Raw genomic sequence first — 56791 nt, forward strand, 5'->3', positions numbered from 1 at the left:
GGCGACCACGGAACTGCAGGACGGTCTGGCCAAGCAGGTCGTCGACCTCACGAACCAGTGGGGCTACACGGCCGGGCCGTACTGGGCCCCCGCGATGGGAACAGCGCTCACCGACGCCGCGACCCGCATGCTCACCAACGGCGCCGACGTGGCGAGCGAGCTGGCGGCCGCGCAGAAGACCTGCCAGCAGACCCTCGACTCGCTCGCGTCGTGAGCAGCAGCACCGCGTCCGCGCCGGGACGGGGCGGCACATCGCCGGCCCCGTCCAGCACCCCCGCGTCCGCCACCGCGCCCCGGGCGGCGACCGTCAAGGGCAGCCGGCTGGCCTTCTGGGTGTTCGTCACCCCCTTCCTGGTCGGCCTCGTCCTGTTCACCGTGGTCCCGATCGTGTGGAGCACGGGCCTGAGCTTCTTCGAGGCGCGCGGGACCCTGACACCGACACGGTTCGTCGGGCTGGGGAACTACACCCACTTCCTCACCGACGACGCGTTCACGAACAGCCTCGGGACGTTCTTCGTCTACGCCCTGTTCATCGTCCCGGTGACGATGGCCGTCTCCCTCGGTCTCGCCGTCCTCGTGAACGGGCTGCCCCGGTTCCAGGCCTTCTACCGATCGGCGTTGTTCCTGCCGGTGGCGTGCTCCTACGTCGTCGGGTCACTGGTCTGGAAGCTCGCCCTCTTCTCCGGCCTGCCCTCGGGGGTGGCGAACAGCGCCCTCGGCGTGTTCGGCATCCCCCCGGTGTCCTGGCTCGGCAGCTCTCCCTACTGGTGGATCGTGCTCATCAGCGTCCGCCTGTGGTTGCAGGTCGGGTTCTACGTGGTCCTGTTCCTGGCCGGGCTGCAGCGCATCCCACCGGTCCTGTACGAGGCGGCGATGTTGGACGGCATCTCCGCCGGGTTCCGCCGGTTCCGGTACATCACGTGGCCCCAGCTGCGGCCCACCGTCGCAGCGGTCCTGCTGCTCCTGCTCGTCGCCGCCTTCCAGGCCTTCGACGAGTTCCTCAACCTCGTGCCGACCAACCCGTCGACGCGTCCGCCGCTGGTCTACCTCTACAACGTGGCTCTGGGCGCCCAGCGCGACTTCGGTCTCGGGTCGGCCGGCGCACTCATCCTCACCACGATCATGGTGGTGGTGGCACTGCTGCAGACCAGGTTCTTCGGGTTCTCCGCCGCGGAGGACCGGAACGGGACGTCCCGCCGGCGTCGGGGAGGGGTGCAGGCGTGAGCACCGCGCAACTGAGCCGCACGGCTCCCCGAGCCGCCGGGACGGGGCGGCGACAGGCCGCCCGCACCGGTGCGAACGCCGCCCGCTACGCCGCCGTCACGCTCGTGGCCCTGCTGTTCCTGCTGCCCTTCTACCTCATGGTGAAGACCGCGGTGTCCCCCACCACCGACATCGCCGGGCAGACCTTCGTCCTGTGGCCCTCGGACCCCGACTGGTCGTCGTTCTCCCGGGTGCTGCAGGACCCGACGTTCCCGCGGGCCCTGCTCAACTCCGCGGTCATGGCGGTCGTGCTGACCGGGGGGCAGATCGCCCTGGCCGCGATGGCCGGCTACGCCATGGCGCGCATCCCGAACCGGGCCGCCAGGCCGCTGTTCTCGGCCACGATCGTGGTCCTGCTGATCCCGGCCGCGACGACGTTCCTGCCGAACTTCCTCATCGTGGCGCGACTGGGCTGGGTGGACTCGTTGCGCGGTCTGATCATCCCGGGACTGTTCAGCGCCTTCAACGTCTTCCTGTTCCGCCAGTTCTTCCTCAACTTCCCCAGGGAGCTCGAAGAAGCCGGGCGCCTGGACGGGTTGGGCTACTTCGGGGTCTTCCGGCGCATCGTCGTCCCGAACACCCTCGCGTTCGCGTCGGCGCTCACGGTCCTGGGGTTCGTCGGTTCCTGGAACGCCTTCCTGTGGCCGCTCGTCGTCGCCGGTGGCGGGTCGGGCGCGGTGACGGTGCAGGTGTACCTGTCCTCGTTCCTCACGGCCCAGACGTTCGACTACTCCGGGTTGTTCGCGGCCGCCCTGCTCTCGCTGGTCCCCGTGCTGCTCGTGTTCCTCGTGCTCCAGCGCTGGCTCGTGCGCGGCGTGGCCGAGACCGGGATGGGCGGCGGCTGAGCCCGCACCCTCCCCGGTCGCAGGTCCTTCGTGAAGGGCAGGGGCCCGATCGTCTCGGAGTCGGTGACCACGTCGAAGAGGGGACGGAACCCCGTCCGCAGGTAGAGCTCGCGGGCCTCCGGCTGCCGCGGACCGGTCGTGAGGAACAACCGCTCGTAGCCCGCCGCGACGGCCCGCCGCTCCAGTTCGGCGAGCACCTGCCGGGCCAGTCCCCGTCGCCGGTGCGCCGGGTGGGTCCAGATGCGCTTGAGTTCAGCCGTGCCCACGTCGTACCGGCGGTAGGCGCCCCCGGCGACGGGGGCGCCGTCCTCCAGCAGCAGCAGGAGGACCCCGCCGGGGTCCGCGAACTGCTCCGCCGGGTGGCGCAGCAGCTCCTCGCGGACCTGGTCGGGCGTCGCGCCGTAGCGGGTCGCGTACTCGCGGGCGAGGTCCTCGAACAGCGGTCGGGCCAGCGGGTCGTCGACCGCCACGGACCGCACGACGAGGCTGCCGGCCCCGGTGGCCCAGCCGGCGCTCACCGGACGTCCTCGAGCGCACGCCGCCCGGGCACCGCGTCGAGGAGTTCAGCCGTGTACGAGTGCTGCGGACGCTCGAACACCTCCTGCACCGGTCCGAACTCCACCAGCTCCCCGTTCCGCACGACCCCCACCTCGTCGCTGATTTGGCGCACCACGGCCAGGTCGTGGGAGATGAAGAGGTAGGCCAGGCCGTGGTCGGACTGGAGCTGCACGAGCAGCTCCAGGATCTGCGCCTGCACCGACACGTCGAGCGCCGAGACCGGTTCGTCGCACACGACGACGTCGGGGTCGAGCGCGAGAGCCCGGGCGATGGCGACGCGCTGGCGCTGCCCCCCGGACAGTTCCGCCGGCCGGCGCTCGGCCAGCTCGGTGGGCAGGCGCACCTGGTCCAGCAGCTCCAGGACCCGCGTCCGGCGCGACCGGCGGTCGCCGACCGCGAAGGCGCGCAACGGTTCCGCGACCGTCTCCCCCACCGGCAGGCGCGGGTCCAGGGACGCGTAGGGGTTCTGGTAGACGAACTGCAACCGGCGACGCAGCGCACGCCAGGCGGAACCGCGCAGCAGACCCGTGTCCTGGCCGTCGAGGAGGACCCGACCCGACGTCGGGCGTTCCAGGCCGAGGACGAGCCGGGCCGTGGTGGTCTTGCCCGATCCCGACTCCCCCACCAGCCCGACCGTGCGGCCCCGGTCGAGGTCGAAGCTGACGTCGGACACGGCCCGGTGCACCCGGCCGCGGCCGGGGAGGGGGAACTCCTTGACCAGCGACCGCACCTGCAGCAGGGGTGTCCCGGCCCGCGGTCCCGGGGTCCGGGCCGGGGCGTCCCCGCCTCCCGCGGGCCGCACGCCCGCCTGCAGCCGGGTGGTCGCGAAGCTGGGCGCAGCCGCCAGGAGGGAGGCCGTGTACGCGTGCCGGGGTCGGGTCAGGACCTGCGGGGTCGTCCCCGTCTCGACGACCTCGCCCTGGGACATCACGACCACGCGCGAGGCCCGGTCCGCCGCGACCGCCAGGTCGTGGGTGATGAACAGGACGGCTGTGCCCGCCTCGCGGGTGAGCTGCGCCAGGTGGTCCAGGACCGTGCGCTGGACGGTGACGTCCAGGGCGCTCGTCGGTTCGTCGGCCACGAGCAACCGGGGGCCGGCGGCGAGCCCCACGGCGATGAGGACGCGCTGGCGCATCCCGCCGGACAGCTGCGTGGGGTACTGCCGTGCGCGCACCGCGGCGTCCGGCAGGCCCGCCGCCGTGAGCAGGTCCACCGCCCGTCGGCGCGCGTCGGCGCCCCGGGCCAGCCCGTGGATCCGCAACACCTCGGCCACCTGGTCCCCGACGCGCGTGACGGGGTTGAGGGACAGCGTCGGGTCCTGCGGGACCAGGCCGATCCGGGCCCCGCGCACGGACCGCCAGGCCCGTTCGCCCAGACCCACGAGTTCCTCGCCCTCGAAGCGCACCGAGCCGGCGTCGACCGCACCACCCGGGGGGAGCAGACCCACCACGGCGTGCGCCGTCGTGCTCTTGCCCGAGCCGGACTCGCCGACGACCGCGACGACCTCCCCGGGGTGCACGTCGAGCGACACCCCGTGCAGGACCTCGCGGCGCCCGCCGCGGCCGGAGTAGGACACCCGCAGGTCCTGGACGCTCAGCAGCGGTTCGGTGCTCACGCCGTTCCCCTCTCCAGCGCCCGGGCGATCCGGTGGGTGGACAGCACGACCGCCACCACCACCAGCCCGGGCAGGGTCGTCAGCCACCAGGCGGTGGCGAGGTAGTCGCGGCCGCCGGAGACCAGTGCCCCCCACTCCGGGGCCGGCGGCGGGGAGCCGAACCCGAGGAAGCTCAACGCCGACACCGACAGCACCGCGACGCCGAACTCCAGCGCCGACAACGCCAGGACGGGTCCGGCGGCGTTGGGCAGCACGTGCCGGAAGAGCACCCCCGTCGTCCGGACCCCGCCGGCGCGGGCGGCCTCGACGTACGGCGAGGCGCTGACCTTCAGCACCTCCGAGCGCATGACGCGGGCGAAGTTCGCGACGGTGCCGATGCCGACCGCGACCGCCACCTGCACGGTGCCGAACCCGAGCGCGGTGATGAGCGCCATCGACAGCAGCAGCGACGGGATGGACAGCAGCACGTCGACGACCCGCATGAGGACGTCGTCCACCATCCCGCGCAGGAACCCGGCGACGAGCCCGACGAGGGTTCCCGCGACCAGACCGATGAGCACGGCGAGCACGGTGGCCTGCAACGTCAACCGGGCTCCGTGCACGACCCGCGCGAACAGGTCTCGGCCGAGGTGGTCGGTGCCGAAGACGTGCGCCGCCGACGGTCCCTGGAGCCGGTCGGCCGGGACGCCCTGCGCCGGGTCCTGACCGGTGACCAGGGAGGGCGCCACCGCCCAGGCGAGGACGAGGAGCAGGACGAACCCCGCCAGCACGAGGTCGGGGTGCCGGAGCCAGGCGGGCAGCGGGCCGCGCGGCGCCCCCGCCGCGCGGTAGCGGGTCCCGATGTCCAGCACGTCGAGCACGTCCTCGGGGTCCCCCCGGTCCAAGGTCCGGGCAGGGGTGCGGCTCACGCGGCACCTCCCACCAGGACGCGTCCGCCACCGCTGCGGGTGCGCCGTCGCGAGGCGCCGGCCCCGACGACGCGCAGACGCGGGTCCACCCAGGGGAGCAGCAGGTCGACGACGAGGTTCGTGACCACGAAGACGGTCGCCGCGAGCAGCACGAGACCCTGCACCAGCGGGATGTCCTGCCCCTTCACCGCGGTCACCGTGAGCCGTCCGACGCCCACCCGCGAGAAGACCGTCTCGACGACCACGGCACCCGCCAGCAGGTTCCCGACGATGATCCCGCCCAGCGTGAGGGTCGGGATCGCGGCGTTGCGCAGCGCGTGCCGCAGGTGCACGCGGGAGCGGGAAGCACCCTTGGCGCGGGCGGTCTCGACGTACGGTTCGGCCAGGGCCGTCCGCAGGCTGCGGGCCAGCACCTGGGCGATGGACGCCGACACCGGGACCGCCAGCGTCACCGCCGGCAGGACGAGGCTCGCGGGGCCCTCGTCGCCCAGGGCCGGGAAGACCGGCAGTCGGAACGAGAACGCCTGGACCAGCAGCAGTCCCACCCAGAACGTGGGCAGCGAGACCCCCAGCGGGGGCAGGGCCTGCAGCGACGTGCGCAGCCAGGACCGGTGGACGGCGGTGGAGGCCAGGGCGATCCCCACCCCGAGGACCAGGGCGAGCAGGAACGACGACGCCGCGAGGACCGACGTCTGCGGCACCGCGCCGCGGATGAGCGTCGTCACGGGGGCACCGTTCTGGATGGAGTTCCCGAGGTCCAGGTGCAGCGTCCGCCACAGCGCGTGCGCGTACTGCACGGGCAGCGGGTCGTCGAGGCCGTGCTCGGCCCGCAGGGCCGCGACCTGCGCGGGGTCGGCCGTCGACTGCTCCCCGCCCTGCCCGCCGGCCAGCATGATCGAGACCGGGTCGCTGGGCAGCAGGTAGAGGATGACGAACGTCACCGTGAACGCGGCCCACAGCACCAGGACGGCCTGGCCGAGCCGGCGGACGACGTACCCCGCGCGACCGCCACCGGCCGTCACGACTGCTTCCAGGCGTCGTGGAACCAGAGCCGGGAGGAGCCCTCGAACTGCAGGCCGTGGACGTCGTCCGACGCCGCGATGACGGTGGAGAGCTCGATGAGGGGGATCGAGTGCGCGTCCTGCACGAGCGAGCGTGAGGCCTGTTCCACCAACCGCGCCCGCTGCGCGGCGTCGGTCGTGGACGCCTGCTCGGCGAGCAGGTCGTCGACCGCACCGCGGGGCCGCTGGTTCACGTTGCGCGTGTCGGTGGAGAAGACGGTGCGCAGGACGTCCGAGTCGGACCGGGTGAGGTTGTAGAACAGGACGTCGTAGTCGCCGGAGTTCTGCTGCGCAGCCGTGTCGGCGGTCGTGCCCTGCTTCAGCTGCAGGTCGAAACCGACCTCACGGACCTGCTGCTGCAGCAGTTCCAGCACGGCCGACGTGGGCTGCCAGAACAAGACGGTGAAGGTGAGCTCGCGTCCGGCCTTCTCGCGGATCCCGTCCGCACCCCTGGTCCAGCCGGCCTCGTCGAGCAGGCGGTCCGCGCCGGCCAGGTCGCGGGCGAGCACCGGGGAGTCGTCGGGGGCGTCGGGGGTGGACGCCGAGAGGGCCGACCGCACGGCCTGGTCCCCCGGGTTGAGGAGGCTCGCCAACTGCTCGCGGTCGACGGCCTTCGACAGCGCCTGCCGGACGCGGACGTCGTCGAACGGTGCCCTCGACTCGTTGGGGAACAGGTTGTACGGGATCCCGGGGTTGGCCCGCCGCTGCGTCCAGAAGCCGTTCCCGTCGAACTGCGGCAGATCCTGGGACGCGATGCCGGTCGTGGCGTCGACCTGGTGCGACTGCAGGGACCCGGTGCGCACGCCGGCCTCGGGGACCACGCGGTAGGTGACCGAGTCGAGGTGGGCCTCGCCCTGGTGCTGCGCCCCGGTCGGTGCCCAGTCGTACCCGCTGCGCCGGTCCAGGACGGTCGTGGCGTCCTTGGTGTAGCTGCCGACGACGAAGGGACCGGAGCCCACGAGCGTCGTCCCTGCGCAACGGGTCGCGGGATCGGCGGTCGTGGTCGGGACGGACAGCAGCCCGAGGCTCATGGTCGAGGTGGCCTGCAGGAACTGCGCACTGGGCCGGGAGAACGTGACGACGGCCGTCTGCGCGTCGGGGGTCTGCGTCCCGGTGTACCCCTGGAGGTACGTGGACCCGAGCGGGGCCTTGGCCCCGAGCGCGACGATCCCGTCGAGGTTCGCCCGGACCGCGGTGGCGTCCACCGGCGACCCGTCGGAGAACGTCGCCCCCTGCCGCAGGTGGAACGTGAACGTCGTCGCGTCCGGGCTGACCTCGAAGCGCTGCGCGAGCCACGGCTGGATCCGCCCGTCGAGGTCCTGGACGGTGAGGGAGTCCACGAGCTGGCGGCCGATGTTCAGCGCGTCGTTGTTCCCGACCTGCTGCGGGTCGATGCACCCGGAGTCGACGGAGATGGCGAACGTGAGGTTCCCTCCGCGGACGGGGGCGGCGCCGGCGTCGTCGGCGCTGCTGCGGCTCCCGCTGCACGCGGTGAGCACGCCGAGCAGCGGGACGAGGGCGGCGGCGGACAGGACGGTGGGCAGGGAGGTGCGGCGGCGCAAGGGTTCTCCTGGGAAGGGGTGGGGCGCACCGACGGGACGGCGGCGCGCGGAGCCGGGTCGGAGCCGGCGGGAGGACGGTCAGCGACAGCTGGTCGCACCGGTGCGGCAGAGGTCCACGACGCGCCGCAGGACGGCGACGTGAGACGTGCGGTCCACCTGAACCCCTCCATCGTTCCTGGCGGAAGCACCCGCGCCCGTTTTTGGGGGGTTGCTGCGGCGTCGCGGAGCCAGGTCTCTCAGCCGCTCTGGATGGTTGCACCGTGAACTCTACGGGGAACCGTGCCGGAACTCAACCACGGACTTCCCCGGGGACGGCCGAACCCCTCCACCCCGGTGGGGTGGAGGGGTTCGGCCGTGAGGGAGGTCAGCCCGCGACGGGCGTACCCTCGAGCAGTTCCGCCCGTACGGTGCGCGCGGCCTCGACGAGGTTCCGCAGGGACTCCGTCGTCTCGGCGTACCCCCGCGTCTTGAGCCCGCAGTCGGGGTTCACCCAGACCTGGGGTGCGGGCACCGAGCCGACGGCCGACCGGAGCAGCCCCACGACCTCCTCGGCGGACGGGACGCGCGGGGAGTGGATGTCGTAGACGCCGGGACCGATGCCGCGGGCGAAACCGGCCCGGGCGACGTCCTCGAGCACCTCCATCCGCGAACGCGCCGCCTCGATGCTCGTGACGTCGGCGTCCAGGCCGTCGATGGCCTCGATCACCTCCCCGAACTCGGAGTAGCACAGGTGGGTGTGCACCTGCGTCGCGTCGGCCGCCCCCGCGGTGGCCAACCGGAAGGCGGTGACGGACCAGTCGAGGTACGCCGCCTGGTCGGCCGTCCGCAGCGGCAGCAGCTCCCGCAGCGCGGGTTCGTCCACCTGCACGATCCCGATGCCCGCCGCCTCGAGGTCGGCGACCTCGTCGCGCAGGGCGAGGGCGACCTGGTTCGCGGTGTCCCCCAACGGTTGGTCGTCGCGCACGAAGGACCAGGCGAGGATCGTCACCGGGCCCGTCAACATGCCCTTGACGGGTTTCGCCGTCCGACTCGCCGCGTACCTGCTCCACGGCACCGTGATGGGCGCGGGTCGCGACACGTCGCCCCACAGGATCGGCGGCCGGACCCCGCGCGAGCCGTAGGACTGCACCCAGCCGTGCTCGGTCACCGCGAACCCGTCGAGCTGCTCGGCGAAGTACTGGACCATGTCGTTGCGCTCGGGTTCGCCGTGGACGAGGACGTCGAGGCCGAGCTCCTCCTGCAGCTGCACGACGCGGTCGATCTCGGCGCGCAGGAACTCCTCGTACCCCTCCTGCGCGAGCTCACCCCGGCTCCGGGCAGCACGCGCCCGGCGGATCTCGGACGTCTGCGGGAAGGACCCGATGGTGGTCGTCGGCAGCAGCGGCAGACCCAGGGCCGTCTCCTGCGCCACCCGCCGCACAGCGTGGTCGCTGCGCCGGAACGCGTCCGGGGTCAGCGCGGCGAGCCGGTCGCGCACCTGCGGCCGCACCACGCCGGAGGCGCCGAGACGATCGGCCCGGGCCGCGGCCGAGTCGGCCAGTCCCGCGGCCACGCCGGAGCCGTCCGGATCGGCCAGGGCCCGGCCCAGCAGGACGACCTCGGCCACCTTCTGGTCGGCGAAGGACAGCCATCCGCGCAGCCGCTCCGGCAGAGCGCTCTCGCGGGACACGTCGTGCGGCACGTGCAGCAACGAGGTCGAGGTGCCCGGGACGACGCGACCGGCAGACCCCTGCATCCGGCGCAGGCTCTCCCGCGCCTCCTCGAGGTCCCCGCGCCAGACGTTGCGCCCGTCCACGACGCCGCCGACGACGGTCTTGCCCGCCAGGACGGACGGGTCCGCCGGCGCGGAACCCTCCACGAGGTCGAGCGCGATCCCCTCCACCGCGCTCAACGCACCGAGGAACTCCTGCGCGTCCCCGTACGGCGTGGCCACCAGCAACCGCGGGCGGCCCGGAACCGCGGCGAGCCGCTCGTAGGCCCCCCGCACCAGGTCGGCCAGGCCGTCGACACGGGCCGTCGCGGACTCGCTCACGAGACCGGGTTCGTCGAGCTGGACCCAGGTGGCCCCCGCCGCGGCGTGGGCTGCCAGCAGACCCTCGTAGGCGGCGAGCAGGTCCTCGAGCCGGCTGATCGGCGCGAAACCCTCCGGGCCGCCGTCGGCGGCCTTGGCCAGGAGCAGGAACGTGACCGGCCCCACGACGACCGGGCGGGTGAGGAACCCGTCGGCCAGCGCCTCGGAGAACTCGCGGACCCCGCGGTCGTCGGCGAACCGGAACGCCGTCGTGGGACCGATCTCGGGGACGAGGTAGTGGTAGTTCGTGTCGAACCACTTCGTCATCTCCAACGGGGCCAGCGTCCCGCGCCCCCGGGCCATGGTCGAGCAGGCCCCGAGGTCCACCCGGCCGTCGGCCCCGACGAGGTCGGCGAAACGCTCCGGCACCGCCCCCACGGCGACGGCGGTGTCGAGGACCTGGTCGTAGGCGGAGAACGAGGACGGGATGGACGCGTCGTGGGCGGGCAGCCCGAGGGCGTTGAGGCGCCGGACCGTCCGGGCGCGGACGGCGGCCAGGGCCGATTCGGTGGCGGCCAGGTCGGCGCGCCCGGCCCACAACGCCTCCATGGCCTTCTTGGTCTCCCGGTCGGGTCCGATCCGCGGGTAGCCGAGGACCGTCGCGTTCCACTCGGGGTGCTGGGTGTGACCGGTCGGTGCGTTCTGGCTCATCGGGTGCGTCCTCCTACCGCGCGGGGGCGGCGTTCGGCGGGTCGGGTGAGGTCCGGGTGGTCGTGCAGCTGCTCGAGGAGGTCGAGCACGGGCTCGACCGCGTTGAAGGTGTAGAGGTGCAGACCGGGGGCACCGACGGCGAGCAGGTCGCGCGCCACCCCGGAGGTGAAGGCGGTCCCCGCCCGACGGCGGACCCGGACGTCGTCGGTGTCCAGTGCCGCGAGCAGGGCCCGGGGGGCGGGTACGCCCGTGAGTTCACCGATCCGTTCCAGCCGACGCACCTCGTGGGTCACCGCGAGACCGGGCAGGAGCGGGATGGTGACGCCCGCCGCTCGCGCGCGTGCGACGAACGTCGCGTACTCGCGGGCGGACCAGCCGACCTGGCACACGGCAAACTGCGCGCCGGCGTCCTGCTTGGCACGCAGGACCGCGAGTTCGCACCCGTCGCGGTCCCGCGGGAAGGCGGCGACGGCGAGGCTGAGCGGGGGGACGTCGACGGGGAGACGTCCACCCCGCTGTGCGAGGCGCCGCCGGTCGGCGACCTGGAGGAGTTCGACGAGGTCGCGGGCCGTCCGGACGCCGTCCGGGTGGGGACGGAACTGCGCCGCACCCGTCCCCACCGGCGGGTCGCCGCGCAGGGCGAGGACGTTGCGGACACCGGCGTCGAAGAACTCGCAGGCCAGGTCGATGACCTCGCGGCGGGAGGAACCGACGCACGTCAGGTGCGCCATCGCGGGCACGGCCGTGGAACTCAGGACGTGGGCCATCAGGTCCCGGCTGGGTCCGCGCGTGGCACCGGCCGCCCCGAACGTGACGGACACGAAGTCCGGCTGCGTCGCCAACAGGTCGGACAGCCTGCACCACAGGGCGTTCCGACCCTCCGGTGAGCGGGGTGGGAAGAGTTCGAAACTCAGGGTCGGCCGTCCCGCCGCACCGGCGACGAGGGGCGCCAGGGTCATCGGGCCGGTCCTGCGCCGGGACGCGGGGACGGCTCGACAAGGGTGTTGCTCATCACGTGCTCCATCGACCTGGCGTTAGCACCCTCGCCCGGGCTCGGGGGGTTGCTGCGGCGTCGTCGAGCCAGGACTCTCGGCCGCTCTGGATGGTGTGCATCGACCATAGAGCGGTCCGCGCGACCTCCACAAGTCCTCTCCTCGCGCCTCCCGGACGAGTACCCGGGTGACCCGGGACGGCGCCCGAGGGGAGTTCGCGGTACGCCGGTGTTGATCGGCGGAACTCCTCGTGGCAAGCTCCTGCACAGGTCATGAGCGCCAGCGACAAGCCCCGGCTCGCTGGCCGGCAACCCTCCTCCGCGGTGGGGTGCCCCGGGTGACGACCTGGCCGGTTCCGAGGTGGGGCCGGCAAGCGCGGACCTCACCGGGGCGACCCGGTCCTCCCGGTGCCGGTCCCCTCCCCCAGGAGTTCCTGCGTGAGCACCAGCACCCTGTCCCCCACCCGTTCGCGCTGCCCGGGGCCCTCCGGTGCCGTCGGCGCCCTGCTGCCCGTCGTCGGGGCCGGCACGCTCGTGCCGCTCGCGACGGGGGGTTCGACCACCTACGCCAACCTCGACAACGCCGCCAGCGCCCCGGCCCTCGTCGCCGTCGCCGAGCGGGTCGCGCAGGTGCTGCCGCACTACGCGAGCGTGCACCGCGGCGCCGGCTGGCTCTCCCGCGTCTCCACGGCGCTGTTCGAACAGGCCCGAGAGGGGGTCGGCGCCTTCGTGGGAGCACGCCCCGACGACCTCGTGGTCCTCACCCGCAGCACCACCGACGCCCTGGACCTCCTCTCGCGCGCCGTCCCGGCCGGGGGGCGCGTACTGGTCGCCGACGTGGAGCACCACGCCAACCTGCTGCCCTGGCAGCGGTCCGCCCGCACGACGGTGGTGCCCGGCGGCGTCGACGCCGAGGAGACCACCACCCGGCTGGAGGCCGAGCTGGCGACCGGCCGGTACGCACTGCTCACGGTGGCGGGTGCGTCCAACGTCACCGGGGAGGTGCTCCCGCTGCGGCGGCTGGCGTGCGCCGCCCACGACGCCGGGACGCGGATCGCGGTGGACGGGGCGCAGCTGTTGCCGCACCGGCGGGTCGACGTCGGGCGGGACGGGGTCGACTACCTCGCGTTGTCCGGCCACAAGCTCTACGCGCCCTTCGGCAGCGGGGCGCTCGTCGGCCGGCGCGACTGGCTGGACGTGGCCGAGCCGTACCTGGCCGGCGGGGGCGCGACGCTCGACGTGCGGCACGACGACGTGCGGTGGGCCACGGGATCCGACCGGCACGAGGCGGGGTCGCCGAACGTCGTCGGCGCGGTGGCGCTGGCGCAGGCGTGCACGACGCTCGCCGCGCTGGCGCCGGGTGCGCTGGAGGAGCACGAGGGGGCGTTGCGCGCACGGCTGGTGGACGGGCTGGAGACGCTGACCGGGGTCGAGGTCGTCCGGCCCCGTCCCCGCGACGCCGTCGGGGTCGTGACCTGCACCGTCCCCGGCCGCTCCGTCTCCGAGGTCGCGGCCTACCTGTCCGCCGAGCACGGCATCGGCGTGCGCGACGGCCGGTTCTGCGCCCACCGGTTCGCGGACGCCCTGGGGCTGGCCGACGGCGGCCTGCGCATCTCCACGGGCGTCGGCACCACGGGCGCCGAGGTCGACCGGCTGCTGGACGCGCTCCGGCGACTCGTCACGAGCGGCCCCGAGCTGCGGTACGGGGTCGTCGACGGGCGCTGGGCACCGCTGTCCGACCCCCGCCCGGCCCCCGGGTCGGTCCTCGGCGCCGGCGGACCGCTCCGGTGATCTGCGTCGTCAGGCCAGCGGCTCGCTGCTCGGGCGGGGCCCGTCCCCCGTCCGGGGCGCCCCCTGCGCGAGCACCTCGTGCAGCTCGGCCTCGAACTCCGTCCAGCTCAGCTCCCCCGGACCGGGTTCCAGACCCGGGCCGCGGTCGTGCGCCGGACCGTCGGTGCAGTCGTGGCGACGGTCGTCGTGGAGGTCGGCGGGCGACCAGGGGAACCCCCACTGGCCGTGCCCGGCCAGGGCGAGCCCTTGTACCACGATCGAACCCAGACCGGTTGCGGCAGCGCACCATCGCGCCCACGTCTGTCGCAGCACCTCACACCTCCGCTCTCGGGTGCCCCACTGTCGCACACGCGCGACGGGCCCGGGAGGTCCTCCGCGACTCCGTTCCCCACCGACCCCGGGAGACCCCGTGACCACGCCTGTGCACCTGTTCCTGGACGTCGACGGAGGGGGGTGGCACCCCGCCGCGTGGCGCTGGTCGCGCAGCACCCCCGACGAGGTCTTCTCCCCCGGGCGGCTGCGCGGGTTCGCGGTGACCGCCCAGGCCCACGGCCTGACGGGGCTGACGTTCGAGGACTCGCCGCTGCCCGATCCGCGCAACCCCGCCGGGCACCTCGACGCGGTCCAGCGCGCGGCCTTCCTGGCCGGGACGACGGAGGCCGTCGGGCTGCTGCCCGTGGCGGCCACCACCTACTCCGAGCCGTTCCACGTGGCGGCCCAGATCGCCTCGCTCGACCACTCCAGCGCCGGACGCGCCGGGTGGATCGCCACGACGTCGCCGGCCGCCGCGGCGCGCGGCGTCGGCCTGCCCGTCGCGCAGGACCCGGCCGGTGAGCTCGCGGACGTGGTGCACGCGGTCCGGGCCCTCTGGGACTCCTGGGAGGACGACGCCGTCGTCCGCGACGTCGCCACCGGCCGGTACGTCGACCGCGACCGGTTGCACCACGTCGACGTCGACACCGGCCGCTGGTCGGTGAAGGGACCGCTGACCGTGCCCCGCTCACCCCAGGGGCACGCCGTCGTCGTGGTCCAGGAGGACGACCTGAGGCACCGGGCCGACCGCAGCACCGCGGACGTCGTGCTCAGCGGGGACGCGGGCGCGCGACGGTCCCCCGGTGGCCCGCTCGTCGTCCTCGACGTCGAGGTCGTCCTCGACACCGACGCGCACCCCGCGGTCGACCGCCTCGCGGCGCTGGAAGCGAGGGCACCGGCCCCGGACCGGGGCCGGATCCGCTGGGCGGGTTCCGGCCAGGCGCTGGCCGCGTGGCTCGCCGACCTGGCCGGGGTGGTCGACGGGGTCCGGCTGCACGCGGCCGTCCTCGACGAGGACCTCAGCACGCTCCTGCGCACCACGTTCCCGGCGCTGCGCGCCGCCCGCGTCCTGCAACCCCCGCTGCCGGGCGCCACGTTGCGCACCACCCTCGGGCTCGAACGCCCCGCCAACCGGTACGCCACCGGCCCCGCACTCGTGCGCACCGGAGGAGACCCCCGATGACCACCCCGTCCCGCGACGACCTGCGCTTCCCCGACGCCGTCGTCCACTTCGGCGTGTTCTTCCAGGGCGTGAACCACAGCACGATCTGGTCCGACCCCCGCAGCGGCTCGCAGATCGCGCACTCCACGTTCGTCCAGCTGGTCCGCACCGCCGAACGCGGGCTCTTCGACGCGTTCTTCCTCGGGGAGGGCCTGCGGCTGCGCGAGCAACGGGGGAAGATCCACGACCTCGACGTCGTCGGCCGACCCGACGCCCTCACCGAGCTCGCGACCCTCGCCGGTCTGACGACGCACATCGGCCTGGTGGCGACGCAGAACACGACGTACAACGACCCCGCGGACCTGGCCCGGAGGCTCGCCTCGCTCGACGTCCTCTCCGGTGGACGGGCCGCGTGGAACGTGGTGACGACCGACAACGCCTGGACCGGTGAGAACTTCCGCCGCGGCGGGTACCTCGACCACGCCGACCGCTACGAGCGCGCCGCGCGCTTCGTCCGCACCGCGCAACGGGTCTGGGACAGCTGGGACGGCCGGCGGTTCACCCCGGTCGACGTGCAGGACGCGTTCTTCGACGTGGAGTTCACCCCGACCGTCCCGCGGAGCCCGCAGCAGCACCCGGTCCTCTTCCAAGCGGGCGACTCACCGGCCGGACGCGACTTCGCGACGCGGACGGCGGACGTCGTCTTCTCCCGGCACGGCACGGACCACGCGGACGCCCTCGAGTTCGCCGACGACATCCGCCGGCGGACCGTCGCGGCCGGGCGCCCCGAGGGCGACGTCCTCGTGCTGCCCGGCACCCAGATCGTCGTGGCCGACACCGAGGCGGAGGTGGAGGAGAAGGCGCGCTGGGTCCTGGAGCAGCAGGTCACCCCGGCCACCGCCCTGTCCCTCGTGGGCCAGGTCTGGGGCGAGGACCTCTCGCACCTCGACCCGGACGGCCCGCTGCCCGCGCACGACCCCGTCATCACCGACATCGACGGCACCCGCGGCGCGCACCGGGCCGGGGCGGACGCCCGGGTCCTGGCGCAGCGGTGGCGGGCCGTGGCGGAGGAGGGCGGGTTCTCGCTGCGCGAACTGGTGCTCCACCACTCCTCCGAACGGGGCTTCGCCGGCACGGCCTCCCAGCTGGCCGACGAACTCGCGCACTGGGTGCGCTCGGGCGCCAGCGACGGCTTCAACATCACCCCCTACCTGGTGCCCAGCGGCCTGGACGACATCGTCGACCAGCTCGTGCCCGCGCTGCAGGACCGCGGCGCCTACCCGAGGGAGTACGCCGGGACGACGTTGCGCGAGCACCTCGGCCTGCGGGCTCCGCTCACCCGGCGGTGACCCCGGTGGCCGGACGACGGACCTGCTCGGCGCGCAGCAGCTCGCCGAGGTGACGGGCGATCGCCCGGGGGGCGGACTCGGGGGCGACGGCCTCAACGGCGGGGTTGTAGTTCGTGTTGGTGTTGACGTCGTAGACCACGGTGCGGCCGTCGGCCGTCTCGGCGAACTCGACCCCGGCGATCTCCAGCCCCGCCGCGCGCAGCATCGCCGCGCACCGGCGGACCACCGGGGTGTCGGCGGTCACCTCGGGCCGCAGGGCGAACGGTTCGGCCGCTGCACCCGCAGCCGGGACCTCGCAGGCGTCGGCCGGGCACAGCTCGAAGCTGCCGGCCGAGGTGTCGACGCGGACCGCGTAGACGAACCGGCCGCCGACGAACTCGGCACGCGTGACGAACGGCTCGGTGGTCCGCAGGAACTCCTGCAGCAGCGTGACGCCGTCGACGGGTTCCTCGAACTCCGGCGAGGCCACGTGCGCCTCGAAGTCCTCGTGGGAGTCGAACCGCCGCACCCCCAGCCCCTTGCCGCCCTGGTTGTGCTTGGTGATGAACGGGACGGGTAGTTCCCGCGCACGGGGCACCAGGTCGTCGACCCCGAACACCGCGATCGTGTGCGGGACGTCGATCCCGTTGCGCCGCAGCAAGGCGTGCTGACGCACCTTGCTCACCTCGAGCTCGACGACGTGCGATCCGCCCACCACGCGACGGCCCCAGCCCTCGAGCCACGCCACGACGGACCGCGTGAACTCCTTCGCGTGCACGTGCCCGCGCGTGTGCGACGACGCGCTCAGGCGCGACCAGTACACCCCGGCCGCTGGTTCGGCGTCGAGGTCGATCGACCCGTCCGTGAGCAGCACCTCCTGGAACGGGACGCCCTCGGCCCGGAACGCCGCCTCGAACGGTGCGAACCAGTCGGGGTTCTCGTGCAGCACGTGGACCCGGGGTTCACCGCCGGCCTGGAGCGACCAGCTCGCGCGGGTGGTGGCCTGACGGTCGGTGCGGGTCTCACTGGTCTCGCTGGTCACGGGGTTCCTCCGTTCGGGTCTCCGGGCGGAGGTTTGCCGTCCGGGGCGTGCGTGGGGTAGTTTCGCACCGTCCATCCAGAGCGGCCGAGAGACCTGGCTCGTCGACGCCGCAGCAACCCCCTGAGCGATCAGGTGCGGGTGCTTCCGCCAGGACCGATGGGAGTCACCGTGACCGCACGCACCGCCGCCCGGCCCCCGCTCGTCCGCCGCCGGCACGTGGACCTCGGCCACCTGAGCTCGGCGGTGTGTTCGGGGCGCTGAGCCCCCGTCCGTCGCGGCTGCGCCCGCGGACGCCACCTCGTGCCCTGCGGCACCTCCCCGGGGAGCCCCCGTGTCCCGTCCCACCCGTGTCGGCACCGTCGGTGCCGGCCCCCGAACGCTCGTCCCGCTGCGGTGGAGGAACCCCCGCGCCGCCGACCTGCCGCGGACCACCAGCGCACACATCCCCGTCCACGAACCACTGCCCGACGTGCTGCACGACGAGCTGTCCGACCCGCAGGGAAACCGCCGATGAGCGACACCGCACGTGCCGTCCCGCCCGCGGCGGCAGACCCGCGGTCCGCCCCGGCCCTGCCGCTCACGGTGCTGCCGGCCCGCCACCCGTGGCGCTGGGTGGCCACGGCCGTCGTCGCGGTGCTGGCCGCGATGGCCGTCAACGCCCTCGTCACCAACCCCGCCTGGGAGTGGCCGACCGTGGCGCAGTTCCTGTTCTCGGCCACGATCCTGGAGGCGATGTGGCTCACGGTCCGGCTGACCCTCGTCGGGACCGCCATCGGCCTGGCCCTCGGCACCGTGCTGGCTCTGATGCGGATGTCGCGCAACCCGCTGCTCAAGGGCGTCAGCTTCACCTACACCAGCGTCTTCCGCTCGGTCCCGCTCATCCTGCAGCTGCTGTTCTGGTACAACCTCGCGATCCTGTACGAGGTCGTCGGGTTCGGCATCCCGTTCGGCCCGCAGTTCTGGACGTTCCCGACCCAGAACCTTGTCGGGCCCCTGACAGCGGCGTTCCTCGGGCTCGGTCTGCACCAGGCGGCGTACTTCGCCGAGATCGTCCGGTCGGGTTTCCTCGCCGTCGACCCGGGGCAGCGGGAGGCGGCCGCGGCCCTGGGCATCCCCCAGGTCCGGCAGTTCTGGCGGATCCAGTTGCCGCAGGCCCTGCGCATCATCGTGCCGACCACGGGGAACGAGGTCATCGGACTGCTCAAGGGGACCTCGGTCGTCTACGTCATGGCGCTGCCCGAACTCTTCTACCAGGTCCAGGTCGTCTACAACCGCACCGGGAGGGTGATACCGCTGCTGCTGGTCGCCGCCGTCTGGTACGTGGTCCTCACCACCGTCCTGTCGGTGCTGCAGTGGCTCGTCGAGCGCCACTACGGCTGGGGCAGTTCCCGCGCCGACACCCCACCGCCGTTCCTGCAGCTCCTGCGGTCCGCGCGTGCGGCCCGCGCTCGCCGCCGGGGAGCCACCCGATGAGCCCCGTCCTGGACCCTGCCGCCACGACCCCGCCCGTCGTGCACCTCGAAGGCGTCCACAAGAGGTTCGGCGCGCTGGAGGTCCTGCGCGGGATCGACCTGTCCGTCGCCGCCGGCACGGTCACCGTGGTGCTCGGCACGTCCGGGTCGGGGAAGTCGACGCTCCTGCGGACCATCAACCACCTCGAGAAGGTCGACGCCGGCCTCGTCGAGGTGAACGGTGACCTCATCGGCTACCGCCGGACGGGCAGGCACCTGCGCGAACTGCACGAGCGGGAGGTCCTGCGCCAGCGGTCCCGCATCGGGTTCGTGTTCCAGCACTTCAACCTGTTCCCGCACCTGACCGTCCTGGAGAACGTCGTCGAAGCCCCGGTGTCGGCGCAGAAGCGCCGGCGGGCCGAGGTGGAGGTCGAGGCGCGGGCTCTGCTGGCACGGGTCGGTCTGCACGACAAGGCCGGTGAGTACCCCCGCCGGCTGTCCGGTGGTCAGCAGCAGCGCGTGGCCATCGCCCGGGCTCTCGCCCTGCGCCCGTCGCTGGTCCTCTTCGACGAACCCACGTCCGCCCTGGACCCCGAACTCGTCGGAGAAGTGCTCGACGTCATCCGCGACCTGGCCGCTACCGGGACGACGATGGTCGTCGTCACGCACGAGATCGGGTTCGCCCGCGAGGTGGCCGACCGGGTGCTGTTCCTGCACGACGGGGTCGTCCTGGAGGAAGGCACCCCCTCCGAGGTCTTCGACCGACCGCGGCACGACCGCACCCGGGCCTTCCTGGCCAAGGTGCTCTGACCCACCGCAGCGTCCCACCGGTCCGGCGCCCGCCGGACCGCCCTGCCGGCCTGCCCACCGGGCGGCCAGACCCGAGGAGAACACCGTGCTCAGCCGTCGTACCTGGCTCCTGTCGCTGGCCGCCACCCCGTGGGCCGTGTCCGCGTGCGCCACGGGCACCGCCGACCCCGCCGCCGCACCCTCGGGATCGGGTGCCGCCGGAGGCGTCGACACCAGCCCCGCCCAGAGGGGCCGGCTGACCGCCGAGGCGGTCCCGGAGATCGCGGCCACGGTGCCCCGGGCGATCCGCGACCGCAGGACCCTCGTCATCGGCACCACCGGCAACGGGGCCCCGCCGCTGAGCTTCGCGGCCGACGACGACAGGACCGTCATCGGGATCGAACCCGACATCGCCCTGCTGGTCGCCGGCGTCCTGGGGCTCGAGCCCGACGTGCGGGCGACCAGTTGGGAGAACCTCTTCCTCTCGGTCGACTCCGGCCAGTTCGACGTGGGGTTCTCCAACATCACCGTCACCGAGGAGCGCAAGGAGGAGTACGACTTCGCCTCCTACCGCGTGGACACGCTGGCGTGGGAGGTCGCGAGGGACTCCGGGATCACGACGATCGCCGGCCCCGCGGACGTCGCGGGCCTGACGGTGTCGGTCGGCTCGGGCACGAACCAGGAGAAGGTGCTGCTGGAGTGGAACCAGCAGAACGAGGCCGCCGGCCGCGAACCCGCCACCATCCAGTACTACCAGCAGGCCTCGGACACCTACCTGGCGCTGAAGTCCGGGCGCATCCAGGCGAACTTCGGCCCGAACCCCACCGCCGCCTACCACGCCCTCGTCGCCGGTGACACGAGGATCGTCGGCACGGTCCCCGGCGGCGGCACGGTCCAGGCCGACATCGCCGCGATGACGAAGAAGGACGACGGCCTCGTCCAGGCCCTCGCCGCCGCGCTGGACCACCTCATCGCCGGCGGGCAGTACGCGGGGACGCTGGAGCGGTGGAACCTCGCGGACGAGGCCGTGCCGCAGTCGCAGGTGAACCCGCCGGGCCTGCCGAAGAGCGCCTGAGCGCCGGACGGCTCACGTCACCGCGAGCACCGCCGCCCGGGATCGCGGACCGCAGCCGGTTCGACCGGGGACCCGCCTTCCCCCGGTGCAGCGCCGGGTCGTCGAGGACGCCACGTCCGGCGAGGGGATCCCCTCGTCCGTGGCGACGCAGGCGCGCGCGCCCCGGCCCTCCCCGCCTCCCCCCACGGGCGGGAAGGGCGGGGCGGCGGCGGGCGTTGCAGCCGCCATGGGAACCCCCGCCGAGGACCTGGTCGTCACCCACGACGAGACCGCCCACCGCTGGGAGGGCCGGCTCGAGGGGCGGGTGGTCGCCCTGGCCGACTACGTCCCGCACGGCGACGGGATCGCGATGGTCCACACCGAGGTCGACCCGGCCCACGAGAACCAGGGCCTGGCGACCACGGTCGTCGACGCCGCCCTGCGGGACGCGCGGGCGCGGGGGTGGCGGGTGGTGCCTGCCTGCTCCTTCGTCCGGCTGCACGTGCGCCGGCACGCGCAGGAGTACGCGGACGTGCTCTGAGCCCCCCGACCGCGCTGCCGAGGCTGCCCGCGGTGCCGCGGACGACAGGGCACGATGTCCCCCGTGGCCAGCGCTGAACCTCGACGACGTGCCCGGCGGTCCCGCCCCGACGGGCCCGTGACCCTCGACGACGTCGCCCGCGAGGCGGGGGTCTCCCTGGCCACCGCCTCGCGCGTCCTCAACGGCAGCACCCGCGTCGTGGGCCAGGCGCTGCGCGAACGGGTCCACGACGCCGCCGCCCGGCTCGACTACAGCGCCAACGCGCAGGCGCAGGCCATGGCCCGCGGCCGGTCCGACGTGGTCGGCCTCGTCGTCCACGACATCGCCGACCCGTACTTCTCCTCCCTGGCCGCGGGCGTCATGGACGCGGCGGAGACGGCCGGGGCCATCGTCACGCTGTCCGTCACCCGGGGCGACGCCGACCGCGAGGTCGCCCACGTGGCGGCGCTGCGCCGGCAGCGGGTGCGGGCGGTCGTCCTCGCCGGGTCGCGCTGGGTGGACGCCGAACGCACCGAGGCCCTGCGCGCCGAGCTCGAGGCGTTCCGAGCGGGCGGGGGGCAGGTGGCGGCGGCCACCCAGGACGTCCTGGGGGTCGACAGCGTCCTCGTCGACAACGAGGGCGGGGCCCGGCGGCTGACCGAGGCCGTCGTGGACCTGGGGTACCGGGAGTCCTGGGTGCTCCAGGGACCTGAGAACCTCGTGACCGCGCGGGACCGGACGGCGGGTTTCCTCGCCGGGCTGGCCGCCCGCGGGCTCGAACCCGCCCAGCGGGTCGCGGGTCCCTTCACCCGCGACGGCGCCTACGACGCGGTGGCGGCCCTGCTCGCCGACCGGCCGCGACGGCGCCGGACCGCACCGGCCCCGGTGCTGCTGGCGGTGAACGACGTCATGGCCGTGGGGGCCATCGCCGCCGCGCGGGACGCGGGGCTGGACGTCCCGCGCGACCTCGCCGTGGCGGGGTTCGACGACATCCCGACGCTGCGCGACGTCGCGCCCGCGCTGACGACGGTCCGCCTGCCGCTGACCGACATCGGTCGCCGGTTGTTCGACCTGGTCGACTCCGCCGACGGGGGTCCGGCGCGCCTGGAGCACGTCGCGGGTGAGGTCCTGCTGCGGGCGAGCACCCCCGCCCTGTCCTGAGGCGGGGGTCCGGGGGGCGACCGCGCTTGCTAGGGTCCTCGGGAAAGCGCTGTCCGCGGGTCGGCGACCGCCCGCCCGCTCCGGGAACCGTCGCGCGGAACCGTCCCGAGCAGCCCCGAGGAACCCATGGTGCCCACCGCCCCGCACTCCGCCGCCCGCCGCGCCGTCGTCGTCGGCACCGGCGCCATCGCCCACTCCCACGTCCGGGCGCTGCGCGCGCTGGGTGAGCGGGTCGAGGTCGTGGCCGCGGTCGACCTCGACGCCGACCGGGCCGCCGCGTTCGCCGCCGAGTGGTCCGTCCCGCGCACGGCCGCGACCCTGACCGAGGTCTTGGCCGGGGACGAGGTGGACCTCGTGCACGTCTGCACGCCACCGTCCTCGCACGTCGAGCTGTCCCGGGAGGCGCTCGCCGCCGGGGCCAGCGTCGTGCTGGAGAAGCCCGTGGCCCTCTCGCTGGCGGAGACCGACCGCCTGCTCGCCGCGGAGCGCGCCTCGAGCGGTTCGGTGGCCGTCGTCTCCCAGCACCGGTTCGGTTCCGGCGTGCAGCGGCTGCGCTCGATCGTCGAGGACGGCTCGCTCGGCCGCCCCCTCGTCACGACCTGCCTGACCCAGTGGTACCGCTCGGACGCCTACTTCCAGGTGCCCTGGCGCGGGAGCTTCGCCGTCGAGGGCGGCGGCACCACGATGGGCCACGGCATCCACCAGCTGGACGTGCTGCTCGCCGTCCTCGGGCCGTGGGAGGAGGTCAGCGCCATGGCCGCCCGCGGGTCGCGGCCCACGCAGACCGAGGAGGTCTCCGTGGCGACGGTGCGGTTCGGCGACGGCAGCCTGGCGAGCGTCGTGAACTCGGCGGTCTCGGTGCGCGAGACGACGGTCATGCGGTTCGACCTGGAGCTGGCGACGGTGGAACTGACCCACCTCTACGGCTACGGCGACGACGACTTCCGCGTCACCGCCGCCCCCGGTCACGAGGGGGAGGTCGAGACGGCCTGGGCGCGCGAGCCCCGGGGCGTGCCCTCCAGCCACGAGGCCCAGTTCCGGGCCGTCCTCGACGCGCTCGACGCCGGGGACGCTCCCCCCGTCGCGCTCGCCACGGCCCGGGACACCCTCGAGCTCGTCGCCGCCGTCTACGCGTCCGCGTTCACCGGCGAGCCGGTGCGGCGCGGGCAGATCAACGCCTCGAACCCGTTCTGGTCGGCCATGGACGGGACCGGCGCCGTCTGGCGCTGAGCGCACCCTGCCGGACGGGAGGAAAGGTGAGGGGGCTCAGCTCAGCCACTGCAGCGGCGAGGACGTCAGGGGCCGCCAGTCGGGCTGGCCCCCGCCCAGCACCACGAGCAGGGCCGCGAAGGCGACGAGCAGCAGCACGCCGACGGCGACACCCGTCTCGCGCTCACCCCGCAGCGCGCCCCGGATCGCGGTGCGGGTGCCGCGCTGCAGCGACCGGCCCCCCGGTCCGTGCCAGGCGACGAGCGTGCCCGTCAGGCCGGCGGCGGCCAGCGTCCACGCGCTCTCGTAACCGCCGAGGGCGCCCCGGGTGAAGGTGCCGAGGATGAACACGACGCTCACCCCGACGAGCAGCGGGATGATCGAGGCGAAGACCGTCGACACCGCGGCGCGCAGGGCGTGCCACGGGGTGGCCGCACCCACGGCGAACGCGTCCGTCGGCCGGGGCCCGGCCTCCCAGCGGCGGCGGAACAGCCCGGCGGCGGCGCGGTCGACGGTGCGGGCGGCGGTCCCGCCCACGAGGGCCAGCGCGACACCCGCGGCCGGCGCCACGGCGAAGACACCCACGAGGGCCAGCAGGCCGGCGAGGATCGTCCAGGACCGCTGCGGCCGCGCCGGTTCGCCGTTCGTCCCGAGGCGGGGCGCCTGGGCGGCGGGCTGACCGGCCAGGGGGTGCGCCTGCGTCGCGTCGTACCGGGCGGGGGCCTGCTGCGGGCCCTGGCCCGGCCCGGGCGCCTGCGGGATCCACCCGGGCGGGGCCTGCTGGACGGGCGGGCGCCGGTCCACCGGCCCGGACTGCGGGACCCGGGCGGTCGGAGCGGCCGGCCGCACGGGCGGCAGGACGCTGGTGGCCTCGGCCGCGGACCCCGTCGCGGGGCCGGCGGCCCGCCCCTCGTCGGCGATGAGGGACTCGAACCGGGACCGCGGTCCCTGATCCCGTCCCCGACCCGCCGGCACGTCGGCCGGCACGGCGGTCGTGCGGTCCGCGGGACCGAGGTGGGCCTGGGGACCGGTCGTCGCCCCGTCGAGCGCGCGCAGCAGGGCGTCGGGGGCGGGGCGGTGGGCCGGGTTGACGGCGAGCGCCGCGAGGAGGGGGCCGCGCAGGTCGGCGGGCACGCCGGACAGGTCGACGTCGGCCCGCCGGACGCGGTCGAGGACGACCTCCATGGGACCGGTGCCGAACGGGGGGCGACCGCTGGCGGCGAACGCGACGGTCGCGGCCCAGCCCCACCAGTCGGTGGCCGGGGAGACGAGACCCCCGGCGACGACCTCGGGCGAGAGGTAGCCGGGGGTGCCCATGACGAGCCCGGTGGAGGTGAGCCGGACGTCGTCGGCGACGTGCGCGATGCCGAAGTCGATGACCACGGGCAGCCCGTCGAGCAGCAGGACGTTGCTGGGCTTGAGGTCGCGGTGGACGACCCCGGCGGCGTGGATGGCGTGCAACGCCTCGGCCAGACCGTGCCCGAGGTCGCGCAACCGGCCGCCGCGCAGCGGTCCGCGGGTCTGCACGACGTGTTCCAGCGACGGGCCGGGCACGTAGCGGGTCACCAGGTGCGGCCACGGCCCGTCGACGTCGGCGGCGATGACCTCCGCGACGCGCGGGGAGCGGACGCGTTCGAGCGTGGCGACCTCGCGGGCCAGGCGCTGGCGAGCCTGCGGGTCGGCGGCGATGTGCGGTTTGAGCACCTTGAGCGCCGCGGCGCGCTGCTCGTCGTCCAGGCCGAGGTAGACGATGCCCATGCCGCCCTGGCCGATCTCGCGGTCCAGCCGGTAGCGGCCGAGCGTGTCACCGGGCGAGGGCGCGTAGGTGTGCGGCGACCAGCCCTGGTCGGGGGTGCGCTGCAGGCGCGGGTCCTCGACCCCGCCCGGGCCCTGCGGTGCACCGCCGTGCGGACCGGGGTGGCCGCCCGCGGGCACGGCACGGGTGCGCGCGTCGCCCGAGGGGTGCGGGTAGGGGGTGACCACGACCCCACGGTACGACAGCCGCGCCCGCTCACCCGGTCGTGCACGGCCTCTTCACACCGCCCGGGGTCCACGCCGTCCGGGCAGGCCCCCCGGACCGTCGCCGGGGGCACGGCCCGGTGGGGTCGACGATCACGGCGGGTGGGGTCGGCGGGCTGTGAGTAGGGTCGGGCTGCGATCGGAGCGAGGTCGCGCAGCGATCGACCGAGGAGGACACCACGATGGCCGGCGACTACGACCTGGTGGTGGTGGCCAACCGGCTCCCCGTGGACCGGGTGGAGGAACCCGACGGCTCGACGAGCTGGCGGCGCAGCCCCGGGGGCCTGGTGACGGCCCTGGAACCGGTGATGCAGCGCGAGGACGGCGCGTGGGTCGGCTGGGCCGGTGCGGCCGGCGACCCGCCGGAACCGTTCGACGCCGAGGGCGTGCGCTGCGTGCCCATCGGGTTGTCGGCCGAGGAGGTCGAGGACTACTACGAAGGGTTCTCGAACGGGACGCTGTGGCCGCTGTACCACGACGTCATCGTGGCGCCCGGGTACCACCGCAGCTGGTGGGAGGCCTACGTCCGCGTCAACGAGCGGTTCGCCGCGGCCGCCGCCGAGCAGGCCGCGGAGGGCGCGACGGTCTGGGTGCAGGACTACCAGCTCCAGCTCGTGCCGCGGATGCTGCGGCGACGCCGGCCGGACCTGTCGATCGGGTTCTTCAACCACATCCCGTTCCCGCCGTTCGAGATCTTCGCGCAGCTGCCGTGGCGCAAGGCGATCATCGACGGGCTGCTGGGTGCCGACCTCGTGGGCTTCCAGCGCGCGGCGGACGCGAGCAACTTCGCGCGCGCGTGCCGCCGGGCCTCGAACCTGCCGGCCCGCTCGAGCCGGATCCGGCTCGACGCCGAGGACGGGCGGGAGGTGCGGGCGGCGTCGTTCCCGATCTCCATCGACTTCGGTGCCCTGGACGAGCTGGCCCAGCGCGAGGACATCAAGGCCCGGGCGGCGGAGATCCGCCGCGACCTCGGCAACCCCGAGCACGTGCTGCTGGGTGTGGACCGCCTCGACTACACCAAGGGGATCCTGCACCGCCTCAAGGCGTTCGAGGAGCTGCTCGACGACGGCAAGGTCAGCGTCGAGGAGGCCGCCCTCATCCAGGTCGCCACGCCGTCGCGCGAACGCGTCGAGCAGTACATCCAGCTGCGCCAGGACGTCGAGGTCACGGTGGGCCGCATCAACGGCACGCACGGGACCATCGGGAACACGGCCGTGCACTACCTGCACCACTCCTACGGCAAGGAGGAGATGGCGGCGCTGTTCCTCGCCGCCGACGTCATGCTCGTGACCGCCCTGCGCGACGGCATGAACCTCGTCGCCAAGGAGTACGTGGCCTCCCGGCACGACGAGCGCGGTGTCCTCGTGCTCTCGGAGTTCACGGGTGCGGCCGACGAGCTCGGCCAGGCGCTCATGGTGAACCCGCACGACATCGACGGCCTGAAGGACACGGTCGTGCGGGCGTTGCGGATGTCGCCGCGCGAGGCGGGACGCCGGATGCGCGCGCTGCGCCGGCGCGTCGGCGACCACGACGTGCAGCGCTGGGCCGCCTCCTTCCTCCAGGCCCTGGCCGAGCACCACCGGACACCGGCCTCGGCCTCGGTGGCGCGCGCCGCCGACGCGGGGCAGGAGGACGGGGCGTGAGCACGGACCTCGACGCGGCGCTGGCGTCCTTCGCCGCCCGCGGTCGCGTGCTCGTGGCGCTCGACTTCGACGGGGTCCTGTCCCCCCTCGTCGACGACCCCTCGGCCGCCCGGCCGCTGCCGGAGGCGGCGCAGGCCCTCGACCGGCTCGTCCCCTCGACGGACGTGGCCCTGGTCTCGGGCCGGCACCTCGACGACCTGCGCGCGTGCGCGGCTCCCCCGGACGCTGTCGTCCTCGTCGGCGGGCACGGGACGCAGAGCTCGCTGGAGGGCGCCGCGGGGGGTCAGAGCCTCGACGACGCCGAGTCCGCCCTGCTCGAGCGGCTCGGGGACGAGCTGGACCGGTTGACGGCGGACGTGGGCGGCGCGCACGTGGAGCGCAAACCCATGTCGGTCGTGCTGCACACCCGCCGCGCCTCCCGCCCCGACGCCGAGCGCCTGACGCGGGCCGTGCTCGACGGGCCCGCGACGTGGGAGGGCGTGCACGTGCTGCGGGGCAAGGAGGTCGTCGAGCTCGGCGCGGTCGAGCTCGGCAAGGGTGCGGGGCTGACGCGCCTGCGCGACCGGCTGTCCGCGGACGGGCCCGCGGTCGAGGCCGTCCTGTTCGCCGGGGACGACGTGACGGACGAGGACGCGTTCGCCGTCCTGGACCCGGCGTCCGGGGACGTGACGGTGAAGGTCGGGCAGGACCGGACCGCCGCCGCGTTCCGGGTCGAGGGCCCCCCGGACGTCGCCGCCCTCCTGCACCGCCTCGCCGACCTCCGCTCGACCTGAGCACCCCTCGCTGAGCACCCGCCGTTGCGCGGTCAGCGCGGCAACGTCGTGCGCAACCACGCCTCGACGTTCGCCACGTGCAGCAGGGCGGCGGCGTGGGCGCGCTCGCGGTCACCGTCCCGCACGGCCTCGTAGATGGCGGTGTGCTCGGCGATCGTGCGCTGCCGGGAATCGGCGACCGTGAGCGCGCGCCAGACGCGCGCGCGGACCGTCGCCCCGGAGACGCCGCGCAGGATCGCGGCCAGCGCCCCGTTGCCGCTGGCGGCGGCGACCGCGGCGTGGAAGCGCTCGTCGTGGACGAGCAGCTCCTCCTCGTCCTCGGCCCCCTCCATGCGGCGCAGGTGGTGGGCGACGGCCTCCAGGCCGGACCGGTCGGCGCGCGCGGCCGCGAGCGCCGTCGCCTGGGGCTCCAGGAGCCGTCGGCACTCCACGACCGCGAGCAGGTGCTCGTCGGCCATGAGGTCGACGGCGTCGGCGAGGCCGGTGAACAGCCGGTCCGGGGTCAGGCTCGTGACGTAGGTGCCGTCCCCGCGGCGCACCTCCAGCACACCGGCCGTGACCAGGGCGCGGACGGCCTCGCGCAGACCGGACCGGGAGACGCCGAGCTGCTCGGACAGGGCGGACTCCGCGGGCAGGCGCTGCCCGGGGCCCAGGTCGCCGCGGACGATGAGCTCGCGGACGCGCTCGATGGCGGCCTCCGTCAGCGGCGCGGCCACACCCACCTCCAGCTCCCCCCGGCGCGCGGCCGGGCCCCGGGCCCTCGTGACGACCCGGTGCGGCGGCGACCGGTCCCGGTCATTCTGCCGCGCCCGCCCCGGCCCTCGTGCGCACGCGACCTCCCCCGCCCCCGCCCTGGTCGGGAGCGTCCTCGGCGCACCGGAGGGGGTCCCCCGCCCGGGACGCCGGTCAGCGCGCCGTGGTCGCGGCCCTCTCCCGCCGCCGCCGCACCCAGGCGCGGGCCCACGGGTCGGCGAAGCGGGCCAGGACGGGCCCCAGCACCGCCATGACGAGCACGTACGCCGCGGCGAGCGCCGCGAGCCGGGCGTCGACCCCGGCGGCGGTGGCGAGCCCGGCGATGACGATGGAGAACTCCCCGCGGGGGATGAGCGCGGCCCCGGCGCGGACCCGGCCGGGCACCGCGATGCCGGCGCGGCGGGCGGCGACCCACCCCGTGACGAGCTTCGTGGCCACGCCGACGACGACCAGACCCAGGGCCGGCACGAGCACCGGGGGCAGGGTGCTGGGGTTGGTGGCCAGGCCGAAGGAGACGAAGAAGACGGCGGCGAACAGGTCGCGCAGCGGCTCGAGCCGGTGGTGCGCCTCCGGGGGGAGGTCGTTCGACAGGCTGATGCCCAGCAGGAACGCCCCCACGGCCGCCGACACGTGCAGCTGCTCGGCGACCCCGGCCACGAGGAGGGCCAGGCCCAGGACGCGCAGCAGCGTCACCTCCCCGGAGCCGCCGGAGACGAACCGGGAGACGACTGCCCCCCAGCGCAGCGCGACGACGAGCGCGACGGCGAGGCACGCGAGGGCGATGAGCACCGACCCGGTCGCCTCCCACACCCCCGACGCGGCCAGGACCGCGGTCAGGACCGGGAGGTAGACGGCCATCCCCAGGTCCTCCAGGACCAGGATGCCCAGGACGGAGGGCGTCTCCCGGTTCCCCAGGCGCCCCAGGTCGCTCAGGACCTTGGCCACGATGCCGGACGAGCTCACCGCGGTGATGCCGAACATCGCCAGCGCGCCCACGGGGCCGAAGCCGAGCAGCAGCCCGAAGGCGGCGCCGGGCAACCCGTTGAGCAGCAGGTCCAGGACCCCCACGGGCGCCTGGCGCCGCAGGTTGCCCAGCAGGTCGCCCGCGGAGTACTCCAGGCCCAGCAGGAGCAGCAGCATGACGACGCCGACCTGGGAGGCCGCCTCGAGGAACTCCTCGGGGGCGTTCAGCGGGACGACGCCGCCCGCGCCGAAGGCCAGGCCGGCGAGCAGGTACAGCGGGACCGGGGAGATGCCCAACCGGCCGGCGAGGCGACCGACGAGGCCGAGGCCGAAGATGACCGCACCGAGCTCGATGAGCAGAGCGGCGGTGTGGACCTGTTCCAACCGTCCTCCCTCCGCCCCGGGCCTCGCGCGCCCGCGGCCTCAGCCGTTCTGCAGCAGTTCCGCCGTCGCGCGGACCCCTTCCTGGGTCCCGACGACGACGATCTTGTCACCGGTGGCGAACTCCTGGGACGGCGCGGGCGAGGGGACGACCTCCCCGGCGCGCACGAGCGCGACGACGGAGGCACCCGTGCGGCTGCGGATCGCCGCGTCCCCCAGGGTCTTGCCGACGTAGGGCGAGGTGTCCTCGAGGTAGATGCCCTCGGTGGCCAGACCCTCGATCTGCTCGCGCAGGCGGGCCAGGCGCTCGATGACGCGCGGCTGCCCGAGCAGCTCCGCCAGCACCTCGGCCTCGTCGCCGTCGAGGTCGATCACGGCGTGGCAGGCGTCGGGATCGTCCTGGGAGTAGACGAGCAGCTCGCGCTCGCCGCCACGGGTGGAGATCACGCCGATGCGGCGGCCGCGCGCGGTGGTGAAGTCGTGCCGCAGCCCGACGCCGGGCAGCTTGGTCTCTTCCAGGTCCACGGTCCTCAGTGTCCTCCACGGTCGAGGGGGCCGGCGACCAGGGCGGCGACCGTCCCCCGGACGCCGCAGCCGCGCGACGTCCTGACGGTCCCAACGCCGGCGCGGTGCGCTCCCGTCCCCGACCCGCCGCACCGGACCCTTGCCCGGAGGGGATCCGTCGTGCATGATCTGCGGACCCGCGGTGCAGCGATGCACGGCGTCGTGCACGGACGTGCCCGGCGACCGTCGCACGGTGGCGGCGGACAACTGAAGACACCCATTCCACGACGGATCGTCCGGCACGTACCTGCCGGTGGAAGGACAACGACGATGGCTACGGTCACGTTCGACAAGGCGACGCGCATCTACCCCGGCGGCGACAAGGCCGCCGTCGACGCCCTGGACCTGCACGTCGAGGACGGCGAGTTCCTCGTCCTCGTCGGCCCCTCCGGCTGCGGCAAGTCGACCTCCCTGCGCATGCTCGCCGGTCTCGAGGACGTCAACGGCGGACGCATCCTCATCGGTGACCGCGACGTCACGACGGTCCCGCCGAAGGACCGCGACATCGCGATGGTGTTCCAGAACTACGCGCTCTACCCGCACATGACGGTCGCCGACAACATGGGCTTCGCGCTCAAGATCGCCGGCACCCCCAAGGACGAGATCAAGCGCCGCGTGCAGGAGGCGGCCAAGATCCTCGACCTCGAGCAGTACCTGACCCGCAAGCCGAAGGCCCTCTCCGGTGGTCAGCGCCAGCGCGTCGCCATGGGCCGCGCGATCGTGCGTCAGCCGCAGGTCTTCCTCATGGACGAGCCGCTGTCGAACCTCGACGCCAAGCTCCGCGTCCAGACGCGCACCCAGATCGCCTCGCTGCAGCGCCGCCTGGCCGTCACGACGGTCTACGTCACGCACGACCAGGTCGAGGCCATGACGATGGGCGACCGCGTCGCGGTCCTCAAGGACGGTCTGCTGCAGCAGGTCGACACCCCGCGGCGCATGTACGACCACCCGAACAACGTCTTCGTCGCCGGCTTCATCGGCTCCCCGGCCATGAACCTGCTGACGCTCGACGCGACCGACGGCGGCCTCAAGCTCGGTGACACCCTGCACCCGGTGGAGCGCTCGGTCCTGTCCGGCACGGGCGACAAGGTCACCCTGGGGGTCCGGCCCGAGGACCTGGAGCTGTCCACCTCGGGCCTGCCGGTCCAGGTCGACGTCGTCGAGGAGCTCGGCGCCGACGCCTACATCTACGGTTCGCTCGCGCAGGCCGGTGGCGAGGCCCACCAGGTCATCGCGCGCGTCGACGGTCGCCGTCCCCCGGAGAAGGGCTCGACGGTCCACTTCACGCCCAAGCAGGGCCACGTCCACCTGTTCGACGTGACCAGCGGTGAGCGCCTCGGCGCCTGAGCGCCCAGCGCCTGACCGGAGGGCCGCCACTCCCCGCGGGGGTGGCGGCCTTCCGTGCTCGCGGCCGGCGGGCTGAGAGGATGGTCGCGTGAGCACCTCGACGGCGGCGTCGCTGCAGATCACCGCTGCCCGCCCGTACCCCGAACTGCTGGACCTGCCCTGGGACGTCCCGCTGGAGGAGTGGCCCGAGCACCACCTCGCCGCGCTCCCCCGGGGCATCTCCCGGCACATCGTGCGGTTCGTCAAGCTCGGCAACCGCGTCCTGGCGGTCAAGGAGACCAACGCCCCCATCGCCCACCGCGAGTACCGGATGCTGCGGCTGCTGAACCGGCTCGAGGTGCCCTCGGTGGCCCCGGTCGCCGTCATCACCGGCCGGGTCGGTCGCGACGGGGAACCCCTCAACGCCGTGCTCATCACCCGGCACCTGCAGTACTCGCTGCCCTACCGGGCCCTCTACAGCCAGATGCTGCGGCCCGACACGGCCAAGCGCGCCGTCGACGCGCTCGCGGTGCTCCTCGTCAAGCTGCACCTCACCGGTTTCTACTGGGGTGACGTCTCCCTGTCCAACGCCCTGTTCCGCCGCGACGCCGGTGCCTTCGCCGCGTACCTCGTGGACGCCGAGACGGGTGAGCTGTACGACGAGCTGTCCACCGGGCAGCGCGGGTACGACGTGGACCTGGCCCGGACGAACATCGCCGGTGAGCTGATGGACGTCGTCGCCTCCGAGGCCCTGGACGCCGACATGGACGAGGTGCTCGCCATCGCCGACCGCATCGTCTCCCGGTACCACGCGCTGTGGGCCGAGCTCACCGAGCCGGAGTCGTTCGAGCGCGGGGACCGCTGGCGCGTCGAGGCGCGCATCCGCCGCCTCAACGACCTCGGCTTCGACGTCGGGGAACTGGCCATCACCACCGACATCGACGGTACGACGGTCCGGATCGAGCCCAAGGTCGTCGACGCCGGCCACCACTCGCGGCGGCTGCTGCGCCTCACCGGCCTGGACGCCGAGGAGAACCAGGCGCGACGGCTGCTCAACGACCTCGACTCCTACACCGCCGCGAACGGCCGGCAGGGCGAGGACGAGGAGATCGTCGCCCACGACTGGGTTGCCGACGTCTTCGAACCCGTCCAGCGCGCCGTGCCGCGCGAGATGCGGGGCAAGGTCGAAGCTGCTGAACTGTTCCACGAGGTGCTCGAGCACCGCTGGTACCTGTCCGAGCGGGCCTCGCACGACGTGGGTCTGGAGGAAGCCGTGAACTCCTACGTCGTCGGTGTCCTGCCGAACAAGCCCGACGAACGGGCGGTGCTGGGGGTCGGCACGCGGGAGATCCCGGTCGTCGACCCGGACATGTACTGATCCACCCCACCTGGAGGACGCTGTTGTCTGACGTGAAACCCCGTGTCGTGCTGACGGGCGCGGCCGGCAAGCTCGGCCGCATCGTGCTGCGCGACCTGCTCGACCACGGCTTCTCCGTGCTCGCCCTGGACCAGACCCGCCCGCCCGGCCTGACCGCGGCCGACGACGCGCAGTTCGTCCGGATCGACCTCACCGACCACGGTCAGGTCACCGAGGCGATCACGGGCCGCATCGAGGAGCGCGGTGGTCCCTTCACCGGCGTCGTGCACCTGGCCGCGATCCCCGCCCCGGGCCTGGCGCCGAACGGCGCGACGTTCCGCAACAACTCCGCCGCGACGTGGAACGTCTTCGACGCCGCCCGCGCAGCCGGGATCCGCGACGTCGTGTGGGCCTCGAGCGAGACCGTCCTGGGTCTGCCCTTCGACTCCGCTCCCCCGCCCTACGCCCCGCTGGACGAGGAGTACCGGGTGCGGCCGGAGTCGACGTACTCCCTCGTGAAGTCGCTCGAGGAGGAGATGGCCCACCACTTCTGCCGGTGGGAGCCCGAGCTGACGATGACGGGCCTGCGGTTCTCGAACGTCATGCACGTCGAGGACTACGCGAAGTTCCCCTCCTTCGACGCCGACCCGCTGCTGCGCAAGTGGAACCTGTGGGGCTACATCGACGCCCGCGACGGTGCCCAGGCCGTGCGCAAGGCGCTGCAGCGCACCGGTCCCGGCGTCGAGGTGTGCATCGTCGCGAACGCCGACACGGTGATGTCGCGTTCCTCGGCCGACCTGATGGCCGAGGTGTACCCCGGTGTCGAGGTGCGCAAGGAGCTCGCCGAGCACGAGACGCTGCTGTCGATCGACAAGGCCCGCCGGCTGCTCGGGTACGAACCCGAGCACTCCTGGCGCGACCACGTCTGAGGCACCTGAGCGCGAGCGGGCCCCGGGGGACGTCCCCCGGGGCCCGCTCGCGTCAGACCTGCCGGGCCAGCGCGGTCGCGGCGAACTTCGCGTCCGGGTCCAGGACGTCGAGGAGCTTGACCATGACGGCGTCCAGGCGGGCGAGGTCCTCGGCCTGGAGGGGGTCCAGGACGAGCTGGCGGACGCGTTCGACGTGGCCGGGCGCGGAGGCGACGACCTTGTCCCAGCCGGCGTCGGTGAGGATGGCGACCTGGCCGCGGCCGTCGCTGGGGCTCTTCTCCCGGCGCACCCACCCGTCCTTCTCGAGCCGGGACACGACGTGGGAGATGCGCGAGGGGCTCGCGTTCGAGCGGGCACCGAGTTCGCTCATGCGCAGGCTGCGGGTGGGTTCCTCCGACAACATGGCCAGCGTCAGGTAGGCGGTCTTGGTGAGGTCGGCGTCCCGCTGCAACTGCGCGTCGAGAGCGGCGGGCAGCAGTTCCATGAGCGCGCTCAGCCGCAACCAGACCCGGCGTTCGTCGGCGTTCAGCCAGCGGGGGTTCTGCTCCGTCATCCGGTCAGCCTAGCAGGTAGTTGCAGATTGAACTACTTGTGCGGCTGTTCAACTCCGGTCAGTTTGCCACGACCCCCGCTGCGTCGCTCCCCGTGGCGTCGACCACCGTCGCCGGGGTCGACTCCACCCGGGCCAGTGCGTCGCCGGTCAGCGGACGACCGGCCAGCCGGGCCGCCAGCAGCGCAGCCCCCCGGGACGGTTCGAACCGGGGGCTGCGCACGTCGTACCCCCCCAGCGCCCGCAGCCGGCGGGAGAACCCCTCCGACACCTCCGGGACGGCCAGGACCCCGCCGGACCGCGACACGGCGACGACCTCGTCGTCGGCGAACCCGACCCGGGCGCGGACGGCCACGACGAGCTCGACGAGCTCGGCGGCGGCCTCCTCCAGCAGCGCCACAGCGGTGGCGTCCCCCCGGCGGGCGGCCGCGACGAGAGGCCGCGACAGCGCCGCGACCTCCCGCCGGGACCGGCGCCAGCGGTTCAGCACGACGTCGACGAGGTCGAGGTCGGTCCGCAGGCCCAGGTGCTCGCGCAGGACGTCGAGCAGCGGCCCGGGCGGGGTGCGGCCGTCGGCCATCTTCGAGAACTCCTGCAGCGCACGGACGCCGAGCCAGTGCCCGGACCCCTCGTCACCGAAGCCCTCACCCCAGCCGCCGACGCGCGCGGCGTGCGAGCCGTTGCGGCCGTAGGCGATGGAACCCGTACCGCTGACCACGCCGATGCCGTCGGCTCCGCCGAGGGACCCGGCCCACCCGGCGACGACGTCGTTGTCCACCGCGTACCGGTCGTGGCCGAGGACCTGGGCGGGGACGACGTCCAGGACGGGGACGTCCGCGGCCACCTCGCCGTAGGCCGGCAGACCGAAGAACGCGAACGCCACCGCCCCCGGCGCGGTCCCGGCGAGGTCGCACGCGGTGGCGACGGCGGCGGACAGCACGTCCCGGGTCAGGTCCGTCGTCCCCTCGCCCTCGAGGTGGTAGCAGCTCGGCGCGACGACCTCGGCCAGCACGGCCCCGTCCTCCCGCAGCACGCACAGGGCGGTCTTGGTGCCGCCGCCGTCGACGCCCAGGAAGACGTTCACGGCGCCCACGGGTGGACGGTCACGCCCTGCACGACCCGGTTCACCTCCCCGCCGGGGAACGGGTCGTCCGGGGTGCCGGGACGGGCCAGGGCGAACCGCAGCGCCAGCAGCTGGGCGGTGACCGCCGCGGGCAGGGCCCGCAGGTCGTCCGGCACGCCGCCCGGCAGCACCGGGTCGACGACGAGCACGTCCCGCTCCCCCAGCGCCGCCCGGAGTTCGGTCACGATGTCGTCGTCGTAGCGCCGGGTGTAGGGATCGCCGGAGCGGAACACGACCGCGAGGGTTCCGCTGCGCAGGAACGACTTCGGCCCGTGCCGGAACCCCAGCGGGGTGTCGTGCAGACCCACGACGGCACCGGCGGTGAGTTCCAGGAGCTTCAGCGACGCCTCCCGCGCCAGCCCGGCGAGGGGACCGCTGCCGAGCAGGACCACGCGGTCGTGGCCCCGGGCGGCGACCGCGGCCAGGTCGGTCGCGGACCGCAGCGCCGTCTCGGCGGCGGCGGCGAGGTCGTCCACCGGCACCGTCGCGGCGGGCGCCAGGAGGAGCCGGGCCGCCAGCAGCATCGCGGTGAAGCTCGACGTCATCGCGAACCCGCGGTCGTTCGTCGCCGGCGGCAGCGTGAGGACGTGGGAGCCGGCCCGGCCGGCGTGGGCCAGGGCCAGCCGGCCGTCGGCGTTGCAGGTGACGACGAGGTGGTGGACCTCGGTCAGCGCTGCGTCCGCGACCTGCGTGGCGGCCACGCTCTCCGGGCTGTCCCCGGACCGGGCGAAGGAGACCAGCAGCGTCGCCCGGTCGGGCCGCAGGGTCCCGGCCGGGTCGGCGAGCAGGTCCGTCGTCGCGACGGCCTCGACGGGTCGACCGAGCAGGCGGGTCAGCGCCGGGGCGAGCACCTGCCCGACGAACGCGGACGTCCCGGCCCCCGTCAGGACCAGGCGCAGGTCGTGGCGGGCGACCAGGGGCGCCAGCCAGGCCGCCGCCTGCCCGTCGCGGACGACCAGGTCGGCGACCTCCGCCCAGAGCGCGGGTTGCTGGGCGATCTCCGTCGCCGTGCGACCGGCGCCGCGGGCGCGCAGCCCGTCGAGCTCACCGTCGGGGAAGCGGGGGGTCACGTCGTCTCCTGGGGGTGGGGTGGCTGGGTCGACCGCGCGGTCAGGACCGCAGGAACTGCGACAGCTCCTCGACGGTGCCGACGACGACGGCCCCGGCGCGCAGGTCGGCCGGCAGGTCCGCCAGCAGCGCCTCGTCCGGCACCGCGACGGGCGGGTCGGTGAGCCCCAGCACGGCTCCCGTCGCCCGCGCGAGGTCCAGGACGAACCCGCGGACCTCGTCCCCGCCGTCGAGGTCGACCATGAGCGAGTCGAACGGCTCGCCGCAGCCGTACACGTCGGCCGACCCGTCGCGCGTCTCGACGCGGACGAACAGGTGCTCCGGATCGCGCTCGGAGGCCAGCGGGTCGACCACGGCGCGGACGGCCGCCGGGTCCAGCGGGACCTCGGCGCCGCCGGCGTAGCGGGTGAGGAAGACGTCCAGGCTCACCGGTGGCGCGCGACCTCGTAGAGCGCGATGCCCGCGGCGACCCCGGCGTTCAGGGACTCCACGGCCGCGGCCATCGGGATGCTCACGACCTGGTCGCACGTCTGGCGGACCAGCCGGGACAACCCCGCGCCCTCGGCACCCACGACGACGACGAGCGGGCCGTCGGCCAGCCGCAGGTCGGGCAGGTCGACGTCCCCGTCGGCGTCGAGGCCGACGACGAACAACCCGACCCTCTGGTACTCCTCGATGGCGCGGACGAGGTTCGTGGCGCGGGCCACGGGGACGCGCGCGGCGGCACCGGCCGACGTCTTCCACGCCGAGGCCGTCATGCCCGCCGCACGGCGTTCGGGCACGACGACGCCGTTCCCGCCGAAGGCCGCGACGGACCGCACGACGGCACCGAGGTTGCGCGGGTCCGTCACACCGTCGAGCGCGACGACGAGGGCCGGGCGACCAGAGCCGGCGGCCGTGTCGAGCAGGTCCATCGGGTGCTTGTACGCGTACGGCGGCACCGTGGCCGCGACGCCCTGGTGGACGGCGTTCTCGGTGAACCGGTCGAGGTCCTGCCGGGAGGCCTCCAGCAGCGGGATGCCCCGGTTGCCGGCCGCGGCGAGGATCTCCTTGACGCGGTCGTCGGTCTCGATGCGGGAGGCGACGTAGATGCCCGTGACGGGCAGTTCCGCGCGCAGCGCCTCGACGATGGAGTTCCGCCCGGCGATCCACTCGGTCTCACCGGACGCCTTGCGCCGCACCGGGGGACGGCCCCCGGGGCGGGAGTTCGTCGTCGCCGCGCGGTGGGCGGCCTTCTTGGCCGCCTTGGCCGCCGGGTGGTACGGGCGCTCGCTCGCCTTCGGCGTCGGGCCCTTGCCCTCCAGGGACCGGCGGTTCTTGCCGCCGCTGCCCCCGGTCGGGCCCTTCTTGCCCTTGCTGACCGCGCCGCGGCGCTGGCTGTTCCCTGCCACTACTGCTCACCTTCCAGGACCCACCGGGCTCCGGTGGGCGTGTCCTCGATCACGATGCCCGCGCTCTTGAGGGACTCGCGCACCGCGTCGGCGGTCGCGAAGTCCCGGGCGGCGCGAGCGGCCGCCCTCTCGTCCAGCCGGGCGCGCACGAGGACGTCGAGCGCCGCCCGCGCCCCGTCGGCCCCGCCCGCCTGCTCCACCCAGGGGTGGGCGAACGGGTCCAGGCCGAGCACGTCGAGCCCGGCCCGCACGTGCCCCAGCGCCGTCCGCAGCGCCGCGTCGTCCCCGGCCGCCAGGGCCGAGTTCCCGACCCGCGCGGTCTCGTGCAGGACCGCGAGCGCCGCCGGGGTGGCGAGGTCGTCGTCCATCGCCGCCGCGAAGGCCGGCGCGACGTCGTCGGCCTCCCCCGCCGTCCCGAGGTGCTCGGCCGCGCGGCGGACGAAACCCTCCAGGCGCGAGTACGCGGCCTCGGACTCCACGAGCGAGTTCTCCGACCACTCCAGGTGCGTCCGGTAATGCCCGGAGACGAGGTAGTAGCGCAGGACGACGGCGCGGTGGGTCCGCAGCAGGTGCGGGATCCCCAGGACGTTGCCGAGGGACTTGCTCATCTTCTCGCCGGACATCGTCACGAAGTAGTTGTGCAGCCAGAAGTTCGCGAACCCGTCGCCCGCCGCGCGCGACTGGGCCTGCTCGTTCTCGTGGTGCGGGAACCGCAGGTCCAGGCCGCCGCCGTGGATGTCGAACCGCGGGCCGAGGTAGCGCCCGATCATGGCCGAGCACTCCAGGTGCCAACCGGGACGGCCGCGGCCCCACGGGGTGGCCCAGGACGCCGTCGCCGGTTCGCCCGGCTTCGTCCCCTTCCACAGGGCGAAGTCGCGCGGGTCGCGCTTGCCGCGGGGGTCGGCGTCGGTGGCCGGTTCCACGTCCTCCAGGCGCTGGTGGGTCAGCTCGCCGTAGGCGGGCCAGGACCGGACGTCGAAGTAGACGTCGCCGGAGCCGTCGACGGCGGCGTAGGCGTGCCCGCGCTCGACGAGCCGGCCGATGAGCTCGACCATCTCCGGGACGTGGCCGGTGGCGCGGGGTTCGACCGTGGCGGGCAGCACGCCGAGGGCGTCGTAGGCGGCGGCGAACTCGCGCTCGTAGCGGTAGGCGTGGGCCCACCACTCGTCGCCGGCCTCGGCGGCCCTGGTGAGGATCTTGTCGTCGATGTCGGTGACGTTGCGCACGGCCGTCACGCGCAGGCCGGAGCGTTCCAGCCAGCGGCGCAGCACGTCGAAGACGACCTGGCTGCGGACGTGACCGAGGTGGGGCGACCCCTGCGGCGTGGGGCCGCAGACGTACATGCCGACCTGCCCGGGGACGAGCGGCGCGAACTCGCGCACCGCGCCGGCGGCGCTGTCGTGCAGGTGGAGGGTCACGGGCTCCAGGCTACCGGCGGCTCGACCGTGTCCGGGCGCGTCGCTAGGGTCGCGGCCATGGCCTGGACCGTTCCCGCAGTCATCTCCCGCACCAAGGGTGCGCCCGTCGAGACGGTGGACGTCGTCGTCCCCGAACCGGTCGCCGGTGAGGTCGTCGTGGACGTCGCCGCGTGCGGCGTGTGCCACACCGACCTGCACTACCGGGAGGGGGGCATCAACGACGACTACCCCTTCCTGCTGGGCCACGAGGCCGCCGGGACGGTCTCGGCCGTCGGCGACGGCGTGACGAACGTGGCCGTGGGCGACCCGGTCGTCCTGAACTGGCGCGCGGTGTGCGGGCAGTGCCGGGCCTGCAAGCGGGGCCGGCCGCAGTACTGCTTCGCCACCCACAACGCGACGCAGTCGATGACGCTGACCGACGGCACGCCGCTGTCGCCGGCGCTGGGCATCGGCGCCTTCACCCCGAAGACGCTGGTGGCGGCCGGGCAGGCCACGAAGATCGACACCTCCGTCCTCGGCGACAGCTGGGACCCGGCCGTCGCCGGGCTGCTGGGGTGCGGGGTCATGGCCGGCATCGGCGCCGCGGTGAACACCGCCCCGGTCCAGCGCGGGGACACCGTCGCCGTCATCGGGTGCGGTGGCGTGGGGTGCGCGGCCGTGGCCGGGGCCGTCCTGGCCGGGGCCCGCCGCGTCATCGCGATCGACCTGGACGACAAGAAGCTGGCGTGGGCCGAGCAGCTGGGCGCGACCCACACCGTGAACTCCCGGGGCCTGGACGAGGCCGGGGTCGTCGCGGCCATCGCCGAGCTCACCGACTCCTTCGGCGCCGACGTCGTCATCGACGCGGTGGGCCGCCCCGAGACGTGGCGGCAGGCGTTCTACGGCCGCGACCTGGCCGGCACCGTCGTCCTCGTGGGCGTTCCCACGCCGCAGATGCAGCTGCAGGTGCCGCTGCTGGACGTGTTCGGCCGCGGCGGGGCGCTGAAGTCGTCCTGGTACGGCGACTGCCTGCCCGAGCGCGACTTCCCGCAGCTGCTGGAGCTGCACGCCGCGGGACGGTTGCCGCTGGACGCGTTCGTCTCCGAGCGCATCGGCCTGGACGACGTGGAGGAGGCGTTCGCCACCATGAGGAGCGGCGACGTGCTGCGTTCGGTGGTGGTCTTCTGAGCGCCCGGGTCGAGCACCTCGTCACCTCCGGCACGTTCTCCCTGGACGGGCAGACGTTCGACGTCGACAACAACGTGTGGATCGTGGGGGACGACGAGCAGGTCGTCGTCCTCGACGCCCCCCACGACGTCGAGGCCATCGCCACCGCGATCGGTGACCGGCGGCTGCTGGCCGTCGTCTGCACGCACGCCCACGACGACCACGTCCGGCAGGCTCCCGCGCTGGCGCAGCGCTTCTCGGGGGCCGGGCACGAGGTCCCGGTGCTGCTGCACCCGGCCGACCGGCCGGTGTGGGAGCTGACGCACCCGCAGGTGGCGACGACGGACCTGGCCCACGGCCAGGTGGTGACGGTCGCCGGGACGGACCTGCACGTCCTGCACACGCCGGGCCACACGCCCGGCGCGGTGAGCCTGTACGCACCGGACCTGGCGACCGTGTTCACCGGCGACACCCTGTTCGCCGGCGGCCCGGGCGCCACCGGCCGGTCGTTCTCGGACTTCGGCACGATCGTCGCCTCGATCCGGACGGTCCTGCTGGAGCTGCCCGCCGAGACCCGCGTGCACACCGGCCACGGCGACGACACGACGATCGGCGACGAGGCCCCGCACCTGCAGGAGTGGATCGACCGGGGCCACTGATCCCCCGGTCCCCGGCGCGGGCGCCGTGCACCGCCAGGTGCCGGGGACCATCCCACCTGAGAGCATCCGGGGGTGAGTGATCAGCCCGACGCCCCGACCCCGCCCACCCGGACGGCCCCGCGCGAACCCGCGACGGGGATCGTCGCGCGCGGGGTCACGCAGGCCTCCCGGTGGGCCCTGCGCCTGCTCGTCCTCGGTGTCGGCGTCGCCGGCCTCATCTGGCTGCTGAGCAAGAGCTGGTCCCTGCTGCTGCCCCTGCTGCTGGCCGTCCTGCTGAGCGCGATCCTGTGGCCGCTGGCCCAGGTGCTGCGCGCGGTGCTGCCGCGCTCGCTGGCCGCGCTGGTCTCGATCGTCCTGCTCATCGCCGTCGTGGTCGGCATCTTCGCCGCGCTCATCCCCACCGTCGCCGACCAGTCCGGGCAGGTCGCCGACTCCGCGATCGCCGGGCTGGACCAGGTGCAGCGGTGGGTGACCGGCCCGCCCCTGAACCTCGGCGACGACCAGATCGGCAACCTCGTCGACCAGGGCATCAGCGAGCTGCAGAGCAACGCCCAGACCATCGCCCTGGGCGTCGTCGGCGGCGTCGGCACGGTCGGCGCCACGATCGGCTCGGGCGTGGTGACGTTCGTGCTGGTCCTCGTCCTGGCGTTCTTCTGCCTGTCCGACGGCGACCGCCTCCTGCCGTGGTCGCGCCGCTGGCTGAGCGCCGAGGCGCACCGGCACACCACCGCCCTCGGCGGTCGCGTGTGGACCGCGATCCGGGGGTACATCCTGTCCCAGGCGGCGGTCGCCCTCGTCGACGCTGTCTTCATCGGCATCGGGCTGGCCATCGTCGGGGTGCCCTTCGCCCTGCCCCTGGCGGTGGCGATCTTCTTCGCCGCCTTCATCCCCATCGTCGGGGCCGTCGTCACCGGGATCCTCGCGGTCCTGGTCGCCCTCGTGACCCTCGGCTGGGTCCAGGCCCTCGTCGTGCTCGGGATCGTCCTGCTCGTGCAGCAGCTCGAGGGCAACGTCCTGCAGCCCCTGCTCGTGGGCAAGTCCCTCGCGCTGCACCCCGCCGTCGTCATCGGGTCGGTGACGATCGGCGGGACGCTGTTCGGCATCATCGGCGCGTTCCTCGCCGTCCCGGTGACGGCGATCCTCACCGTGATCCTGCGGTACGTGCACCACGAGCTCGTCCCGGACCAGCCGGAGAACCCGCAGGCGGAGTCGTCGAACAAGCGCAGGCGCCGGGTGCGCCACCCCGACGACGAGCCCCAGGACCAGGACGAGGACCAGGACCAGCCGGCGGGGAGCGGGCCGGAGGTCGCGCCCACCCCCCGCGACTGACGTCGGGCCGGGCCCGGCGTCAGGCCGGCCCGAGCCCGTCCAGCAGGGCCAGCAGGTCGGCGTCGGCCCCGCGGGGGGCCAGGACGCACAGCCCGACGGGCAGGTCGCCGACCCGGCCCCACGGCAGCCCCAGCGCGGGGACCCCGCACTGCGAGGCCAGCGTCGTCAACGGCAGGGTCCCGGCGCGCGCCGCCTCGAAGCCGTCCGGCCCGGCCTCGCGCCGCGGGGCCGGGGTGCTCGTGCTGGGCAGGCACAGCCACCCCTGGGCCAGCAGCCCGTCGAGCCACGTGCGGGTGCGCGCCACCACCTCGCGGGCCGCCGCGCGCTGCTCGTCGTCGAGGGCGGCACCGGCCCGGAAGCGGGCGGCGACCGACGGGGAGACCGCGTCGGGGTCCGCCTCCAGGAACGCCCCGTGGTTGGCCCACGCCTGCGCGGCCTGGACCGTGCGGAAGGCCGCCGTCCACTCCGCGGGGGCGTCGGCGGGCACGTCGACGTCCCGCACGGGCAGCCCCGTCGCGACGGCGAGCGCCGCGAGGGCGGCCTCGACCGCGAGCGCCGTCTCGGGGGTGGCCAGCTCCAGCAGGGTCCGGCTGCGCAGCAGCGCCTCGGGACGGTCGCCCCCGTCCGCGGCGCCCAGCAGGGCGCGGCCCGCCCGGCGCAGGGTCGCGCCGTCCCGGGCCAGCAGGCCGACGGTGTCGAAGTCCTGCGCCAGCGGGAGCACACCCTCGACCGGGACGGCGCCGTGGGTGGGGCGCCAGGCGTACAGGCCGCAGTACGAGCCCGGGACCCGCAGGGACCCGGCGGTGTCGGTGCCCAGCCCGAGGTCGGCCGTGCCCGCGGCGACGGCGGCGGCCGACCCGGAGCTCGACCCGCCCGGGACCCGCCCGGGAGCGCGGGGGTTGACCGGGGTGCCGCTGTGCTCGTTGACGCCCGTGAGGGAGAACGCGAGCTCGTCGGTCTGCGCGATCCCCGCGACCTCCGCACCCGCGTCCAGCAGCCGCTGCAGCGCCGGCGCGTGCGCCTCCTCGACGGGGGCCTGCTCCAGCCAGGCGGGGACGCCGCCGCCGACGCGGTGCCCGGCGACGGCCACGAGGTCCTTCACCGCGACGCGGACCCCCCGCAGCGGACCGGAGTCCGCGCCCGCGGCCAGGGGCGTCCCCCGCACCCGCCAGGTGGCGGGGTCGTCCGCGGCGCCGGGGTCCACGGGCGCGGCGCCGACCGGGCCGCCGGAGACGTGCGCGGCGTGGACGCGCCAGCCGTCACCGTCCCCGTCCCCGCCCCCGTCCTCGTGGCGGCGCCACCACTGCGTCTGCACGCCGGCGCCGTGCTCGCGGTCGGACTCGGCGACGACGTACGCGTCGTGCGGGCCGGTCCAGCGGACGTGCACGCGCCGCGGCCACCGCGCGGGGGCCCCGCCGCGGGTGGCCCGGAACGCGGCGATGTGGTCGGACCCGACGAGCACGCCGGTCCCCTCGGCCCGCAGCGTGGCCGGGCCGGGGGCGAACAGCTCGTCGAGGACGGCCAGGTCGTCGGCCATGAGGGCGCGCTCGTAGCGGGTGACCGCGGCGAGCAGCCCGGCCTCGTCGCGCGCGGTGGGCGGCCTCGTCGCGTTCGTCATCGGGTACCTCCAGGGGTGCGTCAGCAGGGGACGACGAGCGCGGTGGCGATCGCGGCGATCCCCTCGCCGCGGCCCGTCAGGCCGAGTCCGTCGGTGGTCGTGCCGGCGACGGAGACGGGCGCGCCCACGGCCGTGGACAGGGCGGCCTCGGCCTCGGCGCGACGACGCCCGATCTTCGGGCGGTTGCCGACGACCTGGACCGAGACGTTGCCGACCTCGAACCCGGCCTCGCGCACGAGACGGGCGGCCTCACCCAGCAGCCGCACCCCGGAGGCCCCGGCGAGCTCGGGGCGGTCGGTGCCGAAGTGCGCGCCGAGGTCACCCAGGCCGGCGGCGGCGAAGAGGGCGTCGCAGCAGGCGTGCGCGGCGACGTCGCCGTCGGAGTGGCCCTCGGGGCCGGCTGCCTCGTCCTCCCACAGCACCCCGGCCACCCGGCAGGGCCGGCCCGCCGCGAGCTGGTGGACGTCGAGCCCGGTGCCGACGCGCGGCAGACCGGCCGGCGGGGTCCAGGTGGTCACGGAGCCTCCGGGGACAGGAGCGCCTGCGCGAGCAGGAGGTCGATCGGACGGGTCACCTTGAAGGCGCGCTCGTGCCCCGGCACGGTGCGCACGCCGTGGCCGAGGGCCTCGAGCATCCCGGCGTCGTCGGTCACCGCCGACCCGGGCACGGCGGCCTCGTGGACGGTGCGCAGCACGTCGGCGGAGAACCCCTGCGGGGTCTGGACGGCGACGAGCTCGGAGCGGTCGAGCGTCTCGAGGACCGTCTGCCCCGCGACGCGCTTGACGGTGTCGGCGACGGGCAGGACCGGGACCACCCCGGCGGCACCGGCGCGCACGGCCGCCACGACGAGGGCGAACACGTCGGGCGGGGTGAGGCAGCGGGCGGCGTCGTGCACCAGCACGACGTCGACGTCCGCGGGCAGCGCGCGGAGCCCGGCGCGCACGGAGTCCTGCCGTTCGGCGCCGCCGGGCACCACGAGGACGTCGGGCACGACGGGCTGGAGCAGCGAGCGGACCTCGTCGCACGCGCCGGCGGGCGCGACCACCACCACGACGTCGACGACGTCGGAGGCGGCGGCGCGCCGCAGGGCGTGCACGAGCAGTGGTTCCCCGGCGAGCGGCACGAGCGCCTTGGGGCGCGACGCGCCGAGCCGGTCGCCCCGGCCGGCGGCCGGGACGACGAGCGCGGTCCTCAGGAGGCCAGGACCTCGTCGAGCAGCGACTCGGCCTTGTCCTCGTTGGTGTTCTCAGCGAGCGCGAGCTCGGAGACGAGGATCTGCCGCGCCTTGGCGAGCATGCGCTTCTCGCCCGCGGACAGACCGCGGTCCTGGTCCCGGCGCCACAGGTCGCGGACGACCTCGGCCACCTTGACGACGTCACCGGACGCCAGCTTCTCCAGGTTCGCCTTGTAGCGGCGCGACCAGTTGGTCGGTTCCTCCGCGTACGGGGTGCGCAGGACGGAGAACACCTTGTCCAGCCCCTCGCGGCCCACGACGTCGCGGACGCCGACCAGGTCCACGTTGTCCGCCGGCACCTCGATCGTGAGGTCGCCCTGGGCGACCTTCAGCACGAGGTACAGCTTGTCCTCACCCTTGATGGTGCGGGTCTTGATCTCCTCGATCAGTGCTGCCCCGTGGTGGGGGTAGACGACCGTTTCGCCGACCGTGAAAGCCATAGAACGTGACCCCTTTCCCTGTCCCCAGGTTACCACGTTGAACGGGGGCCGGACAGCCCCGGACGGAGCGTTTGCGCAGGTCAGAGGCTCACAGGTCCACGTCGAGGGCTTGACAGGTCCCCAGGGACGTGCATTGCGCGCCCCTCGGGTGGTTGCTCTGCGTCACCGCAGCACCACGCCACCACCGTCCGCCGGGGGCCCGCGACCCGTGACGAGACCGTGATCGGGACGTGATCGCCACGCACCGCTCCCCGGCGACCGCGGCTACGACTGCCGGTAGTCTGACCGCGTGAAGCTGCGCACCCCGCTCCTGACCAGCGGCGACCGGACCCGCCTCGTCCGCCGCTCGGCCCTCGCGGTCCTCACCTCGGCAGCCGTCCTCGGGGTCTCCGGGTGCTCGGTCTTCTCGCCGCCGACCGTGCTCAAGCCGTACGCCCCCAGCGACGGGTCGCAGACCACCGTCGGCGACGTGGCCATCCGCAACGTCCTCGTGGTCTCCAGCGGCGTGGACGAACCGGGGGTGCTGTCCGCGGTCCTGGTGAACACCGGCACCGGCACCGCCGACGTCTCGGTGTCCGTCGACGTCGACGCGGGGCCCCCGGCGACCGAGTCCTACACGCTGGCCGAGAACGCGTCGCTGCACATCGGGGACCCCCGCGCGGCCGTGGAGAACGTCTCCCCCGTCGCCGACGACGCGGGCAACGAGCAGCGGGTGTCCTGGATCCAGGTGCCCCAGGTGCCCGTCGTCCCCGGCAAGACGGTCCCGGTCAGCTTCACCGTCGGCGGCCAGGAGGCGTCCGTCAACGCCCAGGTCCTGCTGCCCTGCTTCGAGTACGCCACGTTGACGCCCACCGCGGACCCGAGCGCCACCGCCACCGCCACCGCCACCGCGGGCGCCTCCCCCTCCCCGACGGTCACCTGCGGCCCGGCCACGGGCGAGGAGGGCCTGCTGAGCGACGAGGACTCCGAGAACTCCGAGGAGTGACGACGGTCCACCACCGGTGGCAGGGGGGAGGCGACCCGCGGGTCGCCTCCCCCCTGCCGCCGGTGCCGCTGCCGCCGGGCCGTCGCGGGTTCACCCCTCGAACTTGTACCCCAGGCCGCGCACGGTGACGAGGTACCGCGGGTTGGACGGGTCCGGTTCGATCTTGGCGCGCAGCCGCTTGACGTGGACGTCCAGCGTCTTGGTGTCACCGACGTAGTCCGAACCCCACACCCGGTCGATGAGCTGCACCCGCGTCAGCACCCGGCCCGCGTTGCGCAGCAGCAGCTCGAGCAGCTCGAACTCCTTCAGCGGCAGCGGGACCCGATCGCCCCGGACCGTCACGACGTGGCGGTCGACGTCCATCCGCACCCCGCCGGCCTCGACCGTCGTCTGCACGAGCTCCTCCGGCTCCGCCCCGCGCCGCAGCACGGCGCGGACGCGGGCGAGGAGCTCGCGCGAGGAGTACGGCTTCGTGACGTAGTCGTCGGCGCCGATCTCCAGCCCCACGACCTTGTCGATCTCGGAGTCCTTCGCGGTGAGCATGATGACCGGGACGCTGGAGCGGCTGCGCAGCTGACGGCACACCTCGGTCCCGGGCAGCCCCGGGAGCATCAGGTCGAGCAGGACGAGGTCGGCGCCCTCCTTGTCGAACTCCTCCAGCGCGTCGGGGCCGTTCTCGGTGACCGCCACGTCGTACCCCTCCCGCCGCAGCAGGTAGGACAGCGGGTCGGAGAACGACTCCTCGTCCTCCACCACCAGGATGCGCGTCACGGTCGGACCTCCAAGGGGCTGTTCGGTGCGGGCCGGCGGCCGGCGGTCCCACCCGCGGCCGCCGGTGGGCTGGACGACGACGGCTGCGCCGACGGGGACGGCGGGGGTGCGGACCCGCCCGGAGCCGCGGCGGCGGTGCCGATCGCGCTGTCGGCGAGGTCGGGGTCGGGCAGGCGCAGGGTGAAGGTCGAGCCCTCGCCCTCGGCGCTCCAGACCCGGACGTCCCCGCCGTGGTTGCCGGCGATGTGCTTGACGATGGACAGGCCCAGGCCGGTGCCGCCCGTCGAGCGCGACCGGGCCGCGTCGACGCGGTAGAACCGCTCGAAGATGCGGTGCAGGTCGGCCTGGCTGATGCCCACCCCGCGGTCGGAGACCGACAGGTCGATGGTCGGGACCTGCTGCCCCGCGGGCGTCCCGACCACCTGACCGCTGCCCCGGCGCACCTCGACGACGACGCGGCTGCGCTCGGGGGAGTAGGCCAGGGCGTTGTGGACCAGGTTGCGCAGGGCCGTCACCAGCAGCTCCCGGTCCCCCCGCACGTGCAGTCCGCGCTCCCCGGCGACGACGACCTCCGAGGCGCGCTGGTGGGCCACCGTCCCGACCCGGTCGACGGCCTCGGCGACGAGCTGGTCCACCTCGAGGGACTCCGGCTGCAGGACCGTCTCGGCGGCCTGCAGGCGCGAGAGGTCGATGATCTCCTGCACGAGCGCGGTCAGCCGGATGGCCTCCCGGCGCATCCGGCTCGCGAAGTGGCGCACGGCCTCGGGGTCGTCGGCGGCGTCCTCGACGGCCTCGGACAGCAGGGACAGGGCGCCCACCGGCGTCTTCAGCTCGTGGCTGACGTTGGCGACGAAGTCGCGCCGGACGGCCTCCACCCGCCGCGACTCCGTCCGGTCCTCCAGCAGCAGCAGGACGTGGTGCGGGCCGAGCGGGGTGACCCGCGCGAGGACCACCGCGGGGGGCCGGCCCAGCCCCGCACCGAGCTCGGTCTCGGTCTCGCGCACCCGCCCGTCCCGGCGGCAGGCGCGGACCATCTCGCGCAGCTGCGCGTCGACGAGCTCACCGCCGGAGACGACCCCCGAGGCGTAGGAGGCGGCACTGGCCTTGACGACGACGTCGTCGGCCGAGAGCACGACGGCGGAGGAGCGCAACGCCACGAGGACGTCGCTGACGCCCGGCGGCAGCCCGCCGACGGGCGTGGACAGCGTCGCCGGGGGACGCTGGAGGCGCTCGGAGACGCGGAACGCGAGGACCCCCGCGGCCCCGGTCAGCACGCCGACCGCCGCGGCGATCGAGACGGTGGCTTCACCCAGCACCCGGCCAGCCTACGGTCGTCGGCACCCGCTCCCCGGCCACCGACGGCTCCGCCACCGCGGCGGGGTCCAGATGTTCACCCGGCGGGGGCCGCTCGTTCACCCGCGCCTGAGACGGTGGGCCGGACGGTGACGACGTCCCAGACGCAGGACGATGACACCGCGGCGTCTCCCGCAGAGCACGGGACGCTGCTCGACGACCCCTGGAGGAACCCCCCGTGCGCAACGTGTACCACGATGAGCTCAGCGGCCTCGTCGACACCCTGGTGGAGATGACGCAGCTCGCCGAGTCCGCGATGACCCGGGCGACGACCGCCCTCCTCGACGCCGACCGCGAGCTGGCCGAGACGGTCATCTCCGCCGACCGGCGCATCGACGACCTGCAGCGCGACCTAGAGGAGCGCGCGGTCGACGTCCTGGCGCGGCAGTCGCCCGTCGCGACCGACCTGCGCGTCGTCGTCACGGCGCTGCGGATGAGCTCGAGCCTGGAGCGCATGGGCGACCTGGCCCGGCACGTGGCCAAGCTGACCCGGCTGCGCCACCCCGACCCGGTCGTGCCCGCCGAGCTGCGCAGCACCGTCCTGCAGATGGGGCAGGTGGCCGAGCGCATCGTCGCCAAGGCCGGCAGCGTCATCGCGACCCGCGACCTGGCGCTGGCCGCCGAGATGGAGGTCGACGACGACGAGATGGACCGGTTGCACCGGCAGGTCTTCGAGCAGCTGCTCGCCCGCACCTGGGACCACCCGACGGAGGTCGCGGTGGACCTGACCCTCTGCAGCCGCTACTACGAGCGGTTCGCCGACCACGCGGTGTCGGTGGCCAAGTCGGTCCTGTTCCTCGTCACCGGGTCCCGGGACGAGGACGCTGCCGCGCAGCGGGTCTGACCCCGTGCGCGGACGCGCCGACCGGCCGGCCGGGGTGTAGCGTCCCGGGGGTGATCGTGCTCCGTCCGACGCCGGACGCGCCGCGGAGCACCCGGCGGGCGCCGGCCCTGCTGGCTGCCGCGCTGGTGGCGACGGCCGCGGTGTCCGCGTGCAGCGTCGGGGACGAGCCCGCCCCGGCGCCCACGACGACGACGGTCCAGCCCGGTCCGGTGAACACGCCCTCCTCGTCGCCGACCGCGACGAGCTCGTCCCCGACCTTCGACTGCCCGTCGGTCCAGACGGCCCAGGCCGCGCTCGACGGCGCCTACGGCGCCGAGCTGGACCGGCTGGGCATCGACCGGGGGGACCCCCGTGCGCAGTCGGTCTTCACGCTCGTGACCACCGACGAGGCGCCGGAGTACTACGCGGCCGTCCTCGCCGCGGCGCCGCCGGAGGCGAGCGACGACGCCCGGGTGGTGCTGGACTACTACACGCAGCTCGCGTCCCGGGTCGGCACGCTCGACGTCGGCAACGGCTCGGTGGAGGAGCTCGCCACGGCCATGGCCGAGATCGACGCCGCCGGCGAGGCGGTCAACCCGGACCTGTCGGCGGCCACGGCCGTCGTGCAGGCCCAGGAGCGGCTGCAGGCCCAGCTGGACCGCGACTGCTCGGGCTCCCCGGGGGCCGGCCCCTCGGAGTCCTCGCAGTCCCCCGCCCCGAGCACGACGACGAGCTGAGCGCTCCCGGCTCAGCGCACGAGGTCGGCGAGGATCTGCGCCGAGACGGCGGCGGCGCGCTCCTGGTCGAAGTCCATCGCCCGCCCGGGACCACCGGCAGCCTTGCGGCGCAACGGCTCCGGGTCCGCCAGGAAGGCCAGCACCGCGTCCGCCAGAGCGGCGGAGTCCTCGACGGGCACGAGGTCGCCCAGACGGCCGTCGCGCAGCACGTACCGCGGACCGGTCGGGCAGTCCGTCGCGATGACCGGTGCGCCCACGGCGAGGGCCTCCAGCAGCACGAGGCTGCCGTTGCCCTCGTAGCGGGAGGACAGGACGAACAGGTCCGCGCCCGCGAGCAGGCTCGGCAGGTCGTCGCGGTGCCCCGCGAACTCGACGCGGTCGGCGATGCCGAGCAGGTCGGCCCGGTCCCGCAGGTCGGCGTCGAGGTCACCGGCGCCGACGAGGACGAGCTCGACGTCACCGCCGGCCGCCACGACCCGGGCGAGCGCGTCGAGCAGGACGTCGAACCCCTTCTGCTCGGCGAGCCGGCCGGCGGCGAGCACCCGGGTGCGGCCGGACGCCGGACGCCGCGGACCGCCCGCGGCCTCGACGGCGGCCCGCGTGGCGGCCACGTCGATGCCGACGTCGACCGCGTGCACGCGCGAGGCGTCCAGGCCGACCTCGAGCACGTCCGGCACGAGGCCCGGCGAGACGCAGACGGCGGCGTCGACGCGCTGGTGGACCTGCGTCAGCAGCGGCCGCAGCCGGGCCGGGGTCCAGGCGGCCACCGCGCGCGGCAGCGAGCTCTGGACGAGCACGACGAACGGCTTGCGCGCGACGCGCGCCGCCGCCCAGCCGAGCAGCAGGCCGTAGCCGACCTCGCTGCCGGAGACGACGACGTCGGCCCTGCGGGCGTGCCGCAGGGTGTTGGCCAGGACGCGCGGCGCGGCCGACCGGAACCGGCGCACGCCTCGCGACCCCCACCGCACGTCCAGGCGCGGGTCGGGCTCGTGCATCGGCCCGTCGGGCGCGACGTCCTCCAGGACGAGGAAGCGCACGCGCGCCCCGAGGTCCTGCCAGCGCCGGGCGAGGTCGGCCGAGACCCGCAGGCCCCCGTTGTCGCGCAGAGCGCCCTCGATGACGAGGACGCGGGGTCCGGGACCCCTCACTCAGCGGCCCTGGTTGGCCACCGCGGCGGCGGCGGCCGCGGCGGCGGCGGGGTCGAGGTACTCCCCGCCCGGCACCGTCGGCCGCAGGTCCGCGTCGAGGCGGTAGACGAGCGGGATCCCGGTGGGGATGTTCAGGCCGGCGATGTCGGCGTCGGAGACGCCGTCGAGGTGCTTCACGAGCGCCCGCAGCGAGTTGCCGTGCGCGGCCAGCAGGACGGTCTTGCCGGCCTGCAGGTCCGGGACGACCGACCCGGTCCAGTACGGCAGCATCCGCTCGACGACGTCCGCGAGGCACTCGGTGCGCGGGGCGGCCCCGCCGGGGCCGCCGAACGCCTCGGAGTAGCGGACGTCGGCGTCCTGGGAGAACTCCGAGCCGAGCTCGATGGGCGGCGGCGGGGTGTCGTAGGACCGGCGCCACAGCATGAACTGCTCCTCGCCGAACTCGGCGAGCGTCTGCTTCTTGTCCTTGCCCTGCAGCGCGCCGTAGTGGCGCTCGTTCAGGCGCCAGGACCGCTTGACGTCGATCCAGTGCCGGTCGGCGGCGTCGAGGGCCAGGGAGGCCGTCGTGATGGCGCGGCGCAGCACGGAGGTGTGCACGACGTCGGGCAGGACGCCGGACTCCATGAGCATCCGGCCACCGGCCGCGGCCTCGGCCCGCCCCTTCTCCGACAGGGCCACGTCGACCCAGCCGGTGAACAGGTTCAGGGCGTTCCACTCGCTCTCGCCGTGCCGCAGGAGGACGAGGGTGTGCGCCGCTTCAGTCATGGCGCAACCCTACCGAGCACCCCGCTCCCGCTCGGCGAGCGCCCGCGCGTAGACGTCCAGCGTCGCCTCGGCCGTGGCGCCCCAGCCGAAGCCGCGGGCGCGGCGGGCGGCCCGCTCCCCCACCGCCGCCCGCCGGGCGGGGTCGTCGAGCAGGTCGGCGAGCACCCCCGCCCACGTCGCGGGGTCGTGGTCGGGCACGAGCACCCCGGTCCCCGAGAGGGGGTCGGCGTCCACGGCGGTGCGCAACCCCCCGACGGCGGCGGCGACCACGGGCGTCCCGCAGGCCTGGGCCTCCAGGGCCACCAGGCCGAAGGACTCGTTGTAGGAGGGCACGGTGACGAGGTCCGCGGCGCGGTAGTGGTCGGCGAGCTCGGCGCGCGGGGTCGGCGGGGCCAGCCGCACGACGTCGGCCACCCCCAGGTCGGCGACGAGCTCGGCGAGGGAGTCCGGGTGCGCCGTGCCCGACCCGCTCGGCCCGCCGAGGACGACGACGCGCAGCCGCTCCCGGCGCCGGGGCTGGCGGCGCAGCAGCTCCGCGGTGGCCCGGACGAGCAGGTCGGGGGCCTTCAGCGGCTGGATGCGGCCGACGAAGAGGAGGACCTCGGCGTCGGCGGGCAGGCCGAGGCGTGCGCGGGAGGCGGCACGGCCGGGCTCGGGGCGGAAGGTGGCGAGGTCGACGCCCGGCGGCACGACGGCGACCTTGGCCGGGTCCGCGCCGTAGAGCCCGACGAGGTCGTCGCGCTCGGCGGCGGTGTTGGCGACGACGCGGTCGGCGGCGTCGACGACCTGCTGCTCGCCGATGACCCGGCCCGCCGGTTCGGGGGTGTCCCCGTCGGCGAGCGCCGCGTTCTTCACCTTGGCCATGGTGTGCATGGAGTGCACGAGCGGGACGTCCCACCGGTCGGCCGCGAGCCAGCCGACCTGGCCGGACAGCCAGTAGTGCGAGTGCACGACGTCGTAGTGGTGCTCGGAGTGGCGGGCCCCGGTGTGCAGCACCCCCGCGGTGAAGGCGCACAGCTGGCCGGGCAGGTCCTCCTTGGCCAGGCCCTCGTAGGGTCCGGCGGCCACGTGCCGCACGCGGACCCCGCCCCGGCCGCCGGGGTCGTCGACCACGGGCGGCTGGTCGGAGCTGGTGCGGCGGGTGAAGACCTCGACCTCGACGTCGCGGCGGGCCAGCTCGCGGGCCAGCTCCAGGACGTACACGTTCATGCCCCCGGCGTCCCCCGTGCCGGGCTGGGCCAGCGGCGAGGTGTGCACCGACACCATCGCCACCCGCGAGACCACGCCCATCGAACACCCTCCGGCACGCCGGGGACCGGAGGTGGTGTCCGCCAGTAGTGTCCCCACGTGCCCCGGCAGTCTGCCTCCCGCGTCCGCGCCGGCGGTGCGGGGGTCGGCACCGGGGTCGGTGCAGGGGTCGGCGCGGTCGGGGCGGTGACCCGGGGCACGACCGGGCCGGACCGCCTGCGCCGGGTCGAGCGGTGGCTGGCCCAGACCCAGTCCGGGCGGTTGCGCCGGGCGGCGGACCCCCTCGTCGTGGACCTCGGCTACGGCGCGTCCGCGGTGACGGTGACCGACCTGCAGCGCTGGCTGCGCGGGGTCCGGCCCGACGTGCGCGTCGTCGGGCTCGAGATCGCCCCGGACCGGGTCGCGGCCGCGCGCGCCGCCGTGGCGCACCTGCCGGACCCACCCGCCTTCGCCGTCGGCGGCTTCGAGGTCCCCACCGCGGGCGACCCGGTGCTCCTGCGCGCGTTCAACGTGCTGCGGCAGTACGAGACCGGGGAGGTCCAGGCGTCCTGGGACCGGCTGCGCGCCCGGCTCGCGGGCGGCGGTCTGCTCGTCGACGGCACCTGCGACGAACTGGGGCGGCGGGCGACGTGGGTGGCCCTGGAGCGCGAGGACGGGCCGGTGTCGCTGACGCTGTCGGTGCGGCTGGCGGGGCTGCCCGCGCCGTCGGCCGTGGCCGAGCGGCTGCCCAAGGCGCTGATCCACCGCAACGTCCCCGGCGAGGGGGTGCACGACCTGCTGCGCGCCGCCGACGCGGCGTGGGCCCGCTCGGCGCCGACGGGGACGTTCGGGCTGCGGCAGCGCTGGATCGCGACGTGCCGCGACCTGGCCCGGGACTGGCCGGTGCTGGACTCCGCCGCGCGCTGGCGGCTCGGTGAGCTCACCGTGGCGTGGTCGTGCGTGGCGCCCCGGGGTGGTCCGGCATGATCTGCTGATCGAGCGAGGAGGTCCGGTGGCACGGACGAGCGAGGGCGCCGCCGGTGCCCGCCCCACCATCCGCGACATCGCCCGCGTGGCGGGGGTGTCGAAGGCCTCGGTCTCCTACGCGCTCAACGACCTCCCGGGCGTCTCGGAGGAGACCCGCGCCCGCGTCCGCGCCACCGCGACCGAGCTGGGCTGGCGACCCAGCGCCGCGGCGCGCTCGCTGTCGCGGGCGCGGGCCGGGGCCGTCGGGCTGGCCGTGGCGCGGGACGTGCGGCTCCTGGAGGAGGAGCCCTACTACATGCGCTTCATCGCCGGGATGGAGGGCGTCCTGGCGCGCGAGGGCGTGTCCCTGCTGCTGAGCGTGGTGCCCGACGTGGACGCCGCCGTCGAGGTGCTGCGCGACTGGTGGGGTGAGCGCCGCGTGGACGGGGTCGTGCTGACCGACCTGCGCGTCGAGGACCCGCGCGTCGCCCTCGTGGCCGAGCTGGGGATCCCGTGCGCCGTGCGCCCGGGGGTCGACGACCGCCTGCCGGGGGGTGAGCGGCCGGGGGTGCCGGTGGAGGCCGAGCGGCGGTCCTTCGTCGAGGTGGTCGACCACCTCGTCGGCCTCGGCCACCGGCGGCTGGCCCGCGTCGCCGGTCCCCGGGAGTTCCTGCACACCCGCCGCCGCGACGTGGCGTGGGCGGAGGTGACGCGCTCCAGGCTGGGCCGGGAGGCGCCCGTCGTCGTCGCCGACCACACCTCCGCGGGCGGGCTGGCCGCGACCCGGGACCTGCTGGCCCGGGCCGGACCCCCCACCGCGGTCGTCTACGACAACGACGTGATGGCGGCCGCCGTGGTGGCCGAGCGCGAGAGCCTGGGGGTGCGGGTGCCGGAGGACCTGGCGGTCGTGGCCGGGGAGGACTCCATGCTGTGCCGGCTGGCGAGCCCGGCGATCAGCTGCCTGCACCGCGACGTCGTCGCCGACGGCGCCCAGAGCGCCCGCTCCCTGCTCGAGGTCGTGCTCGGCCGCCGCAGCGAGGCGGTGGTCTTCGAACCGCACCGCCTCGTCGTGCGCGGCACGACGTCGACGGGCTGAGCGCGTCCGCGAGGACGTCTGCCGGGGACGCTCACGCCTCCAGCCAGATCGTCGTCGGGCCGTCGTTGACGAGCTCGACGGCCATGTCGGCCCCGAACCGCCCGGTCTCCACGCGCAGCCCGTGCCCGCGCAGCGCGTCGGCGACGGCGTCGAGGAGGGGTTCGGCGACGGGTCCGGGGGCGGCCGCGTTCCACGTGGGGCGCCGCCCCTTGCGGGTGTCGGCGTAGAGCGTGAACTGGCTGACGAGCAGGACGGGGGCACCGACGTCGGCGGCGGCCTGCTCCCCGCGCAGGATGCGCAGCTGGGCGACCTTGCGGGCGACGAGCTCGACCTGGGCCGGGCCGTCGTCGTGGGTGGCGCCGAGGAGCACGAGCAGCCCCGGCTCGGTGATCTCACCGACCACCTCCGCACCGACGGTGACCCGGGCCCGGGTCACCCGCTGGACGACTGCGCGCACGTGCTGCTCCCTGCGGGTGGTGGTGGGGTGACGGGACGGTGAACCTCACGTCCCGGGAGGGTTGCCGACCTACGATCGACCGGTGCTGCAGACCCTGCTCGACGCCCCCGTGGTCATCCCGCTCACCCTGCTCGCCGTCGGGGTGTGCGCGCTGGGGGCGCTGTGGCGGCCGCGGGTGGACGTCGCGCTCGCGCTGGGGCTGCTGGCCGCGATCTGGTCGCGCGTGAACCAGCCCGTGGAGGGCCGGGTGCTGCACAGCTGGACGCTGGACCGCGGTTTCACCGAGGCCGACCTGCTGTCGGTGCTGGCCGTGCTGGTGGCGCTCCTGACGCTGGGCCGGTGCGTCCGGCGGTTCGCGCGCCGGGCCTCCGACCGGGACCGGGCGGGCACGCTGCCCGCCCGGTGAGGGGTCACCAGGGGCCGTAGGGACCGGAG

The 56791-nt window shown here is 74.8% G+C and carries 56 protein-coding genes, 1 pseudogene and 4 riboswitches (2 of these 61 only partly in view); of the genes and pseudogenes, 27 read left to right on the forward strand and 30 right to left on the reverse strand.

Features of this window, described 5'->3' with window-relative positions:
• The 3 genes in view from AB2L28_RS03595 to AB2L28_RS03605 are tightly spaced (each overlapping or abutting the next) and all read left to right on the forward strand, a layout consistent with a single transcriptional unit that may run on beyond the window.
• Nucleotides 1–214: the end of an ABC transporter substrate-binding protein gene (locus AB2L28_RS03595; protein ID WP_370717364.1), read on the forward strand. It extends 1061 nt beyond the left edge of the window; only the last 214 of its 1275 coding nucleotides appear in the window; the start codon falls outside the window, past its left edge; its stop codon occupies nucleotides 212–214.
• A complete protein-coding gene (locus AB2L28_RS03600; RefSeq protein WP_370717365.1) occupies nucleotides 211–1224 on the forward strand; it encodes a carbohydrate ABC transporter permease in 1014 nt (337 codons plus the stop codon). The genes AB2L28_RS03595 and AB2L28_RS03600 overlap by 4 nt, the downstream gene beginning before the upstream one ends.
• Entirely contained in the window at nucleotides 1221–2108 is an 888-nt protein-coding gene (locus AB2L28_RS03605) for a carbohydrate ABC transporter permease (protein WP_370717366.1), read from the forward strand. The genes AB2L28_RS03600 and AB2L28_RS03605 overlap by 4 nt, the downstream gene beginning before the upstream one ends.
• Before the next feature lie 20 nt (nucleotides 2109–2128).
• Here AB2L28_RS03605 and AB2L28_RS03610 read toward each other — a convergent pair.
• The 7 genes and pseudogenes from AB2L28_RS03610 to AB2L28_RS03640 form a co-directional block, all read right to left on the reverse strand.
• Nucleotides 2129–2626, reverse strand: a pseudogene (locus AB2L28_RS03610) (GNAT family N-acetyltransferase); the annotation flags it as partial.
• Nucleotides 2623–4281: a dipeptide ABC transporter ATP-binding protein gene (locus AB2L28_RS03615; protein ID WP_370717367.1), complete on the reverse strand. Its 1659-nt coding sequence runs from the start codon at nucleotides 4279–4281 to the stop codon at nucleotides 2623–2625. The pseudogene AB2L28_RS03610 and the gene AB2L28_RS03615, both read right to left, overlap by 4 nt.
• On the reverse strand, nucleotides 4278–5123 hold the full coding sequence (locus AB2L28_RS03620; protein WP_370717842.1) for an ABC transporter permease: 846 nt from the start codon (nucleotides 5121–5123) through the stop codon (nucleotides 4278–4280). The genes AB2L28_RS03615 and AB2L28_RS03620 overlap by 4 nt, the downstream gene beginning before the upstream one ends.
• A 62-nt stretch (nucleotides 5124–5185) precedes the next feature.
• Nucleotides 5186–6211 carry an ABC transporter permease gene (locus AB2L28_RS03625; RefSeq protein WP_370717368.1) on the reverse strand — a complete coding sequence of 342 codons (1026 nt, stop codon included), beginning with the start codon at nucleotides 6209–6211 and terminating at the stop codon, nucleotides 5186–5188.
• A complete protein-coding gene (locus tag AB2L28_RS03630; protein ID WP_370717369.1) occupies nucleotides 6208–7812 on the reverse strand; it encodes an ABC transporter substrate-binding protein in 1605 nt (534 codons plus the stop codon). Before AB2L28_RS03630 ends, AB2L28_RS03625 begins: the two co-directional genes overlap by 4 nt.
• Nucleotides 7813–7975: 163 nt before the next feature.
• Nucleotides 7976–8068: riboswitch (SAM riboswitch) on the reverse strand.
• Nucleotides 8069–8176: 108 nt separating this feature from the next.
• Nucleotides 8177–10534, reverse strand: coding sequence for a 5-methyltetrahydropteroyltriglutamate--homocysteine S-methyltransferase (metE, locus tag AB2L28_RS03635; RefSeq protein WP_370717370.1), 2358 nt, complete (start codon nucleotides 10532–10534; stop codon nucleotides 8177–8179).
• Entirely contained in the window at nucleotides 10531–11493 is a 963-nt protein-coding gene (locus tag AB2L28_RS03640; protein WP_370717371.1) for a methylenetetrahydrofolate reductase, read from the reverse strand. The genes metE and AB2L28_RS03640 overlap by 4 nt, the downstream gene beginning before the upstream one ends.
• Nucleotides 11494–11551: 58 nt before the next feature.
• A riboswitch (SAM riboswitch) is annotated at nucleotides 11552–11643 on the reverse strand.
• A gap of 151 nt (nucleotides 11644–11794) precedes the next feature.
• Nucleotides 11795–11908: riboswitch (SAM riboswitch) on the forward strand.
• A 55-nt stretch (nucleotides 11909–11963) separates the two neighbouring features.
• Here AB2L28_RS03640 and AB2L28_RS03645 point away from each other — a divergent pair.
• Entirely contained in the window at nucleotides 11964–13316 is a 1353-nt protein-coding gene (locus AB2L28_RS03645; RefSeq protein WP_370717372.1) for an aminotransferase class V-fold PLP-dependent enzyme, read from the forward strand.
• 9 nt (nucleotides 13317–13325) lie between these two features.
• Here the strand turns inward: AB2L28_RS03645 and AB2L28_RS03650 are convergent, their stop codons facing one another.
• Entirely contained in the window at nucleotides 13326–13571 is a 246-nt protein-coding gene (locus AB2L28_RS03650; protein WP_370717373.1) for a hypothetical protein, read from the reverse strand.
• 154 nt (nucleotides 13572–13725) lie between these two features.
• On the opposite strand from AB2L28_RS03650, the gene AB2L28_RS03655 reads away from it, so the two are divergent.
• Both AB2L28_RS03655 and AB2L28_RS03660 read left to right on the forward strand, forming a co-directional pair.
• On the forward strand, nucleotides 13726–14811 hold the full coding sequence (locus AB2L28_RS03655; RefSeq protein WP_370717374.1) for an LLM class flavin-dependent oxidoreductase: 1086 nt from the start codon (nucleotides 13726–13728) through the stop codon (nucleotides 14809–14811).
• A complete protein-coding gene (locus AB2L28_RS03660; protein ID WP_370717375.1) occupies nucleotides 14808–16139 on the forward strand; it encodes an NtaA/DmoA family FMN-dependent monooxygenase in 1332 nt (443 codons plus the stop codon). Before AB2L28_RS03655 ends, AB2L28_RS03660 begins: the two co-directional genes overlap by 4 nt.
• Here the strand turns inward: AB2L28_RS03660 and AB2L28_RS03665 are convergent.
• Entirely contained in the window at nucleotides 16126–17067 is a 942-nt protein-coding gene (locus AB2L28_RS03665; protein ID WP_370717843.1) for an ATP-grasp domain-containing protein, read from the reverse strand. The two genes, AB2L28_RS03660 and AB2L28_RS03665, sit on opposite strands and share 14 nt — an antisense overlap.
• A 161-nt stretch (nucleotides 17068–17228) precedes the next feature.
• Nucleotides 17229–17323, forward strand: a riboswitch (SAM riboswitch).
• Nucleotides 17324–17491: 168 nt separating this feature from the next.
• On the opposite strand from AB2L28_RS03665, the gene AB2L28_RS03670 reads away from it, so the two are divergent.
• From AB2L28_RS03670 to AB2L28_RS03700, 7 genes are all read left to right on the forward strand, one after another.
• Complete coding sequence (locus tag AB2L28_RS03670) at nucleotides 17492–17674, forward strand: hypothetical protein (protein ID WP_370717376.1); 183 nt, start codon at nucleotides 17492–17494, stop codon at nucleotides 17672–17674.
• On the forward strand, nucleotides 17671–18633 hold the full coding sequence (locus AB2L28_RS03675) for an amino acid ABC transporter permease (RefSeq protein WP_370717377.1): 963 nt from the start codon (nucleotides 17671–17673) through the stop codon (nucleotides 18631–18633). Before AB2L28_RS03670 ends, AB2L28_RS03675 begins: the two co-directional genes overlap by 4 nt.
• The gene (locus tag AB2L28_RS03680; protein ID WP_370717378.1) at nucleotides 18630–19421 is read left to right on the forward strand and encodes an amino acid ABC transporter ATP-binding protein; all 792 of its coding nucleotides are present in this window, start codon (nucleotides 18630–18632) and stop codon (nucleotides 19419–19421) included. The genes AB2L28_RS03675 and AB2L28_RS03680 overlap by 4 nt, the downstream gene beginning before the upstream one ends.
• An 85-nt stretch (nucleotides 19422–19506) precedes the next feature.
• On the forward strand, nucleotides 19507–20475 hold the full coding sequence (locus AB2L28_RS03685; protein WP_370717379.1) for an ABC transporter substrate-binding protein: 969 nt from the start codon (nucleotides 19507–19509) through the stop codon (nucleotides 20473–20475).
• A gap of 226 nt (nucleotides 20476–20701) precedes the next feature.
• A complete protein-coding gene (locus AB2L28_RS03690) occupies nucleotides 20702–20995 on the forward strand; it encodes a GNAT family N-acetyltransferase (protein WP_370717380.1) in 294 nt (97 codons plus the stop codon).
• A 63-nt stretch (nucleotides 20996–21058) separates the two neighbouring features.
• Nucleotides 21059–22135 (forward strand): LacI family DNA-binding transcriptional regulator, encoded by a 1077-nt coding sequence (locus tag AB2L28_RS03695; RefSeq protein WP_370717381.1) that lies wholly within the window; start codon nucleotides 21059–21061, stop codon nucleotides 22133–22135.
• A gap of 126 nt (nucleotides 22136–22261) precedes the next feature.
• On the forward strand, nucleotides 22262–23365 hold the full coding sequence (locus AB2L28_RS03700; protein ID WP_370717382.1) for a Gfo/Idh/MocA family protein: 1104 nt from the start codon (nucleotides 22262–22264) through the stop codon (nucleotides 23363–23365).
• A gap of 36 nt (nucleotides 23366–23401) precedes the next feature.
• Here AB2L28_RS03700 and AB2L28_RS03705 read toward each other — a convergent pair whose 3' ends face one another.
• Entirely contained in the window at nucleotides 23402–25327 is a 1926-nt protein-coding gene (locus AB2L28_RS03705) for a serine/threonine-protein kinase (protein WP_370717383.1), read from the reverse strand.
• A 218-nt stretch (nucleotides 25328–25545) separates the two neighbouring features.
• Between AB2L28_RS03705 and AB2L28_RS03710 the strand changes: the two genes are divergently transcribed.
• On the forward strand, nucleotides 25546–27006 hold the full coding sequence (locus tag AB2L28_RS03710; protein ID WP_370717384.1) for an alpha,alpha-trehalose-phosphate synthase (UDP-forming): 1461 nt from the start codon (nucleotides 25546–25548) through the stop codon (nucleotides 27004–27006).
• Entirely contained in the window at nucleotides 27003–27779 is a 777-nt protein-coding gene (gene otsB / locus AB2L28_RS03715) for a trehalose-phosphatase (RefSeq protein ID WP_370717385.1), read from the forward strand. The genes AB2L28_RS03710 and otsB overlap by 4 nt, the downstream gene beginning before the upstream one ends.
• 32 nt (nucleotides 27780–27811) lie before the next feature.
• Here the strand turns inward: otsB and AB2L28_RS03720 are convergent, their stop codons facing one another.
• The 3 genes from AB2L28_RS03720 to AB2L28_RS03730 form a co-directional block, all read right to left on the reverse strand.
• Nucleotides 27812–28495: a FadR/GntR family transcriptional regulator gene (locus AB2L28_RS03720; RefSeq protein ID WP_370717386.1), complete on the reverse strand. Its 684-nt coding sequence runs from the start codon at nucleotides 28493–28495 to the stop codon at nucleotides 27812–27814.
• Nucleotides 28496–28685: 190 nt separating this feature from the next.
• Nucleotides 28686–29879, reverse strand: a complete 1194-nt coding sequence (locus AB2L28_RS03725; RefSeq protein WP_370717387.1) for a cation:proton antiporter — start codon at nucleotides 29877–29879, stop codon at nucleotides 28686–28688.
• 39 nt (nucleotides 29880–29918) lie between these two features.
• Nucleotides 29919–30401, reverse strand: coding sequence for a cation:proton antiporter regulatory subunit (locus tag AB2L28_RS03730; RefSeq protein ID WP_370717388.1), 483 nt, complete (start codon nucleotides 30399–30401; stop codon nucleotides 29919–29921).
• Nucleotides 30402–30710: 309 nt separating this feature from the next.
• Between AB2L28_RS03730 and AB2L28_RS03735 the strand changes: the two genes are divergently transcribed.
• The 3 genes from AB2L28_RS03735 (at nucleotide 30711) to AB2L28_RS03745 (ending at nucleotide 34052) form a co-directional block, all read left to right on the forward strand.
• On the forward strand, nucleotides 30711–31787 hold the full coding sequence (locus AB2L28_RS03735) for an ABC transporter ATP-binding protein (protein WP_370717389.1): 1077 nt from the start codon (nucleotides 30711–30713) through the stop codon (nucleotides 31785–31787).
• Nucleotides 31788–31875: 88 nt separating this feature from the next.
• On the forward strand, nucleotides 31876–33144 hold the full coding sequence (locus AB2L28_RS03740) for a DUF4032 domain-containing protein (RefSeq protein ID WP_370717390.1): 1269 nt from the start codon (nucleotides 31876–31878) through the stop codon (nucleotides 33142–33144).
• A 32-nt stretch (nucleotides 33145–33176) separates the two neighbouring features.
• Entirely contained in the window at nucleotides 33177–34052 is an 876-nt protein-coding gene (locus tag AB2L28_RS03745) for an NAD-dependent epimerase/dehydratase family protein (protein ID WP_370717391.1), read from the forward strand.
• A 52-nt stretch (nucleotides 34053–34104) separates the two neighbouring features.
• Here AB2L28_RS03745 and AB2L28_RS03750 read toward each other — a convergent pair whose 3' ends face one another.
• From AB2L28_RS03750 to cysS, 6 genes are read right to left on the reverse strand one after another with little or no spacing between them, the layout of a single operon-like run.
• Nucleotides 34105–34605, reverse strand: coding sequence for a MarR family winged helix-turn-helix transcriptional regulator (locus AB2L28_RS03750; RefSeq protein ID WP_370717392.1), 501 nt, complete (start codon nucleotides 34603–34605; stop codon nucleotides 34105–34107).
• A gap of 58 nt (nucleotides 34606–34663) precedes the next feature.
• The gene (locus AB2L28_RS03755) at nucleotides 34664–35695 is read right to left on the reverse strand and encodes a BadF/BadG/BcrA/BcrD ATPase family protein (RefSeq protein WP_370717393.1); all 1032 of its coding nucleotides are present in this window, start codon (nucleotides 35693–35695) and stop codon (nucleotides 34664–34666) included.
• A complete protein-coding gene (locus AB2L28_RS03760) occupies nucleotides 35683–36795 on the reverse strand; it encodes an SIS domain-containing protein (protein ID WP_370717394.1) in 1113 nt (370 codons plus the stop codon). Before AB2L28_RS03760 ends, AB2L28_RS03755 begins: the two co-directional genes overlap by 13 nt.
• A gap of 40 nt (nucleotides 36796–36835) precedes the next feature.
• Entirely contained in the window at nucleotides 36836–37222 is a 387-nt protein-coding gene (locus tag AB2L28_RS03765; RefSeq protein WP_370717395.1) for a hypothetical protein, read from the reverse strand.
• A complete protein-coding gene (gene rlmB, locus AB2L28_RS03770) occupies nucleotides 37219–38184 on the reverse strand; it encodes a 23S rRNA (guanosine(2251)-2'-O)-methyltransferase RlmB (RefSeq protein ID WP_370717396.1) in 966 nt (321 codons plus the stop codon). The genes AB2L28_RS03765 and rlmB overlap by 4 nt, the downstream gene beginning before the upstream one ends.
• Nucleotides 38184–39602, reverse strand: a complete 1419-nt coding sequence (gene cysS / locus AB2L28_RS03775) for a cysteine--tRNA ligase (RefSeq protein ID WP_370717397.1) — start codon at nucleotides 39600–39602, stop codon at nucleotides 38184–38186. The genes rlmB and cysS overlap by 1 nt, the downstream gene beginning before the upstream one ends.
• 57 nt (nucleotides 39603–39659) lie before the next feature.
• Here cysS and AB2L28_RS03780 point away from each other — a divergent pair, with 57 nt between their 5' ends.
• The 3 genes from AB2L28_RS03780 (at nucleotide 39660) to AB2L28_RS03790 (ending at nucleotide 42736) form a co-directional block, all read left to right on the forward strand.
• Nucleotides 39660–40769, forward strand: a complete 1110-nt coding sequence (locus AB2L28_RS03780; RefSeq protein ID WP_370717398.1) for an S-(hydroxymethyl)mycothiol dehydrogenase — start codon at nucleotides 39660–39662, stop codon at nucleotides 40767–40769.
• Nucleotides 40766–41407, forward strand: a complete 642-nt coding sequence (locus AB2L28_RS03785) for an MBL fold metallo-hydrolase (protein ID WP_370717844.1) — start codon at nucleotides 40766–40768, stop codon at nucleotides 41405–41407. Before AB2L28_RS03780 ends, AB2L28_RS03785 begins: the two co-directional genes overlap by 4 nt.
• 72 nt (nucleotides 41408–41479) lie before the next feature.
• A complete protein-coding gene (locus AB2L28_RS03790) occupies nucleotides 41480–42736 on the forward strand; it encodes an AI-2E family transporter (RefSeq protein ID WP_370717399.1) in 1257 nt (418 codons plus the stop codon).
• A 19-nt stretch (nucleotides 42737–42755) separates the two neighbouring features.
• On the opposite strand, the gene AB2L28_RS03795 is transcribed toward AB2L28_RS03790, so the two are convergent.
• Genes AB2L28_RS03795 through AB2L28_RS03810 form a run of 4 tightly spaced genes read right to left on the reverse strand, consistent with a single transcriptional unit; the run spans nucleotide 42756 to nucleotide 46028 of the window.
• Nucleotides 42756–44354, reverse strand: a complete 1599-nt coding sequence (locus AB2L28_RS03795) for an AtzH-like domain-containing protein (protein WP_370717400.1) — start codon at nucleotides 44352–44354, stop codon at nucleotides 42756–42758.
• 20 nt (nucleotides 44355–44374) lie between these two features.
• Nucleotides 44375–44872 carry a 2-C-methyl-D-erythritol 2,4-cyclodiphosphate synthase gene (ispF, locus tag AB2L28_RS03800; protein ID WP_370717401.1) on the reverse strand — a complete coding sequence of 166 codons (498 nt, stop codon included), beginning with the start codon at nucleotides 44870–44872 and terminating at the stop codon, nucleotides 44375–44377.
• Nucleotides 44869–45549, reverse strand: coding sequence for a 2-C-methyl-D-erythritol 4-phosphate cytidylyltransferase (gene ispD / locus AB2L28_RS03805; RefSeq protein ID WP_370717845.1), 681 nt, complete (start codon nucleotides 45547–45549; stop codon nucleotides 44869–44871). The genes ispF and ispD overlap by 4 nt, the downstream gene beginning before the upstream one ends.
• Complete coding sequence (locus AB2L28_RS03810; protein WP_370717402.1) at nucleotides 45546–46028, reverse strand: CarD family transcriptional regulator; 483 nt, start codon at nucleotides 46026–46028, stop codon at nucleotides 45546–45548. The genes ispD and AB2L28_RS03810 overlap by 4 nt, the downstream gene beginning before the upstream one ends.
• A 289-nt stretch (nucleotides 46029–46317) precedes the next feature.
• Here AB2L28_RS03810 and AB2L28_RS03815 point away from each other — a divergent pair, with 289 nt between their 5' ends.
• Complete coding sequence (locus AB2L28_RS03815) at nucleotides 46318–47013, forward strand: hypothetical protein (RefSeq protein ID WP_370717403.1); 696 nt, start codon at nucleotides 46318–46320, stop codon at nucleotides 47011–47013.
• 90 nt (nucleotides 47014–47103) lie between these two features.
• Here AB2L28_RS03815 and AB2L28_RS03820 read toward each other — a convergent pair whose 3' ends face one another.
• Nucleotides 47104–47784: a response regulator gene (locus AB2L28_RS03820; RefSeq protein ID WP_370717404.1), complete on the reverse strand. Its 681-nt coding sequence runs from the start codon at nucleotides 47782–47784 to the stop codon at nucleotides 47104–47106.
• Nucleotides 47781–49097 carry a sensor histidine kinase gene (locus AB2L28_RS03825; protein WP_370717846.1) on the reverse strand — a complete coding sequence of 439 codons (1317 nt, stop codon included), beginning with the start codon at nucleotides 49095–49097 and terminating at the stop codon, nucleotides 47781–47783. The genes AB2L28_RS03820 and AB2L28_RS03825 overlap by 4 nt, the downstream gene beginning before the upstream one ends.
• A 218-nt stretch (nucleotides 49098–49315) precedes the next feature.
• On the opposite strand from AB2L28_RS03825, the gene phoU reads away from it, so the two are divergent.
• Nucleotides 49316–49981, forward strand: coding sequence for a phosphate signaling complex protein PhoU (phoU, locus tag AB2L28_RS03830; protein ID WP_370717405.1), 666 nt, complete (start codon nucleotides 49316–49318; stop codon nucleotides 49979–49981).
• Between the two features lie 50 nt (nucleotides 49982–50031).
• Nucleotides 50032–50697 (forward strand): hypothetical protein, encoded by a 666-nt coding sequence (locus tag AB2L28_RS03835; RefSeq protein WP_370717406.1) that lies wholly within the window; start codon nucleotides 50032–50034, stop codon nucleotides 50695–50697.
• An 11-nt stretch (nucleotides 50698–50708) separates the two neighbouring features.
• Here AB2L28_RS03835 and AB2L28_RS03840 read toward each other — a convergent pair whose 3' ends face one another.
• From AB2L28_RS03840 to mshA, 3 genes are read right to left on the reverse strand one after another with little or no spacing between them, the layout of a single operon-like run.
• Nucleotides 50709–51845, reverse strand: coding sequence for a glycosyltransferase (locus tag AB2L28_RS03840; RefSeq protein ID WP_370717407.1), 1137 nt, complete (start codon nucleotides 51843–51845; stop codon nucleotides 50709–50711).
• The gene (locus tag AB2L28_RS03845; RefSeq protein ID WP_370717408.1) at nucleotides 51846–52610 is read right to left on the reverse strand and encodes a phosphoglyceromutase; all 765 of its coding nucleotides are present in this window, start codon (nucleotides 52608–52610) and stop codon (nucleotides 51846–51848) included. It lies immediately after the preceding gene.
• A gap of 9 nt (nucleotides 52611–52619) precedes the next feature.
• Nucleotides 52620–53900, reverse strand: a complete 1281-nt coding sequence (gene mshA, locus AB2L28_RS03850) for a D-inositol-3-phosphate glycosyltransferase (RefSeq protein WP_370717409.1) — start codon at nucleotides 53898–53900, stop codon at nucleotides 52620–52622.
• A gap of 144 nt (nucleotides 53901–54044) precedes the next feature.
• On the opposite strand from mshA, the gene AB2L28_RS03855 reads away from it, so the two are divergent.
• Together AB2L28_RS03855 and AB2L28_RS03860 are read left to right on the forward strand one after the other, a co-directional pair.
• Nucleotides 54045–54824, forward strand: a complete 780-nt coding sequence (locus tag AB2L28_RS03855; RefSeq protein WP_370717847.1) for a class I SAM-dependent methyltransferase — start codon at nucleotides 54045–54047, stop codon at nucleotides 54822–54824.
• 25 nt (nucleotides 54825–54849) lie between these two features.
• Complete coding sequence (locus tag AB2L28_RS03860) at nucleotides 54850–55899, forward strand: LacI family DNA-binding transcriptional regulator (protein WP_370717410.1); 1050 nt, start codon at nucleotides 54850–54852, stop codon at nucleotides 55897–55899.
• A gap of 31 nt (nucleotides 55900–55930) precedes the next feature.
• Here the strand turns inward: AB2L28_RS03860 and dtd are convergent, their stop codons facing one another.
• Complete coding sequence (gene dtd / locus AB2L28_RS03865) at nucleotides 55931–56356, reverse strand: D-aminoacyl-tRNA deacylase (RefSeq protein WP_370717411.1); 426 nt, start codon at nucleotides 56354–56356, stop codon at nucleotides 55931–55933.
• Nucleotides 56357–56438: 82 nt separating this feature from the next.
• Here dtd and AB2L28_RS03870 point away from each other — a divergent pair, with 82 nt between their 5' ends.
• Nucleotides 56439–56762: a hypothetical protein gene (locus AB2L28_RS03870; protein ID WP_370717412.1), complete on the forward strand. Its 324-nt coding sequence runs from the start codon at nucleotides 56439–56441 to the stop codon at nucleotides 56760–56762.
• Between the two features lie 4 nt (nucleotides 56763–56766).
• Here the strand turns inward: AB2L28_RS03870 and AB2L28_RS03875 are convergent, their stop codons facing one another.
• Nucleotides 56767–56791 carry the final stretch of a DUF2516 family protein gene (locus AB2L28_RS03875; protein WP_370717413.1) on the reverse strand. It continues 314 nt past the right edge of the window, so only the last 25 of its 339 coding nucleotides appear in the window; its start codon lies off the right edge, out of view; it ends in the stop codon at nucleotides 56767–56769.

It is taken from the genome of Kineococcus mangrovi (assembly GCF_041320705.1).
Lineage (GTDB): Bacteria > Actinomycetota > Actinomycetes > Actinomycetales > Kineococcaceae > Kineococcus > Kineococcus mangrovi.

Coding starts and splice junctions, on each gene's coding strand:
- metE (WP_370717370.1), bottom strand. CDS start 10,534: ATGAGCCAGAACGCACCGACCGGTCACACCCAGCACCCCGAGTGGAAC.
- AB2L28_RS03640 (WP_370717371.1), bottom strand. CDS start 11,493: ATGACCCTGGCGCCCCTCGTCGCCGGTGCGGCGGGACGGCCGACCCTG.
- AB2L28_RS03660 (WP_370717375.1), top strand. CDS start 14,808: ATGACCACCCCGTCCCGCGACGACCTGCGCTTCCCCGACGCCGTCGTC.
- AB2L28_RS03675 (WP_370717377.1), top strand. CDS start 17,671: ATGAGCGACACCGCACGTGCCGTCCCGCCCGCGGCGGCAGACCCGCGG.
- AB2L28_RS03680 (WP_370717378.1), top strand. CDS start 18,630: ATGAGCCCCGTCCTGGACCCTGCCGCCACGACCCCGCCCGTCGTGCAC.
- AB2L28_RS03690 (WP_370717380.1), top strand. CDS start 20,702: ATGGGAACCCCCGCCGAGGACCTGGTCGTCACCCACGACGAGACCGCC.
- AB2L28_RS03700 (WP_370717382.1), top strand. CDS start 22,262: ATGGTGCCCACCGCCCCGCACTCCGCCGCCCGCCGCGCCGTCGTCGTC.
- AB2L28_RS03710 (WP_370717384.1), top strand. CDS start 25,546: ATGGCCGGCGACTACGACCTGGTGGTGGTGGCCAACCGGCTCCCCGTG.
- AB2L28_RS03735 (WP_370717389.1), top strand. CDS start 30,711: ATGGCTACGGTCACGTTCGACAAGGCGACGCGCATCTACCCCGGCGGC.
- AB2L28_RS03750 (WP_370717392.1), bottom strand. CDS start 34,605: ATGACGGAGCAGAACCCCCGCTGGCTGAACGCCGACGAACGCCGGGTC.
- AB2L28_RS03780 (WP_370717398.1), top strand. CDS start 39,660: ATGGCCTGGACCGTTCCCGCAGTCATCTCCCGCACCAAGGGTGCGCCC.
- AB2L28_RS03795 (WP_370717400.1), bottom strand. CDS start 44,354: ATGACGAACGCGACGAGGCCGCCCACCGCGCGCGACGAGGCCGGGCTG.
- AB2L28_RS03810 (WP_370717402.1), bottom strand. CDS start 46,028: ATGGCTTTCACGGTCGGCGAAACGGTCGTCTACCCCCACCACGGGGCA.
- AB2L28_RS03845 (WP_370717408.1), bottom strand. CDS start 52,610: ATGACTGAAGCGGCGCACACCCTCGTCCTCCTGCGGCACGGCGAGAGC.
- mshA (WP_370717409.1), bottom strand. CDS start 53,900: ATGGGCGTGGTCTCGCGGGTGGCGATGGTGTCGGTGCACACCTCGCCG.